This window comes from Agrobacterium pusense, from assembly GCF_900102105.1.
Classification (GTDB): domain Bacteria; phylum Pseudomonadota; class Alphaproteobacteria; order Rhizobiales; family Rhizobiaceae; genus Agrobacterium; species Agrobacterium pusense.
Genome location: NZ_FNBB01000001.1, coordinates 619,832 through 676,749, shown reverse-complemented (window position 1 = coordinate 676,749; position 56,918 = coordinate 619,832). Strand labels below are relative to the sequence as shown.

Here is a 56,918-nt window from a genome sequence, read left to right as displayed (position 1 = left end):
CTGAGCCTACGGAACTGACCGCGCGCGAAAAGGAAATCTGCCGCCGTATCGGCCCCGCCCTGCGCGAGCGTGGTTTCCTGTTCGTTGGAATTGATGTCATTGGCGATTACCTTACCGAAATCAACGTCACCTCGCCGACCGGCATTCGAGAGGTGCGGAAATTCGGCGGCGCCGATGTGGCGAGCCTGCTGTGGGACGCCATCGAGAAAAAGCGCGAAGCTCAGGATTTTTGACGAGACATAAATCGCTCTCGGTTTGTTCCGGCTATACAACTCGATACAACTAAAGTACAGCGGATGCGATAAATTGTTCGCTGGATGTTCTTGTTTTATTCTTTGAGCTGTGGCACGTTGCTTGGCAATGGTCGTGGATGGGGCATAAGGCTCTGAAAGCGCGACGGTTTGCGGGGGCAGGCCATGGTGGCACGGGTCAATACGGTGGCATTTCAGGGCATAGAGGGTGTGCCTGTCGAGGTTCAGGTCATGGTCGCACCGGGAAGGGTCGGCATCCAGATTGTCGGTCTGCCGGATAAAGCCGTCGCCGAAAGCCGGGAGCGCGTGCAGGCGGCATTACATGCCTCAGGCTTGGCGCTGCCGGCAAAGAAGGTCACGGTCAATCTTGCCCCTGCCGATCTGCCGAAGGAAGGATCGCATTTCGATCTTCCCATTGCCCTTAGCCTCATGGCTGCCCTGGGAGCCATACCGGCCGAAGCGCTGGGGCGTTACGTGGTCCTTGGCGAACTCAATCTCGATGGTACTATCGGCTTGGTTGCGGGCGCGCTTCCGGCAGCGATCGGGGCCAATGCGCTTGGCAAGGGACTGATTTGCCCGGCTGATAGCGGCCCGGAGGCGGCATGGGCCGGAGCCGGGATCGATATTCTCGCCCCGCGCAGCCTGATTGCGCTCGCTAATCACTTTCGTGGCACGCAGATCCTCTCGCGCCCGACGCCCGCCATTCGCGCCAATCCGGTCAATCTGCCTGATCTAGCTGACATAAAGGGGCAGGAGAGCGCCCGGCGGGCGCTGGAGGTGGCAGCCGCCGGCGGCCATAATCTGCTGATGGTCGGCCCGCCCGGCTCGGGAAAATCCATGCTCGCCGCCCGCTTGCCTTCGATCCTGCCGCCGCTGGAGGCGGCAGAACTGCTGGAAGTGTCCATGGTCCATTCCATTGCCGGCCAATTGTCGGGTGGCAAGCTTTCGGATCGCAGGCCTTTCCGCACGCCGCATCATTCCGCCACCATGGCGGCCCTGATCGGCGGCGGGCTGCGGGCCAAACCGGGTGAGGCTTCGCTTGCTCACCATGGCGTTCTTTTTCTGGATGAGTTCCCGGAATTTTCGCCGCAGGTGCTGGATGCCCTGCGTCAGCCGCTCGAAACCGGCGAATGCATTATCGCGCGTGCCAATCACCGTGTCAGCTATCCCGCGCAAATCCAGCTTGTCGCGGCAATGAATCCCTGCCGTTGCGGTATGGCGGGAGAGCCGGGTTTTACCTGTGCCAGAGGCCCACGTTGTGTGGCAGACTATCAGGCTCGCATTTCTGGCCCGCTGCTCGATCGCATCGACATCCGTATCGACGTTCCCGCCGTTTCCGCCGCCGATCTCATTCGGCCCGTGACGGCCGAACCGAGCGCCGTGGTCGCGGCGCGCGTCGCCGAAGCGCGCCTTGCCCAGCAGGAACGTTATGCGGCAGCGGGCTTCCCTGCCATCCGCACCAATGCCCGCTGCACGACAGCAATGATCGAAAAATACGCCGAACCGGACCAGTCCGGGCTGCAATTGCTGCGTGATGCGGCGGAGCGCATGAAGTTTTCCGCGCGCGGTTACCATCGCATTCTCAAGGTGGCCCGCACCCTGGCGGATCTGGATGGCAGGCAAACGGTTGGACGTATCCATATTGCCGAAGCAGTGTCCTATCGTATCGCCGGCGAAAGGCTAACCGCCGCGGCGTAAAACCAGCTAAGGGCACTTTGTCTGGGAAGGACGCTTATGCCTGCCGGTCAATCAGGCGGTTCCGGGAATGACGGGTAAAATGCTGTTTGGACAGCTCGGTAGCTGATGGGCCGAATGAGGGGGCCTTGAAACGGAAGTGCCGCCGGCAAACAGGCGGCACGTCAAATATTCGCTCTTCCGCAACCGGGTGCCGAGAAGGGGCTAGAGCCCAAGCCCTTCGAAAAGTGCTGTCGAAAGATAACGTTCCGCGAAGGAGGGAATGATGATGACAATGTTCTTGCCGGCATTTTCCTCACGCGCACCGACCTTGATTGCCGCCGCCAGCGCCGCACCCGAGGAGATGCCAACGGGCACGCCTTCCAGCCTCGCCGCCAGACGCGCGGTTTCGAAAGCCTCATCATTGGTGACGGTGACGATCTCGTCATAAATGCCGGTGTCGAGAATGGCGGGGGCAAAACCGGCGCCGATGCCCTGAATTTTGTGGGGGCCGGGGTTGCCACCGGAAAGAACAGGGCTGTCGGCGGGCTCCACCGCAATCACCTTCACCTCGGGCTTGCGGGATTTCAGAACCTGACCCGTGCCGGTGATCGTGCCGCCGGTGCCGATACCCGAGACCAAAATATCAACCGTGCCTTCGGTGTCGTTCCAGATTTCTTCAGCCGTCGTCTTGCGGTGGATCTCCGGATTGGCGGGGTTCTCAAACTGCTGCGGAATGATGGCGTCAGGCAGGGTTTCTGCCAGTTCCTGCGCCTTGGCGATGGCGCCCTTCATGCCCTTCGGGCCTTCGGTCAGCACCAGTTCCGCGCCCAGGAGAGCCAGCATTTTCCGACGCTCGACCGACATGGTTTCAGGCATGGTCAGGATCAGCTTGTAGCCTTTCGCGGCGGCAGCGAAGGCGAGCGCAATCCCCGTATTACCGGAGGTCGGTTCCACCAGCGTCGTCTTTCCGGGCGTAATCTTGCCCTGGGCTTCCAGAGCTTCAATCATGGCGACGCCGATGCGGTCCTTCACCGAAGCGATGGGATTGAAAAATTCGAGCTTGGCAAGAAGATTGGCCTTCACGCCTTTTTCCTTCGCCAGCTTGTCGAGCCGCACGATCGGTGTATCGCCGATTGTTTCCGTAATCGAGGAATAGACGCGTCCGCGTCCGGGCTTTCTGGCTTCCGGCATGATGCTCTCCTGTGTAAAGACCGCAAGATTTGAGCGGCAGAATAGGAGCAATAACCTCCGCAAGCTAGCGAACGTTCGTCCTAATATCCGTGAATTGCGGGAATAATTTCACGCCAGATCGCGGAAATGCACGAATTTGTTTTACGTGCTGCGGATGGCGATCATCGTTGCCGTTCCAGCCAGAATGCCCGCCGCGGTGCGGTTGAGAATTGTCAAGGCGCTCGGTCTTTTCAGGAGGTTGCGCGCTTTGGCCGCAAGCAGGATGTAAGGCAGGAGAACCGCCATCAGCACGACAAAGGTGATGGCAAGAAGCGTTGCATATTCCGAAGGGCCGATCATGCGGATGTCGATCAGCGTCGGCACCAGCGCCACATAAAAAAGCATGGTTTTTGGATTGCCGAGGGTAATCAGCAGGCCGGACAGGAAGGACATGGACATGCTGGTGCTCTTCTTCGCCTTCAGGTCCTGCGGCAAGAGACCGGCGGTCCAGAGCTTCCAGGCGATATAGAGAAGATAGGCCGCACCTGCAAATTTCAGGACCATGAAGGCCTCCTGAAAGGTCTGCGCGACGAAGGCCAGCCCCAGGATCACAGCGGTCAGATAGATCATGTCGCCAAGCACCAGCCCGAGACCCATAAAAAAGGTTTCCCGAAAGCCCGAACCCAGCGCCCGCGCCACGATTGCCGTCATGCCGGGGCCGGGAATGGCGGCAGCGATGAAGAGAGCGGTGGCATAAGCGAATAGGGTGGTCAGCGTCATGATCGTGTTTCCCTGAAAATCCGCCAGATCCATAGCGAAAATGCCGGGCAAAGACAATCAGTCCGCTCCTCTGCACCAGCGGTGTCGCTAAACGCCGGTAGAGCCGAAACCGCCGACGCCCCGTGCCGTCTGCGAGGTCTCCATCACTTCGACAACAGTCACCTGCGTCACGGGCGCGACGACCATCTGTGCAATACGCATGCCGCGCTCGACGACGAAATCGTCCTGACCGAGATTGGCGAGGATGACTTTCACCTCACCGCGATAATCGCTGTCCACCGTGCCCGGGGAATTGAGGCAGGTGATGCCGTTCTTGATGGCAAGGCCGGAGCGGGGGCGGATTTGCGCCTCATATCCGGCGGGAACTTCGAACACGAAGCCGGTCGGCACCAGCGCCCGTTCACCGGGTTTCAGGGTCAACGGCTCACCCACGGACACAGCTGCACGCAGGTCCATGCCGGCGGCGCCACCGGTCTCGTAAGAGGGGAGTTCAAGGCCCGCACCGTGGGCGAGGCGGGCGAGACGAAGAGGAGGCAGATTGTTGTTTTGAACGGTCATGCGGCATTAGTTTGCCGAGATCGCGGCAAGGTCAATTGCAAAACCGGGCCTGAAACGCTAGATACCCCGCAATTCCACAGGATTTGTCAGATGGCCGAAACACTTGCCGAGGCGGTCTCCCGCCGCCGCACCTTTGCTATTATCGCGCACCCGGACGCGGGTAAAACCACGCTCACCGAAAAGCTGCTGCTGTTCGGCGGAGCAATCCAGCTTGCCGGTGAGGTGAAGGCGAAAAAGGACCGCATCCAGACCCGTTCGGACTGGATGAAGATCGAGCGCGAGCGCGGCATTTCGGTCGTCACGTCGGTCATGACTTTCGAATATAACGACCGCGTCTTCAACATCCTCGATACGCCCGGCCACGAAGATTTCGCCGACGATACCTATCGTACGCTGACGGCCGTGGATGCGGCGATCATGGTCATCGACGCCGCCAAGGGTATCGAGCCGCGCACGCTGAAGCTGTTCGAAGTCTGCCGCATGCGCGATATTCCGATCATCACCTTCATCAACAAGATGGACCGCGAAAGCCGCGACCCCTTCGAGATACTGGACGAGGTGGAGGAGAAGCTGGCGCTCGATACGGCGCCGATCACCTGGCCGGTGGGCCGCGCCAAAACCTTCTGCGGCGCCTATCATCTTGCCGACAGCACGTTCCGTGGCGTCGACACGCAGGTGGAGGCCATGAAGGTTAACGGTCCGCAGGCGGTGGCGGATCGACTGCCGGAAAATGAGCGCGATGCTTTCATCGAAGAAACGGAACTGGCGATGGAAGCCTGCCGTCCCTTCGATCGGCAGGCTTTCCTCGAAGGTCATATGACGCCGGTCTTCTTCGGTTCGGCGCTGCGCAATTTCGGTGTGCGTGACCTTATCAATGCGCTCGGTGATTTCGCACCGCCGCCGCGCGATCAGGTGGCGGATACCCGCACCGTGCATGCGGCCGAAGACAAAATGACTGCCTTCGTCTTCAAGATTCAGGCCAATATGGACCCGAACCACCGCGACCGTATCGCCTTTGCCCGCATCTGCTCCGGCAGGCTGGAGCGCGGCATGAAGGCGCGCCTGTCACGCACCGGCAAGCAGATGGGGCTCACCGCGCCGCAATTCTTCTTCGCCTCGCAACGCCAGCTGGCTGACACAGCCTTTGCAGGTGATGTGGTCGGCATTCCGAACCACGGCACGCTCCGCATCGGCGATACGCTGACCGAGGGTGAAAACCTCGTGTTCCAGGGTGTGCCGAACTTCTCGCCGGAAATCCTGCGCCGTGTGCGTCTGGAAGATGCGATGAAGGCGAAGAAGCTGAAGGAAGCCCTTCAGCAAATGGCGGAAGAGGGCGTCGTGCAGCTCTTTTCGCCGGAAGACGGCTCGCCAGCCATCGTCGGCGTCGTCGGTGCGCTGCAGCTTGACGTGTTGAAGGAACGGCTGATGGGCGAATATGGCCTGCCGGTTTCCTTCGAAATGTCGCGCTTCTCGGTCTGCCGCTGGATTTCGTCCGATCAGCCGGCAGAAATGGACAAGTTCCTCAACGTCAAGCGTGGCGATATCGCCCGCGACCTGGATGGCGATCCGGTATTTCTGGCGCAGGATTCCTTTTCGCTGCGTTATGAATCCGAGCGTTTCCCCGCGATCAAGATGGTTGCGATCAAGGAATATCACGTCGCCAAGGCGGCGTGATATCGGCCGGGTTGCACTTTGTATGCCAAGGGCGGAGCATTTTCAGGAAAAATGCGCAAGCGGTTTTCCGTCCGGAAATGCGGAAAACAAAGAGCTAGAGCATTGAAGGTGATTACGTTTTCACCGAAAATGCTCTAGTTTCCCGCTGAAACGGGAAACTGGTCCGGCATCATGACGCTTTCAGACAAACATATTCTCCTCATCATATCAGGCGGCATCGCGGCCTATAAGAGCCTCGACCTCATCCGCCGTCTGAAAGAGCGCGGCGCAAAGGTTACGCCTGTCATGACGAAAGGCGCGCAGGAATTTATCACCCCGCTCGCCGTTGGTGCATTGTCTGCCACCCATGTTTTCACGGAGCTTTTTTCACGGCAGGACGAGCAGGATGTCGGTCATATCAGGCTGGCGCGCGATTGCGATCTCGTGCTGGTGGCGCCCGCCACCGCCGATCTCATGGCGAAGATGGCACATGGTTTGGCCGATGATCTAGCTTCGGCGGTCCTTCTTGCGACCGACCGCAAGGTGCTGGTTGCGCCGGCGATGAACCCAAAAATGTGGTCGGCAAAGCCAACAATGCGCAATGTCGATACGCTGAAGAAAGACGGTGTGTTTTTCGTCGGACCAATGGCCGGCGAGATGGCTGAGAAGGGGGAGGCTGGTCTCGGCCGAATGGCGGAGCCTTTACAGATCGTCCAAGCCGTTGAAGCGCTGCTGGATGGGGGGACGAAGCCCCTGAAGGGCAAGACGGCGATCGTGACCTCCGGCCCTACGCATGAGCCGATCGATCCCGTGCGCTACATCGCCAACCGTTCATCGGGCAAGCAGGGCCATGCGATTGCAGCGGCTCTCGCGGAACTCGGTGCAGACGTAACGCTGGTTTCCGGGCCGGTGACCATTGCTGATCCCGCCGGTGTGACGGTAATCCATATCGAGCGCGCCGAAGAAATGCGGGACGCGGTGATCTCAAGGCTGCCGGCGGATATCGCCGTCATGGTTGCCGCCGTCGCCGACTGGCGGGTGGCGGGTTCATCAGAACAAAAGATCAAGAAACAGCCAGGTGATGCGCCGCCGTCGCTCCAGCTGACGGAAAATCCCGATATTCTCAAAACCGTCGGCCACCATGAAAACCGTCCAAAGCTAGTGGTGGGCTTCGCTGCCGAAACGCAGGACGTGGAAAAAAACGGTCGCGCCAAACTGGAACGCAAGGGCGCGGACTACATCGTCGCCAATGACGTCTCGGCGCAAACCGGAATCATGGGTGGAGACCGCAACAGCGTGAAAATCATTTCGGCTGAGGGTGTTGAGGCATGGCCGGATCTCGATAAGGCCGAAGTGGCAAAACGTCTGGCAGCCTTTGTCGCGGAGAAACTCACATGACCATTTTTGATCGCAAGACATTCGACAGGATGCTTGGCGAATGGCCGGGCGTGCGTTTCGTCGATCAATGGGATTCGCATGTTGCCAAGGTGGGCGACAAGGTCTTTGCCGTGCTGGGCGAACGGGAAGACTGGCGGCTGGTGGTGAAATGCTCGGAGGAGAGCTTTGAAATCCTCACTGCGCTCGAAGGTATCGCCCAGGCGCCGTATTTTGCGAAACGCAAATGGATATCGATTGCCGATCATTCTCCGCTCGAACGGGAAGAAGTGGAGCACTATGTTCGCCGCTCCTATGAGCTTGTGGCAGCCGGCCTGACAAAAAAACTGCGAGGCGAGCTGGGCATCGTGATCGATCCCGCACCCGCCCTATAATTTCCGCTTCAATTGACCTTTTTGTCCTTGCCGATGATCTGGCGGACGCCTTCTTTGGTGAAGGGCTGCACGAGCTGTGGCAAAAACCCCTTGGCGATCTCACCCTTGATGCCGATATCAGTTGATGAGGGTCGGTCAGGGTTATGGTAGGAGCCAAAGAGAATATCGAAGATGACGAGGTTTTCGCCGTAATTGGTATTGCCTTCCGGAAGCTGTTTTGAATGGTGCCAACGATGTAGGCGCGGCGTGCTGAAGACATAGTCGAGCACACCCGTTTTCATGTCGACATTGCAATGGGTCAAGATACCGATGAATGCGGTCACAGCACCCAGCCACCAGAACACCTGCAGCGGCGCACCCATGAAATAAAGCGGAATCTGGCTGAGCGCGATCTTGAACAGGGAATCGGCCACATGGAACCGCCCGGTATTGACGACCCATAGCCGTACGACGCTGTGATGCAGGGCATGGAACCGCCAGAAAAAAACGGTTTCATGCGCGATGCGATGGGCCCAGTAGAGACCGAATTCGGCAATCGTTACCGCAAGCGAGACCTGCACCACCATTGGCAGATGCGATGGCCACAGGTCAAAGCGCATTGCCGCGAGCGGCTGGAGCACGTTCGCGGCCAGCATCGGGAAGATGGCCGATGCTGCGGCGGCAAGTTGCACCAGCCCCTTGGTCAAAAGCGTGTGGCCGATGCTCGTCATTGTCTCGCCATCCCCTTCGAGCCATTCGACTTCATAGGGAATATAGCGTTCGAGAAGAAAGAGAGTGATAACCGCGCAGGCATAAACACTGAGAAACGCCGCGATCGGATGGCTGCTCGTGAAGGCGAAATATGACCCCACGAGGCCGCCAACAAAGACGAGTGGCCAGGAAGAATAGGAGAGGGTCTGTTTCAGTATCTGCACTTTTGCCATCACAATCAAATCCCGTCCGGCATCATCCGTCTCTAGCACCCGCGCACTATCGCGGCTTCAAAGCAGCCCTTACCCGCACAACTGCCTGACCCGAGGAAAGGCCAGGTCTTTATTACCTCGAGACGTTACACAAACATGGCACGGAAACGTGCCGAGATGTTCAGCTTACCTTGATGGCAATAAAGACAAGCGTCAGCGCAATAACCCACAGCGCTATCCGCCCCCATCTGGTATGGCGCGCTTCTGCCCTGCCGATGGCTTCTGCGGTCTGCGCGTCGAAGCGCAAGCCATGCTCGCTCATATACATCAGTTCCGAATGCAGCTTCTCCGTCTTGGCGGCGATCTCTGGCGCTGCCTCGGCGAGCTTCAGGGCGGCCTTCACGCCGTCTTTCAGATCGGTCACGATACGTTTCGGGCCGAGATTGTCCCTTATCCAGCCACTGACAACAGGGTCAGCCGCCTTCCACATGTTGAAGCGCGGATTGAGCATACGCGACACGCCTTCCACCACCACCATGGTCTTTTGCAGCATCACGAGTTCCGGCCGGGTTTCCATGTCGAAAAGCTCGGTGACTTCAAAGAGAAGGGTCAGGAGCTTGCCCATGGAGATCGTCTCGGCCGGCTGGCCGTGAATTGGCTCGCCGATGGCGCGGATCGCCTGCGCGAAACTCGCTATGTCGTGATGGCCCGGCACGTAACCGGCCTCGAAATGTACTTCCGCCACCCGCATGTAATCGCGCGTGATGAAGCCGTAGAGGATTTCAGCGAGAAACCGCCGCTCCTTTTTCCCGAGCCGTCCGGCGATGCCCATATCGACCGCGACTATCATGCCCTGCGGATCGACGAAAAGATTGCCGGGATGCATGTCGGCATGGAAAAAACCGTCGCGCAGGGTGTGCCGCAGGAAGGACTGGATTAGCGTGTCGGCGAGCTTGTTCAGGTCGTGACCGGCGGCCTTCAGGCCTTCAATGTCCGACATCTTGACGCCGTCGATCCACTCCATGGTGACGACGTCACGACCGGTGCGTTCCCAGTCGACTTCGGGAACACGAAAACCGGGATCTTGCCTGGTGTTTTCCGCAAGCTCGGAAAGGGCGGCGGCCTCAAGCCGCAGATCCATCTCGATCTTGGTGGTCTGCTCCAGCGTGCGCGTCACTTCGACCGGGCGCAGACGACGGGCCGAGCGGACAAAGCGCTGTTGCAGGTCGGCGATCAGATACATCGCCTCGAGATCGTTCTGGAAGCGTTGTCGCACGCCGGGACGGATCACCTTCACGGCAACCTTGCGTGGCCCCTTTGGCGTATCCACAATCGCCGGATGGACCTGGGCGATGGAGGCGGCGGCGATCGGGTCGCCAAATTCCCTGTAGAGTTCCGAAACCGGCCGTCCGAGCGATCCCTCGATATTCGCTTTGGCGGCTGCGGCTGGGAAAAAGGCCATGCGGTCCTGAAGGCTTGCGAGATCGTCCGCGAACTCCGCGCCCACCACATCCGGACGGGTGGCCAGAAACTGACCCATCTTCACATAGGACGGTCCAAGCCGCTCGACGGCCACCGCCAGCCGATCGCTACGCTGCGCTCTTTTCGCCTTGCTACGGGCGAATGGCTTCAGCAGGGCTTTTAACACCTGCGCGGGAGCGGGCAGGTCATCGGACGGCAGGGCCAGGACGACGCCTTCGCGCACGAGAACCCAGCCAACCCTTGCGAGGCGGAAATATGCGCCCAAAGTGCTCATGCTTATGCTTGTCTCCTGCCTGTGCCGGCCATGGTCTTAGAGCTTCCAGCCGGAATGCAGGGCGGCGATGCCGCCGGTGTAATTGGTATAGGTCACGCGGGAGAAGCCGGCGGTGCGGATCATCGTCGCAAAATCCTCCTGATTGGGGAATTTACGGATGGATTCGACCAGATACTGATAGGGTTCAGCGTCGCCGGTGATCATCTTGCCGAATTGCGGAATGGCATTGAACGACCACGCGTCGTAGACGCGATCAAGCAGCGGCATCTCAACTTCGGAAAACTCCAGCACCAGAAGCCGCCCGCCGCGCTTCAGCACACGGTGCGCTTCCTTCAGCGCAACGTTGATGCGCGGAACATTGCGAATGCCAAAGGCGATCGTATAGGCGTCGAAGCTGTTCGCCTCAAAAGGTAGTTCCTCGGCATTGGCCTCCACGAAGGTCAAATTGTCCGAAAGCTTCTTTTTCGCCGCGCGCTCTTCGCCGACGGCAAGCATCGAGCCGTTGATATCGAGAACGGTGGCATGCGCCAGACGGTTGGAAGCTTCGATGATCCGGAAGGCAATATCCCCGGTACCACCAGCCACGTCCAGAACCTTGTAGGAGGGATCCTTGCGCGGCGAAAGCGAGGACACCATGGCGTCCTTCCACAGCCGGTGCAGGCCGGCCGACATCACGTCGTTCATGATATCGTAGCGCTTGGCCACCTTGTGGAAGACCTCGTTGACCATCCCCTGCTTCTGGCCTTCGTCCACCTTGTGGAAGCCATAGGACGTTTCCATGCCGCCTTGGGCGGTGGTACGGGCGTCGGTCATCGTCTGTCTCCATATTTATTGCGTGGCGGACCATAGCGGAAACGCCATGGCGACGCTATCTGTTGCCGCATCGCCTGGGCGCGACATTTCGCGTGCACTTTATAGACCACATGGTCCTAACGAAAAACTGCCGGATAAGCCAGATGCCAGAATTGCCAGAAGTCGAAACCGTCAGACGCGGCCTTGCTCCCGCCATGGAAGGGGCAAGGGTTCGCAAGCTCCATCTCGGCCGCCCCGACCTGCGGTTTCCGTTTCCAGAGGATTTCGCGGAGCTTATCGAGGGGAAGACAATCATCTCGCTCGGAAGGCGGGCAAAATATCTTCTGATCGAGCTGGAGGACGGGCTGACAATCGTGTCCCATCTCGGCATGTCCGGCTCTTTCCGCGTGGAAGCGGAAGCCGATGCAGAAGGCAGCATACCCGGCGTGTTCCACCATCCCCGCTCGAAGGACGGCAAGCACGACCACGTCGTCTTTTATCTGGATAAAGGCGAAGAGCGCATCTGCGTTATATATAATGATCCGCGTCGCTTCGGCTTCATGCATCTGGTGGAGCGCAGCAAGCTCGATCTTTATCCCGCCTTTGCGGAACTTGGCCCGGAGCCAACAGGCAATACGCTGAGCGCGGATTATCTCGCGAGCCGGTTCGACGGTAAAAGCCAACCGCTGAAAAGCACGCTGCTGGACCAGAAGGTTATTGCCGGCCTCGGCAATATCTATGTCTGCGAGGCGCTGTGGCGCGCCCATCTTTCCCCCCTGCGTGCCGCCGGAACGCTGGTAACGAAAGGTGGCAAGCCCACAGCGAAGCTTGTCGATCTCACGGAGAAAATCCGCGATGTCATCGCCGATGCCATCGCCGCCGGGGGCTCATCATTGCGCGACCACATACAGACGGATGGAACGCTTGGTTATTTCCAGCATTCCTTTTCGGTCTACGATCAGGAGGGGCAGCCTTGCCGTACCCCCGGCTGCAGGGGTACGGTTGACAGGGTGGTGCAGGCTGGCCGCTCCACCTTTTATTGCGCCGCCTGCCAGAAATGAACGAACGACGGAGAAGGGGAGACTGCCGTGGATTATGAAACGATATTGGTCGAAAAGCGCGACGAGGTAGGGGTCATCACGCTCAATCGTCCAAAGGCGCTAAACGCTCTCAATTCCGTGCTTCTGAAAGAGCTGCGACACATCCTGTCTTCATTTTCCGTGGACGATTCCATCGGTGCGGTCGTTATCACCGGCTCTGAGAAGGCATTTGCGGCTGGTGCCGATATCAAGGAAATGCAGGGGCTGGATTTCGTCGATGCCTATGTCGGCGATTTTCTTGGCGGCTGGGACGAGGTTGCGGCCACCCGCAAACCCGTCATCGCCGCCGTTTCCGGTTTTGCCCTCGGGGGCGGGTGCGAACTCGCCATGATGTGCGACTTCATCATAGCATCCGATACGGCAAAGTTCGGCCAGCCGGAGATCACGCTGGGTGTCATTCCAGGCATGGGCGGCTCCCAGCGGCTGACGCGTGCGGTGGGTAAGGCAAAGGCGATGGACCTCGTTCTGACTGGCCGCATGATGGATGCGGCGGAAGCCGAGCGCGCCGGTCTCGTATCGAGAATCGTACCGGCCGCGAACCTGATGGACGAGGCGGTGGAGGCCGCCACCCGCATCGCGTCGCTGTCGCGTGCCTCCGTGCTCATGGCCAAGGAAAGTGTCAATCGTTCCTTCGAAGTGCCGCTTTCGGAAGGTCTGAGATATGAAAGACGGTCCTTTCAGTCGCTTTTCGCCACGGCAGATCAGAAGGAGGGCATGGCGGCCTTCGTCGAAAAGCGCAAACCTGCTTTCCGGAATCGCTAAGGATTCGGAATATCGGCGCTTTTAAGCGTTTTGCGCGTTGACGGGCGTAAGCTTTAGCGGTATATGCCCGCCCACGGTTAAGGAAAGCCATCCGGCTTGTCCGAAATTACTCCCGCATTCTTGGGTTACGTGAGGTCTTCGAAAGACCCGATCCTCTGGTTGCGGAATTTGGTTTGAATTCGAAGAGAGGCATACATGGCCAATACAACTTCGGCGAAAAAGGCGACCCGCAAGATCGCTCGCCGTACCGCAGTCAACAAGGCTCGCCGTTCGCGCGTTCGCGGCTTCATCCGCAAGGTCGAGGAAGCAATCGCTACCGGTGATCTCGCTGTCGCTACCGAAGCTTTGAAGGCAGCTCAGCCCGAGATCCAGCGCGCCGCTACGAAGGGCGTTCTGCATGGCAACACGGCATCCCGTAAGGTGTCGCGTCTTGCACAGCGCGTGAAGGCTCTTTCCGCCTAATCCGGCTAATTACAAATAATTATTCAAAAAGCCTGGTCTTTGACCGGGCTTTTTCTGATTCTAACCGCCTGTTAATCATTCCTCCCGTAACGTGACAAATGCGTGTCAACTGAACGACAGGAAAAACTAAGCAAAAACAATTACTTGCTGGAGGTCTTCTCCAAAATGGGAAGCTTGCTCTACGGAAGTCGGGGCAAGTTTTGAGTCAAGAAGATTTTTATTTTTTTGCCAAAACAGGCTCTCAAAAAACGCCAAAATTGAATCTCATTGATTCATAAGCGATTCTGCTTTGAACCTTGACGGTGATGCAAAACGGCCTTTGCGAGTCAATGGCCGATCTACGTTTTTGCAGAAAAAACGCCATTGATCTCTCCCCACGATCCTGCCTAAATGCATTCCAACAAGGGGTGCGGATCTCAGTCCACAGATTATCTCGATGTTCGTATCGACGATATTCACCTTCTTGCTGACGGGTCTTTCGAGGTCCGTTTTTTCAGGTCATGGAGCTTTTTGTACCGTTTCGGTCTCGGAACGGGCGGGAGCTTTTTGTCCTCAAAAATGCGCCTTAAGGTTGTGGCGAAAGGAGCGTTTTGAGCGTGTCGCAGGCCTCTCCATGAGGGAGAGGGAAATGGGAAACCGGCTCGCAAACGAGAATAGTCTTTGACGTTCTTTCGAGGGGAACGCTGAGGGCGGGAATAAACGAGGGGGATCTCTGGCGATCTATTTTGGTCGTCAGGCTATGATTGGCAATTTGAAAGGCGGCAATATGCAATTGAATTTGGCGATGGGTGCGGTGGCTGATGGGGACCGCGCACCAAAGGCATGTGATGCAGCTTGCTCAGAGGCGGCAGGGGACAAATCGGCAATGAAGCATGATGCGCTGTTTGAACGTTTTAGCGCGCGGCTCAAGGCACAGGTTGGTCCGGAAGTCTATGCGAGCTGGTTTGCACGGCTGAAACTCCATTCCGTTTCGAAAAGCGTCGTTCGTTTTACCGTTCCGACGACCTTTCTGAAGTCCTGGATCAATAACCGTTATATGGACCTGATCACCAGCCTCGTGCAGAGCGAGGATCCGGATGTGCTGAAGGTGGAGATTCTGGTCCGCTCGGCCAGCCGCCCGGTGCGCCCGGCCCAGGCTGAGGAACGGACACAGCCCGCTCAGGAAATCGGGGCGGTTCAGCGCAACAAGCCTTTTGTCCCGCAGCAGCCCGCGGCGGCGCCTTCTGCGCAGCCCGTGGCCGCGCAGGCAACCCTGCGTCAGGGCGGCTCCGGTCCGCTGTTCGGGTCACCGCTAGATACCCGTTTCACCTTCGAGACGTTTGTAGAAGGTTCCTCCAACCGTGTTGCGCTTGCAGCCGCAAAGACGATCGCAGAAGCCGGCGCCGGCGCTGTGCGTTTTAATCCGCTGTTCATCCATGCGGGTGTGGGCCTCGGCAAGACACATCTTCTGCAGGCTATCGCGAATGCGGCCATCGACAGCCCGCGCAATCCGCGCGTGGTTTATCTGACGGCCGAATATTTCATGTGGCGTTTCGCAACCGCGATCCGTGACAATGACGCTCTGACGCTGAAGGATACGCTGCGCAATATCGATCTGCTCGTCATCGATGACATGCAGTTTCTGCAGGGCAAGATGATCCAGCACGAATTCTGCCACCTGCTGAACATGCTGCTCGACAGCGCCAAGCAGGTCGTGGTTGCGGCTGACCGCGCTCCATGGGAACTGGAATCGCTCGATCCGCGCGTGCGCTCCCGCCTTCAGGGCGGCATGGCCATCGAGATCGAAGGGCCCGATTACGACATGCGTTATGAAATGCTCAACCGCCGCCTCGGTTCGGCCCGTCAGGAAGATCCTTCCTTTGATATTTCGGACGAAATCCTGACCCATGTCGCCAAAAGCGTTACGGCGAGCGGTCGCGAACTTGAGGGTGCGTTCAACCAGCTGATGTTCCGGCGCTCTTTCGAACCGAATCTGTCGGTCGACCGGGTCGATGAACTACTGTCGCATCTCGTCGGCACGGGCGAGGCCAAGCGCGTGCGTATTGAGGATATTCAGCGGATCGTCGCCAAGCATTACAACGTGTCGCGGCAGGAACTGGTGTCCAACCGCCGCACCCGAGTCATCGTCAAGCCACGCCAGATCGCCATGTATCTGGCGAAGATGCTGACGCCGCGGTCTTTCCCGGAGATCGGCCGCCGTTTTGGCGGACGTGACCATACCACGGTTCTGCATGCGGTGCGCAAGATCGAGGAGCTGATCTCCGGCGATACCAAGCTCGGTCATGAGGTCGAACTGCTGAAGCGCCTGATCAACGAAAACAACGCATGAAAAAAGCGGCCTCCGGGCCGCTTTTTTATTCTCTTCTTGTTTGATGACTAAAGCCGATGCGCGGGTGTCAGCAGGCGAGGTCGGCGACGACGGCGTCCAGAATGAGCATGCCCGATGGGGTGCAGCGCAGCCGGGAGTTTCCGAGCCGCTCCACAAAGCCGTGCTGGAGAAGAAACTCTTCCTTTTCCGGGTCGAGGTCGCGTCCGGAAAGATCGCTCCAGCGGGCGAGATCGATGCCTTCCCGCAGGCGAAGGCCCATCAGCAGCAATTCGTCGGCCTGTTCATCGACGCCGAGGAGTTCCTGATCGATCATGCCGTGGCCTTCCCGCTCAACGGTTTCCAGCCAGGTCTCAGGGTGGCGTTCGGTCGCCGTTGCGAGCTTGGAGGAGCCGCGCGTCAGGCGCCCATGCGCGCCAGGACCGATGCCCGCGTAATCGCCATAACGCCAGTAGGTGAGGTTGTGGCGACTTTCAGCACCGGGCCGGGCATGGTTGGAAACCTCGTAGGCCGGCATGCCGTAACGCTCGGTGATTTCCTGAGTGGCTTCATAAAGCACGGCCGAATGCTCGCCATCTGGCACGATGAGTTTGCCGGCCTTGTGCAGGCCGTAGAAGGGCGTGCCTTCTTCTATCGTCAGCTGATAGAGCGACAGATGGTCAACGGCATAGGAGACTGCTTCCTTCAGCTCGGCGTCCCATTCGGCCACCGTCTGGTTCGGGCGGGCATAGATGAGGTCGAAGGACATACGCGGGAAAATCTCACGCGCCAGCCTGATGGCTTTCAGGGCGTCAGCGACATCATGCAGCCGTCCGAGGAATTTCAGGTCGCGGTCATTCAGCGCCTGCACACCGAGAGAGACGCGGTTGACGCCCGCCGCCCGGTAACCGCGAAACCGCTCTGCCTCGACGCTCGAAGGATTGGCTTCCATGGTGATCTCGATACCATCCGGCACATGCCAGAAGCGCGAGACGCCATCAAGAAGTGCTGCGACTGTCTGCGGGTCCATCAGCGATGGCGTGCCGCCGCCCATGAAGATGCTGGTGACGACGCGCGGGCCGCTCAGCGACCGCATATGTTCCATTTCACGCAGGAAGGCAGCCGTAAACCGCTCCTGATCTACCGGCCGGTGGCGGACATGGCTGTTGAAATCGCAATAGGGGCATTTGGCCGCGCAGAAGGGCCAATGCAGATAAATCCCGAAACCGGGATCGCCCGTATCCGGCAGAAGCGATGCGCCGGGGGCATAAAGTTGGTGCTCCCCGACCATCGGGTTCATGCCTCCAGGCAGGTTTCTACGAATTTTTTAAACGCACGGGCACGGTGCGATAGCGCAAAGCTGTCGCCATGTTTCCAGCCGTGTTTTTCGTCCGCGGTCATCTCACCGAATGTGGTGTCGTAACCCTCGGGTTTGAAGATCGGATCATAGCCAAATCCGCTCGTTCCGCGCGGTGGCCAGACGACAGTGCCTTCCACCTCGCCACGGAAATACTCGACATGACCGTCGGGCCAGGCCAGGCACAGCACGCTGACAAAGCGGGCCGTGCGATCTTCCGGTTTCGATGCGCCATGCTCGGCCAGTGCATCTTCAACTTTCCGCATCGCCATGGCGAAGTCGCGTGTGCCATCGGCCGTCTCCGCCCAATTGGCGGTGTAGACACCGGGCGCACCGTCAAGCGCGTCGATAACCAGACCGGAATCGTCGGACAAAGCCGGAAGACCGGATGCCTTAGCAGAGGCAAGCGCCTTGATGGCGGCATTTTCTTCGAAGGTCGTGCCTGTCTCGTCCGGCTCTTCGAAGTTGAGCTCAGCCGCCGACTTGGCGGAAAAGCCGAAAGGGCCGATCAGATCGGCAATTTCGGCAATCTTGCCTTTGTTGTGGCTGGCGACGACGATGGTTCTGGTATCGAGCTTGCGCATCACGCTTTCCTGTCGGCTCAGGCGATGGCCTGTTTCTGAAGGGCGACCAATTCGCTGCAGCCGGCTTTGGCCAGGCCGAGCAGCGTCAGGAATTCTTCTTCGGAAAAGGGCGCGCCTTCAGCAGTACCCTGAACCTCGACGATACCGCCCGAGCCGGTGATGACGAAATTCGCGTCGGTTTCGGCGGAGGAATCTTCGAGATAGTCGAGATCGATAACCGGCTGGTTGGCGAAGATACCGCAGGAGATCGCCGCGATATGATCCTTCAGGACTTTCTCGACCTTGATCATGTTGCGGGTTTCCATCCACTTCAGGCAATCGTGCAGCGCGATCCACGCGCCGGTAATGGAGGCGGTGCGGGTACCGCCATCGGCCTGGATGACGTCGCAATCGATGCTGATCTGGCGTTCGCCGAGCGCCTGCAGGTCAACGACGGCGCGCAGCGAGCGGCCGATGAGGCGCTGGATTTCCTGCGTACGGCCGCCCTGCTTGCCGGAAGCAGCTTCGCGCTTCATGCGTTCATGGGTGGAGCGCGGCAGCATGCCATATTCTGCGGTAACCCAGCCCTTGCCGCTGTTGCGCAGCCACGGCGGCGTCTTTTCTTCGAGGCTTGCGGTGACGAGCACATGCGTGTCGCCGAATTTCACGAGACAGGAGCCTTCGGCATGTTTCGAGAAATTGCGCTCGAAGGAAACCTTGCGCATCTGGTCGGTTTTTCTGCCTGAAGGCCGCATATGATCCACTCTCCATGTTGGTCCCTGCCTTCTAAGGCGAGGTCCTGGCTTTTGCAAAGCCAATTTCCATTTTGCCGCGGCCGCGCGACGCATTATATTGATGGCAGACAGGATATGGACGACAAAGAACGGACGAATGGGCTTTTCTGCACCGCTTTCAAAAGATCAGGCATCGCTTCTCGATGAACGGTCGCGGGAAATTTTCCGGCGCATCGTCGAAGGTTATCTCGATACCGGCGAACCGTTGGGCTCACGCAGCCTGTCGCGGCTGCTGCCGATGTCGCTTTCACCGGCCTCCGTCCGGAACGTCATGAGCGATCTGGAGGAACTGGGCCTCATCTATTCCCCTCACATCAGCGCGGGGCGCCTTCCTACCCAGACCGGGTTGCGCTTTTTCGTCGATGCCTTCATGCAGGTAGGCGATCTGCCGGCGGAGGAACGCGCAAGTATCGATCGCCAGATCGGGCCGGTCGCCGGTCACGAGCAATCGCTGGAAGGGCTGCTGACGGAAGCGAGCCGCATGTTGTCCGGGATGTCGCGGGGCGCAGGCCTGGTGCTGACGGCCAAGAACGATGTGGTGCTCAAGCATGTCGAATTCATCAGGCTCGAACCGACCAAGGCGCTCGCCGTGCTGGTGGGTGATCATAATCAGGTCGAAAATCGCATCATAGAGTTACCGACTGGCATTTCTTCGTCACAGTTGACCGAGGCTGCGAATTTCATCAATGCCCATCTGTCCGGCCAGACGCTGCAGGAATTGCGCGGCCAGTTCCAGAAGCAGCAGGCGGAGCTGCAATCCGAACTCGGCACGCTGGCACAGGATCTCATCGAACGCGGTCTGGCTGTCTGGGCGGGCGATAGCGAGGACGGCAAGCTTGGTCGTCTCATCGTTCGCGGGCGGTCCAACCTGCTGGAGGGACTGGCCGGCGAGGAAGACATCGATCGTGTTCGCCTGCTCTTTGACGATCTGGAGCGTAAGGAAAACCTCATTGAAATCCTCAACCTCGCGGAAAGTGGGTCGGGAGTGAGGATTTTTATCGGTTCGGAAAACAAGCTCTTTTCGCTGTCGGGTTCCTCGCTCATCGTCGCGCCGTATCGTGACGAGGACAATCGTGTCGTTGGTGCGGTCGGCGTCATCGGGCCCACCAGGCTGAATTATGCCCGTATCGTGCCCATGGTGGATTACACCGCGCAGATCATGGCCCGCCTTTCCCGCAAACAGAGATAGACAAGCCGGCAAGGAAGGAGAATGCGGCAAGCTTTTCGCCGCAAGCCTTGATTTTTGCCCGCCAAAGCTCGATATCGGGCGCAACCACTAACAGTCTAATCTGGAGAACGTCATGACCGACGATACAAAAAAGCCCGGACCTGACGCGGACGTCGCGGAAGAGTTTGTCGAACCTGTTCAGGCAGGCGAAGAACAGGCTGAAACGGCGGAGCCCGATCCGGTCGAAGCGCTCAAGGCGGAAAATGCCGACCTGCGCGACAAGTTCCTGCGCCTTGCCGCGGAAATGGACAATCTTCGTCGTCGCACGGAACGCGACGTAAAGGATGCCAAGACCTACTCCATGGCCGCTTTTGCCCGCGACATGCTGGCGGTTTCAGACAATCTTCGCCGCGCTCTCGAGGCCATTCCCGCTGAGCTCAAGACCAATGGCGAAGCCGGCCTGAATGGCTTGATTGAAGGTGTCGAAATGACCGAGCGCTCGATGCTGTCGACGCTGGAACGCCATGGCGTGAAGAAGATCGATGCCGAAGGCCAGAAGTTCGATCCGAATTTCCACCAGGCCATGTTTGAGATTCCCAACACGACGGTTCCCAACAATACCGTATTGCAGGTAATTCAGGCCGGTTTCACCATTGGCGACCGCGTTCTGCGCCCCGCCATGGTCGGTGTCTCCAAGGGCGGCCCGAAGGCGGAAACCGCTGCCTCGGCCGAACCGGGCACCGCGTCGGTCAATGAAAAAGACGCTTGAGGCCATCTGTGCCGACGTAACGAAAAACGCGCCTTCAGGGCGCGTTTTTTATTGCCATTAACTGGGAATAGAAGGCCTGCCGTCAGGCAGCCGTTGCCTGTTCCTGATTAAGGAAGGCGTAGATCGCCGTATCGGAATCTGTAGCACGCAGCTTGGCCACCAGTTCAGGGTCGCGCAGGGCACGCGCAATGCGTGAAAGTGCCTTCAGATGGTCGGCGCCGGCACCTTCTGGCGCCAGCAGCAGGAAAACCAGATCAACGGGCTGATCGTCCAGCGCTTCGAAATCGACCGGCGTTTCAAGACGTGCGAAAACACCGGTGATCTGCTGGATGCTGTTGAGCTTGCCATGGGGAATGGCAATGCCGTGGCCCACACCGGTAGAACCGAGCTTTTCACGCTGGAGGATGACGTCGAACACTTCCCGTTCCGAGACTCCGGTAATTCTGGCTGCCTTTGCGGCCAGCTCCTGAAGCAGCTGCTTTTTGGAATTCACCTTGAGGGCGGGAATAATCGCATCTTGTTGCAGCAAATCTGCCAACGCCATTCTCTTTTTCCTTCATGCCATCGAGACGAGGCGGAAGGCAGATGCACTTTCGCGTCCTGCCTTCCACGTCTTGTCAGACTGTTCAGCTCTTGATCGTTTCCGCGTCGATCCAGCCGATATTGCCGTCGTGACGCCGGTAGACGATGTTGAGATATTCCTTGCCCGGGCTGCGGAACAGCAGAACCGGTTCGTCGGTCATGTCGAGCGCCATTACGGCACTGGCAACAGACATGGTCTTAATCTGTTTCGAACTCTCGGCCACAATGGTGGGTGCGTAATCTTCGGGGACCTCGTGGTCCTCATCGGGAATAGCATCCATCACCGTATAGGCGATTTCCTGCGACACGCCGTTCGCACCATTGTGATGGTCCTTGAGCTTGCGCTTGTAGCGACGCAGGCGCTTTTCGATCCGCTCGGCGGCGGCATCGAAGCTCGCTTGCGGATCATTCGCCTGACCCGCCGCATGCAATACAACGCCCGTATCGAGATGCAGCTTGCAATCGGCCGCAAAACGCGATCCGGACTTCTCTACGGTCACTTGGCCTGAATACCCCCCATCGAAGTATTTGGTAACCGCCAGACCTATATTGTCCTCAATCCGCTGACGGAAAGATTCACCGATCTCCATATGTTTACCAGATACACGCACACTCATGGAAATTTTCCTTTTTGTAGTGATTTGCGAGTACCAGCTTACGTCAAGCCGCGCGCGCATCCAAGCGTTTCGAAGACCTTAAAAAGCCCTCATTCGAATTTTACGCCCATGGACGGTGGAGATGAATCCGTTACAAATGACCTTGCTTACGTGTGCGGCGGGCTTCTAGCCCTTGCCGCGACAAGAGTCAATGGTGCGGCAAAAAACCGCCATAAACGTGATCGGGTTCATCGCTCAGAAGGCGGACAACCTGGCAAGAGCCTTCTTTTCCCGGCGTCGCTGCACGGAGGAGGGGATGTTCATCGCCTCCCGATATTTGGCGACGGTGCGGCGGGCAAGATCGATACCGTTCTTCTTTAGATTGTCTACGATATCGTCGTCGGAAAGCACCGCATCAGCCGCTTCCTGCGCAATCATGGCCTTGATGCGGTGACGGACTGCTTCCGCTGAATGGCTGTCACCGCCTTCCACAGCGCTGATCGATACGCTGAAGAAATATTTGAGCTCGAACAGCCCCCGTGGCGTCAGCATGTATTTCTTTGATGTCACGCGGCTGACGGTGGATTCGTGCATCTTGATGGCGTCCGCAACCGTCTTCAGGTTCAGCGGCCGCAGGTGATCCACGCCATTGAGGAGAAAGGCATCCTGCTGACGCACGATCTCCGTCGCAACCTTCATGATCGTCCGGGTGCGCTGGTCGAGGCTGCGGGTCAGCCAATGGGCGGTCTGCATGCATTCAGCCAGAAAGTCCTGGTCCTCTCCTGCGCGAGCCTTGTGTTTCGAGACTTCGGCGAAATAGCTCTGGTTGATGAGCACGCGTGGCAGGGTCTCGGGATTGATTTCCACCAGCCAGCCGCCGGAAGAGGAGGGACGAACGATGATATCGGGAACGATGGTCTCCGAAACCGCTGAATCGTAGCCTGCACCGGGGCGTGGATTGAGCGTGCGGATTTCCGCCAGCATGTCGAGTAGATCTTCCTCATCGACCCCGCAGAGTTTCTTTAAGGAGGCGAAATCCCGTTTCGCCAGAAGCTCGAGATTGTCGATGAAAGCCCGCATGGCCGGGTCGAGCCGGTCCTTCTGCGCGAGCTGGATCGCCAGACACTCGCTCAGTGAACGTGAAAATACGCCGGGAGGATCGAAGCCTTGGAGTGTCTTCAGAACCCGCTCGACAGTCGAAGGAGCCGCTCCCAGCCGCTCGGCGACGTCGTCGACAGCGTCTGCGGCGATATAGCCGGTCTCATCGAGTTGGCCGATAAGCACATCGGCGATCATCCTGTCTTCGGGGGAAGAGATGGAGAGCGGCAATTGCTGACTGAGATGGTCGCCCAGGCTCTGTTTTGCAGCGACGAAATCATCGAGATCGTAACTTTCGCCGGATTCCTGGCCCGGCATCGATTTCCACTGGCTCGCCAGTTCGGGCGCATCGGCCTTTCTCGGCTCGCCATCGTCGGGAAAGACGTTTTCGAAGCTCGTGTCGAGTTGCTCGCCAAGATTGGCGGCGCGATCCCCGTACCAGTCGTCACTATCCGCGGTCACGCTGGGGGATTTTCCCGCGCCGTCACCATCGCTGTCGCCGAAATTGTCGGCTTCCGCCGGCATGTCATTGCTCAAATCGCCATCGTTTGCCGCAATTTCCAGCAGCGGATTACGTTCCACCTCCTGCGCGATAAACTGCGTCAACTCGAAATGCGTCATCTGAAGCAGCTGGATGGACTGCATCAGTTGCGGTGTCATCACGAGAGACTGGTTTTGACGCAGCAAAAGGCTGGCAGACAATGCCATGGCGAACGCGAAACTCCCTTTACAGCTTCTCCGTCGCCAGATTTTCCAGAAATTTTACCGAGACGACAGAACTTGGCCCAAAAATTGCTTTTTTATTTTGTTTGGTCAAGCGTCAGGGCAGGGCGCGACGAAGAATCTTTCGCGCCCTACAGCTTAAAGGCTGAAATTATTGCCGAGATAGAGGCGACGCACATCCGGATTGTTGACGATATCGTCGGGACGTCCATGCGTCAGCACCTCGCCTGCATGGATGATGTAAGCGCGGTCGATGAGGCCAAGCGTTTCTCGGACATTATGATCAGTGACGAGAACGCCGATGCCGCGCGCTGTCAGATGCCTTACCAGATTCTGGATGTCGCTGACCGAAATCGGATCGACGCCCGCGAAAGGCTCGTCGAGCAGCATGAAGGTCGGATCTGTCGCAAGCGCGCGTGCGATTTCCAGACGGCGGCGCTCGCCACCCGAAAGCGCCACGGCGGGCGACTTGCGCAGCTGCGCGATATGGAATTCTTCCAGCAGCTCATCGAGCTTGCGGTTGCGCTTGGCTGCGTCCGGCTCGTGCACTTCCAGCACGGCGCGGATGTTCTCCTCCACGGTCAACCCGCGGAAGATCGAGGCTTCCTGCGGCAGGTAACCGACGCCGAGACGGGCGCGCCGATACATCGGCATGGTGGTCACATCATTGCCGTTGATGGCGATCTTGCCGGTATCGACCGGAACCAGGCCCGTTATCATATAAAAACAGGTGGTTTTGCCGGCGCCGTTCGGCCCGAGCAGGCCCACAGCCTCGCCGCGACGAACGACCAGCGAAACACCGTTGACCACGCGACGCGTATTATAGGTCTTGGTCAAACCATGCGCGATCAGCGTGCCCTGATAGGGGGTCTTGTCCGCCGGTGAGGCGGAGTCCGCGGATCGGTGGCGCCCGCCGCCGAATATTTTTGAGATCGAGGGTATCTTCACGAGGAAAGACTACTGTTTCTTCTGCGATTTCGGATCGAGCATGATCCGGACAGGACCGCCGCAGCTTTCGAGCTTGGCCTGTCCCGTATTCATCAGAACAGTGAGCTTGCAGCCGGTGAAGACATTGGTGCCTTCGGACAGCACGACCTGCTTGCCCGTCAGAATGAAGGTCTGCGCCGCCATGTCGAATTCGCCGTGATCGGCCGTCGCCTTCTGGGTTTCGGACGTCAGATAGACATTATTGTCCACGAAGATTTTTTCGATGTTGGCGTCGCCACTGGTGAGAGAGGAACCCTCGCCCTTGTAATTCACCGTCATCTTGCCGGCCTGCAGGGTGGTCGTTCCCTGCACAACCTTCACGTTGCCGGTAAAATATGCCTTGCGCTCCTGATCGCGAATCTCGAGCTGGTCACTTTCAATCGCAATCGGCTGATCGCCGGAAAGCTTGACACCCTGCATGTTGCTGGTGGTGTTCTGGGCGAAAGCCACAGTTGCAAGACATGAAAAAACAAGACCTGCGGCTGTTAAGCCTGCGGATTTGCCAAGGAAAACGGGACGGGAAATTTGCATCATCTGGACCGGGCTCTCACTTGCCTTCATTTTTGATATTGGATGCAGCGATACGTGCCCGTACCTGCCCCGAAAATGTAATTGTCTTGCCATTATCGGCGATGTCAATCGATTGCGCAACAATCGAGCCGTCGTTTGTTTTGATTGAAACCGGCTGCTGGCTGCTCATTTTCCCGGCCTTCAGATCGACTTCCGCAGACTGGAATTTCGCTTGTATGCCATTGCTGAGATTGATGTCAAAAGGGGCGGTCATCTTTAGTTTGTTCGTGGCGCGGTCGAAAATGCCTTCCTGGGCGATCACCTGCGCGACACTGTCGTTTACCGGAACCGCCGCCAGAACCTTTTCGAGCGTCATCAGATTGGGGTTGGCAATGTCCTGCAAGGCGCGGTCGGCGTTCATGGAGTAATCGATTCCCTTCTCGTTGCGGCCCGCAACGGCAGGTTTTTCCATCACGATCTTGCCGTCTTCTATCCTCGCGCTTTCGAGGGAGACTTCTTCAGGCGCCCAGGTTCGGATAACCGAGACAGCGATGAAGGCAAGCGAAACGATTGCCGCCGCGAGCGGCAGAATGATTTTCAGCCGTTTCACACGCGCTGAATGCCGGAGCGCACGCCCGTAAGCGCCGTTCTGGTCATTGGGCAGCGGAAATGCTGGCGCGGGTTCGCGGAGTCTTTCGAGCATAAGAGCGGGTCCGGAATGCTTCTCGGCGCCTTTCAGGCGCACAATTGAAGCTTGTGTCTCTATCTAAATGTCTTTGGCACGAGTGCTTTGTCCTGCCAATATGGTTTTTGTCTGGAAAGGTGCAAGGGAAATGCGAATTTTATCGTAATTCTGGTTTCCTTATTGTTTCCTTGCGGCTTCGCGTTAGAAGAACCATATGGCCTGAAGCGCAAGAGCGGATGACAGAGGTTTTTATGGACAATATGGCGATAGCGGATCGCAGGCGGTTGCGCCGCAAGCTGACTTTCTGGCGGATTGCCGCCGTTCTTCTGCTCGTTGCCGGTTTCTTCGGCCTCTACCGTTTTTTCTGGGATGGACCGCAGCAGAGTGCGAAGCCCCATATTGCCCGCGTCGAGGTCTCTGGCCTGATCACCGACAATACCGAACTTCTCGAGCGGCTCGACAGGATCGCCAAGAGCGACAATGTCAAAGGGCTGATCGTGTCGATTTCTTCGCCAGGCGGCACCACCTATGGCGGTGAGCGCATCTTTAAGGCCATTCGAGGGGTCGCAGAAAAGAAGCCGGTCGTTTCGGATGTGCGCACGCTCGCTGCCTCCGCAGGTTACATGATCGCATCGGCGGGCGATGTCATCGTTGCCGGCGAAACCTCGATCACCGGTTCGATCGGCGTGATCTTCCAATATCCCCAACTTGGCCAGTTGATGGACAAGCTCGGCGTCTCGTTGCAGGAAATCAAGTCGTCGCCGATGAAGGCGGAGCCTTCACCGTTCCACGAGGCGCCGGAAGAAGCAAAGACGATGATCCGCGCCATGGTGATGGACAGCTATGGCTGGTTTGTGGACCTTGTGGCAGATCGCCGCAAACTGCCACGCGAGGATGTGCTGAAACTGGCTGATGGATCGATCTATACCGGCCGTCAGGCTCTTGCCAACAGGCTGGTTGACACGCTCGGCGGCGAAAAGGAAATTCGCACCTATTTCGAAACCCGCGGTGTGGCAAAGGATTTGCCGATTGTCGAATGGCGTGCGCCATCCTCCAATTCGCCTTTCGCGCTTTTCAGTGTTGCGCAAATAGCGAAGTTTCTGGGATATGACGATTTAATTCCCTTCGCAGGGCCTGGCCAGCTCGGTACGGACAAGTTGTTTCTTGACGGTCTTGTTTCCGTTTGGCAGGTTGAGCCGCGTTAAAAATCCAATTCTTTCAGGGGGCAACCGTGATCAAATCTGAACTGGTGCAGATCGTTGCTGCGCGTAACCCGCACCTTTATCACCGTGACGTGGAAAACATCGTCAATGCGGTGCTGGATGAAATCACCGACGCTCTGGCGGCAGGCAATCGTGTTGAGCTCCGCGGTTTTGGCGCGTTTTCGGTGAAAAACCGTCCGTCGCGCTCGGGCCGGAACCCGCGCACGGGTGAATCGGTTTTCGTCGAGGAAAAATGGGTGCCCTTCTTCAAGACGGGTAAGGAACTGCGTGAACGCCTGAACCCCGGAATGGGTGACGAAGAGGACGATTGATCGTTCTTGACGCCGGCGACTGAAACGGAGCCGGCCTTCCTCGCGGCGATGGAGTATTTTCGGATGTCAAAAAAAATCATCAACCTCATCATCCTGCTTCCGCTGGCGATCATCCTCGTCATCCTGTGTGTTGCCAATCGTCAGTCCGTGACGTTGGCGCTCAACCCTTTCCGACCGGAAGACGGCGTTCTGTCCTTCACCGCGCCATTTTTCGTTTTCCTGTTTCTGGCGGTCATTTTTGGTGTACTGCTGGGGTCTGCGGCCACCTGGTTCGCTCAGGGCAAACATCGCAAACGCGCCCGTATCGAGGCGAAGGAAGCCGTTCGCTGGCACGACGAGGCCAACCGTCAAAAGGCTGCCGCGGCCGGCCAGCTTCCACAGGCGGGACAACTCCCGGCAAAGTGATGGCGCCAGCATTGGTCCCGGCTCTAGTCGAGCGGCCTACGGAATGTTATTTGCTGGCGCGATAAGACGCGGGCAAAAGCGGAAAGATTTCCATTGAAGAAAAAAGACAGCCGGCCGGGCAATCGCGCGCGAGCCGGAAACGAGAAAAAACAGGTTCATGCCGCAAAGCCGGCGCGCCGCGCGGATGCCGCGCCGAAAAAGCGCGAGCCGGATGCGGTGCGCAGCGTGCAGAAGGCCGCACCGAAGGAAAAAACCGTTGTAGCCGCCGCCATCGAACAGGTTCCTGCGCGCGCACTGATGCAGCGCACCGGCGCACTGCCTGCGGAACAGGTTCCCGTCATTCTGGAATCGAGCGGCGCCGGTGATTTTCACCTCATCGATAGCGGCAACGGCCTGAAGCTCGAGCAATATGGCGACTATCGCATCGTCCGTCCCGAGGCGCAGGCGCTCTGGAGACCTTCGATCCCCGACCGCGTATGGCAGAATGCCGATGCCGTCTTTACCGGCGATACGGACGAGGACGGCATGGGCCGCTGGCGGTTTCCCAAGGAAGCGCTCGGAGAAACCTGGCCCCTGTCGCTCTTGGGCGTCGATTTTCTCGGCCGCTTCACGGCTTTCCGGCATGTTGGCGTCTTTCCCGAGCAGATCGTTCATTGGGAGTGGCTGAAACATTCCATCGAGACGGCTGACCGGCCGCTGAAGGTGCTCAATCTGTTCGGTTATACAGGCGTCGCCTCGCTGGTTGCGGCGGCTGCGGGCGCTGAAGTCACCCACGTCGATGCCTCCAAAAAGGCGATCGGCTGGGCCAAGGAAAATCAGGCCCTTGCCCGGCTCGAGCACGCGCCGATCCGCTGGATCTGCGAAGACGCCATGAAGTTCATCCAGCGTGAGGAACGCCGCGGCAACAGCTACGATATCATCCTCACCGACCCGCCGAAGTTCGGCCGCGGGACCCACGGCGAGGTCTGGCAATTGTTCGACCATCTGCCTCTGATGCTGGACATCTGCCGGGAAATCCTGTCGCCCAAGGCGCTCGGCCTGGTGCTGACAGCCTATTCGATCAGGGCGAGCTTCTATTCAATGCATGAGCTGATGCGTGAAACCATGCGCGGCGCCGGTGGCGTCGTCACGTCCGGCGAACTTGTCATCCGTGAAGCCGGGCTGGACGGCAAGACGCCGGGCCGCGTGCTTTCCACATCGCTGTTCAGCCGCTGGGAGCCGAAATGAAGGATATGCGCGAAAATACAACGCGCCGGGTTGGTCAGGTCAAGGAAGTGACCAGCCTCGCCAATCCCATCATCAAGGACATTAAGGCGCTCACCCAGAAAAAGGGCAGGGAGGAGACCGGCACTTTCATGGCGGAAGGCCTGAAGCTGGTCATCGATGCCCTCGAACTCGGCTGGACGATAAAGACGCTGGTTTACGCCAAGGCCGCCAAGGGCAAGCCGCTGGTGGAGCAGGCGGCGGTGAAGACGGTCGCATCCGGCGGGCTGGTGCTCGAAGTCAGCGAAAAGGTCATCGCCTCGATCACCCGCCGCGACAATCCGCAAATGGTCGTCGGCATTTTCGAGCAGAAATGGAAGCCGCTGAAGGATATCCGGCCGGAAAAGGGCGAGACCTATATCGCACTCGACCGGGTTCGTGATCCCGGCAATCTCGGCACCATCATCCGCACAGCGGACGCGGCTGGTGCCTCGGGGGTCATTCTGGTCGGGGACTGCACGGACCCATTTTCGCTGGAAACGGTACGCGCCACCATGGGTTCGGTCTTCGCCACGCCCGTTGCGCGCGCCTCGGTCGAGGAATTCCTGTCCTGGAAAAAATCGGCACATGTCAGCGTCGTCGCCACCCATCTTGCCGGTTCTGTGGATTATCGAAAGATCGATTATGCCGGCAAGCCGGTCGTGATCCTGATGGGCAATGAACAATCCGGCCTTCCGCCGGAGCTTGCCGGCAAGGCCGACCAGCTGGCGCGCATTCCCCAGCAGGGTCGCGCAGACAGCCTTAATCTCGCCATCGCAACCGCCGTCATGCTGTTCGAAGCACGGCGACATCTCCTCGAACTCGCACCGGTGACGTAATGGCCAAGGCGGCATTGTTCTCGAAATTCGGCCCGGCCTTTGCCCTGATCGTCGCCGCGCTGGTGCTGGATCAAATCGTCAAGCAGCTGGTCGAAGCCTATCTGCCGCTGCAGGAGATGGTGCCTGTCGCGCCGTTTCTGGCGCTTTACCGCACCTACAATCTTGGTGTCGCCTTTTCCATGCTCGAAGACATGCACGGGTGGTTCATCGTCAGCATGCGGCTCGTCATCGTTGTCTTCGTTCTTTGGCTATGGCGCAAGACGGCTGCCGATCGCACCTTCGCCCATCTCGGTTTTGCCTTCATCATCGCCGGAGCAGCGGGTAATCTTCTCGACCGCTTCTTTTACGGGCACGTCATCGACTATATCCTATTCCACACCCAGACATGGTCCTTCGCTGTTTTCAACCTTGCTGACAGTTTCATAACCATCGGTGCAGGCTGCGTCATTCTCGACGAGTTTTTGCACGCCCGGGCGGCTAAAAAGTAAAATTTTACCGTTTCGGCCAAACATATCAAAACCGCTGCCGTGGTAGCGGTTGCCTATGAGCGAACTGGCAAAACTTCGGCAAAAAGTCTCGGATGGCCTTGGCCTGGCTGCCACGGCGGTGCAGCCTGCGGATCGTCTCGATACGACGGCACGCCCTGCAGATGAAGGACATGCGACCGGTACCGGGTCGATTGCGCTCTATGTCGCCGTGTCGTTATCGGTGGGGGCTTTTTCCGCTGCCCTTATCGCGCTTGCAGTGCCTTATGCTGTCACTGTTGCGATGGCGATCTTTTTCGGCGCAGTGCTCGTCGGTGTCCTTTTCCATGCGCTCTTTGATGAGTCTTTGCATCGGCCCGATGCCCTGGTTGCAGAAGCAGATCTCCGGCTGCGCCAGACGCAAAACCGGTCTCTGATTGCCGAAATGCAGGAGTTCATGGGCGATATAGTCGTGATCCGCGACATGAACCGGCGTATTGTCGAGGCGAATAGAGTGTTTCGCGAAATGACCGGCTGCACGGCCCCGGAAGGGTTGAGCTGCGAGGAAATCGGCATCGCTTTCCGCCCGGGCGAAAAGGTCCACGCTTATGATGTGGAGATCGCGACCCCGTTCGGCCAGCGCATCTTCTCCTGGCATGATGTCGTGACCCGCGATCTGGCAAGCAGCCGTCTTCACATCAGCAGCATCGCCCGAGATGTGACTGAGGAGCGGCTTGCACTTGCCGAAAGGGAAGATGCCCGCCTGCGCGCCGAAAAGGCCGAGGCGGAAAAGGCGAGGCTGCTTGCCACAGTAAGTCATGAAATCCGCCTGCCGCTTTCCGGCATGCTCGGCATGAACCATCTTCTGTCGCAGACGAAACTCAGCGACGAGCAGCGCAACTATCTCGATGGCATGCGGCAATCCGGCCAGTCGCTGGTGCAGCTGGTCGAGGATCTGCTGGATTATTCGACCATGGAGGCTGGCCGCTTCAGGCTCAATCCGCGCGCGGAGAACCTGCGGCGGCTGATTGAGAGCATCGTTGAGATGCTCGCCCATCGCGCCCATGAAAAAGGTATAGAGATTACATCCTTCGTTGCGCCTGAAGTACCCGATCATCTCGATTTCGATCCGGCGAGGCTGCGTCAGGTCCTCTTCAATCTCCTCGGCAATGCCGTCAAATTCACGCGGGAAGGCGGCGTCGTCATCCGGGCGCGCATGATCGGTGACGAATTGCACATCGCCGTCGAAGACACCGGCCCGGGCATGAGCCGGGCGGAACAGGCCCGTATTTTTGGGGAATTCGAACAGGCTGGCCCGTTGTCGCAGCGAAGCGCAGGCACGGGCCTTGGACTTGCGATCTCCGCCCGTATCGTGCGGGAATTCGGCGGCCGTCTCACGGTTTCCAGCCGCAAGGGCAAGGGTAGCACTTTCAAGCTGGCGTTTCGCCCGGGAGGCGCGCCTGCCGAAATGGCGGATCCGGCGCGGCGCCATTGCCTGCGACATACAAATGTCCTGCTCGTCGCACCAAGGGGCGTGGCGGCAGCGGTCACGATGGAGGCGATCGAGGCCTTCGGCGGGCAATGCACACTTATCCATCAGCCTGAAGATCTGGAAAAGCTGAGGAAGAGTTCCGCCATCGGGACCGCCCCCCTTACCGATGTCATCGTCGACCGGCGCATTTCGCCGTTGTTCAAAGATGCACTGAAGGATTGGCCGGACGGCAATGTCCGCCGCACGCTGCTCGTCAGCCCCGAAGAGCGGCCGTCGACAATGCATGTGGCCTTCGACGCGTGGTTGATCCGGCCGCTGCGGGAAAAATCCCTGATCGACGTATTGTGCGGTCGTCTGCGCGGCATAGAGCGACGGGACGCCATCAACGACAACCACCCGGATGTGGGATTTTCCTCGCGGGTGGTGGAGGGAGCGAGCGGTATCGAGATACTCGTGGCGGAAGACGATGCTGTTAATCAGCGCATCATCCGCGCCGTTCTGGAAAAAAGCGGCTATATCGTCCGCGCCGTCGGGGATTTTGTGGCGTTGCGGCAATCTCTGGAGCAGGGCGTATCCCGTTTGCCTGATCTCATAGTCTCCGACCTCAACATGCCGGGCGGCGACGGGCTCCAAGCGCTCCCTGACCTCCTCCATATGCTGCAGGGCGAAAGAAATATTCCTGTCATCGTGCTCAGCGGCGATACCAGTGACTCGACCGCCGAAGTCCTGCTGAAGGCTGGTGTTGGCGCGATTTTGACGAAACCTGCCGACCCGCGACGGCTGGTTGAGGAAATCCGTCGTCTGCTGGAGGCGAAACGCCTGTCGCTATCGTAAATTGGCAGACTCGCTCTGGCTGCATTTTGTCACTATTCTGTCGTTAAATAGTGATTTATGACAGGAAAATTCTTTGGTGGCGGAGCGATTCCCCATGGTTGCCGAAATCCTCAATCACGACATTTGTGAAAACAATGTTGTCATTACTCCTCGTCCGGAGACAGCTCAGGACAATGAGGGCCTTTTCGGTCGCATCGGCACGCTGGAAACCCGGCTTGCCAGAAATGAACGCGAGATTGATGCTGCGCAGTCCGTACGGTACCGGGTGTTCGTCGAGGAGATGAAGGCAAGGCTTCCGGTAGAAGCGATGCGGCGCCAGCGCGACTTCGACGCCTGGGACAGTGTGTGTGACCATCTGCTCGTGCTCGACAAGTCGATCGAGGGCGACAGCGAAGATCAGATCGTCGGCACCTATCGCCTGCTGCGTCAGGAAGTCGCGCTCACCAATAATGGCTTTTATTCCGCCAGCGAATTCGACATCGCCGGTCTCGTTGCGCGCCACCCGGGCAAGCGCTTCATGGAGCTTGGCCGCTCCTGCGTGCTGCCGGAATATCGTACCAAGCGCACCGTCGAGCTTCTGTGGCAGGGCAACTGGTCCTACGCCGTCAAACACCGGATGGACGCCATGATCGGCTGCGCCTCCTTCCCGGGTGTGCAGCCGGAAGCACATGCGCTCGCCTTGTCTTTCCTGCACCATAACTGCCTTGCGAAGGGGGAGTGGGAGGCGGTTGCTCTTCCTGAGCTCTACCATGAAATGGACCTCGTTCCGGCAGAAGCCCTGAACGCCCGCAAGGCGCTGAACGCCATGCCGCCTCTGATCAAGGGTTATATGCGCCTCGGCGCCATGTTCGGCTCCGGCGCAGTGGTAGACCACGCCTTCAACACGACCGACGTGCTGGTGGTGCTGCCGGTTTCGTCGATCGCCGGCCGATACATCAGCTATTATGGCGGCGAGACCGAACGTATCAACGGCTGAGCGGGTTCTGCGTAGCCGGAGGGGATGTTCCTGTGGGCAGCGGTACCGTGCGTGTTGTCTTGAGGTAGCCATTCCCGTTAGTGTCAGCGCTCCTTTTCCGCAACACGATATGACATCGGCAGGCCATTGACGGACGTTCTGACAACCGCTTCCCTGATCTCGGAAGAGAGCCGTGCGACGGCCACTCCGATGATGGAGCAATATATCGAAATCAAGGCGAACAATCCCGGTTCGCTGCTGTTCTACCGCATGGGCGATTTTTACGAATTGTTCTTTGACGATGCGGTGGAAGCTTCCCGCGCTCTCGGTATCACGCTGACGAAACGTGGCCAGCATATGGGTCACGATATTCCCATGTGCGGCGTTCCCGTCCATGCTGCGGATGATTATCTCCAGAAGCTCATCATGCGCGGCTATCGCGTTGCCGTCTGCGAGCAGGTCGAAGACCCGGCCGAGGCGAAGAAGCGCGGATCGAAATCCGTGGTAAAACGCGATGTGGTGCGGCTTGTCACGCCTGGCACGCTCACCGAAGAAAAGCTGCTTTCGCCAACGGAATCCAACTATCTGATGGCGCTTGCTCGTATTCGCGGCAGTGCGGAGGCACAGTTCGCGCTTGCCTGGATTGATATTTCCACCGGCGTCTTCCGTCTGGCGGAAACGACGCTGACGCGGCTTCTTGCCGATATCTGGCGTATCGACCCGCGCGAGCTGATCGTTGCCGACAGCCTGTTCCACGACGAGGAATTGCGGCCGGTGTTCGATATGCTGGGCCGCGTGGCGGTGCCGCAGCCGGCCATTCTGTTCGACAGCGCTACGGCTGAAGGGCGGATCGCGCGTTACTTCAACGTCTCGACGCTCGATGGTTTCGGCACGTTTTCGCGCGTGGAAATGGCCGCGGCCGCTGCCGCCGTTGCCTATGTCGAAAAAACGCAGATTGCCGAGCGCCCGCCGCTCGGCGCGCCGGAACGCGAAAGCGCTGCCTCCACGTTGTTCATCGATCCCGCCACCCGAGCCAATCTGGAACTGGTGAAGACGCTCTCGGGTGAGAGGGATGGCTCGTTGCTGCATGCGCTGAACCGAACGGTCACCGGCGGCGGTGCGCGGCTTCTCGCCGAGCGGCTGATGTCACCCTTGACCGATCCGGAGAGGATCAATGCCCGTCTCGACGCGGTTGCTTATCTGATTGACGATGTCTCCCTCTGCGACGGTCTGCGCGATGCGCTGAAGCAGGTGGCCGATATGCCGCGCGCGCTTTCCCGCCTTGCGCTGGAGCGCGGCGGCCCGCGCGATCTCGGCGCGATCCGGCAGGGCTTGGCGTCGGCCGAGAGAATTGCCGCCATTCTCGATCAGGGGCTGTTGCCGGAGGAGCTTGCCTCAGCCCTTGCGGATCTGAAAGCCTTGCCGAGCGGGCTGGAAGCGATGCTCGGCTCGATGCTGGCCGACGATCTGCCGCTTCTGAAGCGCGATGGCGGCTTCCTGCGTGAGGGCGCCAATCCCGAACTCGATGAGGTGCGGGCGCTGCGCGATCAGTCGCGTCGGGTGATCGCCGGCCTGCAGCTGCAATATGCCGAGGAGACCGGCATCAAGTCGCTCAAGATCAAGCATAACAACGTGCTGGGCTATTTCATCGAGGTGACGGCGGGCAATGCCGATGTGATGACGGCGACCGACGAGGCGAAGGCCCGCTTCATCCACCGCCAGACGATGGCCGGTGCCATGCGTTTCACCACCACCGAGCTTGCCGATCTCGAAAGCCGCATCGCCAATGCTGCTGCCGAAGCCCTCACCATGGAGCTGGAAGCCTTCGAACGGATGGTCAAGGCGGTGGTGCAGCAGGCCGACGCGATCAAGGCCGGCGCGCTGGCGCTTGCGGTCATCGATGTCGCCTCGAGCCTCGCCTATCTCGCAACCGAACAGGCCTATTGTCGGCCGATCGTCGACGCCTCCATGACCTTTTCGATCAAGGGTGGGCGACACCCGGTTGTAGAACAGGCGCTCAGGCGGCAGTCAGCTGGGCCCTTCATCGCCAACAATTGCGACCTATCGGCGGTCAATGGCGGCAAGAACGGCGCGATCTGGCTGCTCACCGGTCCCAACATGGGCGGTAAATCGACCTTCCTGCGCCAGAATGCGCTGATCGCCATCCTTGCGCAGATCGGTTCCTTCGTGCCGGCGGAAGCTGCCCATATCGGCGTTGTGGACCGGTTGTTTTCGCGTGTCGGCGCGTCTGACGATCTGGCGCGTGGCCGCTCGACCTTCATGGTGGAGATGGTGGAAACTGCCGCCATCCTCAATCAGGCGACGGACCGCTCGCTGGTCATTCTGGACGAGATCGGCCGGGGCACGGCGACCTTCGACGGACTTTCCATCGCCTGGGCGTCGGTGGAGCACCTGCATGAGGTCAATCGCTGCCGTGGCCTTTTTGCCACCCACTTCCATGAGTTGACGGTGCTCTCGGAAAAACTCGGCCGCCTTTCCAATGCCACGATGCGGGTGAAGGAGTGGGAAGGTGACGTCATCTTCCTGCACGAAGTCGGACCGGGCGCTGCGGATCGTTCCTACGGCATTCAGGTCGCACGGCTTGCGGGCTTGCCGGCTTCGGTGGTGGAACGCGCCCGCGAGGTGCTGACGAAGCTCGAAGATGCCGACCGCAAGAACCCGGCAAGCCAGCTGATTGATGATCTGCCGCTGTTCCAGATCGCGGTTCGCCGCGAGGAAACGCGCAAGGCAGGACCATCAAAGGTGGAGGAAGCCCTGAAAAGCTTCAATCCGGACGAAATGACACCGCGTGAGGCATTGGACGCGCTCTATGCGTTGAAGAAAGAACTTGGCAAGGCTTGAAGGCATAGAGTGCCTGTCCATAGCCTCTGAAACTCTTTATAGGACACTCCCATCGCAAGCGGTGGGGTTCCCACAGGACATGGATAACGGCATAGATGGCCATCAAGGACCTGGATTTTTCCGACATTCTCGATGTATCGGCGCTGAAGCGAGACTGCGACGTCATCTTCAAGGAAGACGGCAGACGCATAGCCGATATCAAGTCCGATTTACTGCCGATCTTCCGCAAGGCCAGTACGGAAGGCCGGGAAAAGGCCAGGGAACTGCTCAAAGCCGATGGCAGCGGTATTGATTGCGCCCGTCGCATCTCCTGGCTGCAGGATCGGCTGATCGAAACGCTCTATGATCTCTCCTGCCAATACGTCTATCCGAAAGATGCGCCACAGATCGCTGTCGCCGCGGTTGGCGGTTATGGACGCGGCACGCTGGCGCCGGGATCGGATATCGACCTCCTGTTCCTGCTTCCCACCAAGAACACGCCTGACATGCACAAGGCCGTGGAGTTCGTGCTCTATCTCCTCTGGGATCTCGGCTTCAAGGTCGGCCACGCCACCCGCACCGTGGATGAATGCATTCGGCTTTCCAAATCCGACATGACGATCCGCACCGCCATTCTGGAGGTGCGGGCGATCTGCGGCAAGAAGTCCCTGACCGACGATCTCGAAAAACGCTTCGAGTCAGAAGTCGTCACCGGAACTGGCCCGGAATTCATTGCCGCCAAGCTCGCCGAGCGTGACCAGCGCCACCGCAAGGCCGGCGATACGCGTTATCTGGTGGAGCCGAACGTCAAGGAAGGCAAGGGCGGCTTGCGTGACCTGCACACGCTGTTCTGGATTGCCAAATATTATTATCACGTTCGCGACACGGCCGATCTGGTGAAGCTCGGTGTCCTGTCGAGATCCGAACTGAAGCTGTTCGAAAAGGCCGATGATTTTCTCTGGGCCGTCCGTTGCCAGATGCATTTCATCACCGGCAAGGCGGAAGAACGCCTTTCCTTCGATATTCAGCGCGAAATTGCCGATGCGCTGAACTATCAGCCGCGCCCCGGCCTTTCCGCCGTCGAGCGCTTCATGAAGCACTATTTCCTCGTGGCGAAGGATGTCGGCGATCTGACCCGCATCGTCTGCGCCGGGCTGGAAGACAGGCAGGCGAAGGACGTGCCGGGCCTTTCCGGCGTGCTCAGCCGCTTCGCCCACCGCGTTCGCAAGATTCCGGGTTCCGTGGAATTCGTCGAGGACCGGGGGCGCATCGCGCTCGCGAAACCCGACGTCTTCAAGAACGACCCGGTCAATCTCATCCGGCTCTTCCATATCGCCGATATCAACAATCTCGAACTGCACCCCGATGCCTTGCGCGTGGTCACCCGTTCGCTTTCGCTCATCAATGACGAGCTGCGGGAAAACGAGGAAGCAAACCGGCTTTTCCTGTCGATCCTCACCTCGCGGCGCGATCCGGCGCTGACATTACGGCGCATGAACGAGGCCGGCGTGCTCGGCAAATTCATCCCCGAATTCGGCAAGATCGTCGCGATGATGCAGTTCAACATGTACCATCATTACACTGTCGATGAGCATCTCATTCGTTCTGTCGGCGTGCTGTCGGAAGTGGATAAGGGAACGGCTGTCGATGCCCATCCGCTCGCCAATCAGTTGATGCCCGGCGTCGAGGAACGCGAGGCGCTTTATGTGGCGGTACTGCTGCACGATGTCGCCAAGGGCCGGCAGGAAGATCATTCGATCGCCGGTGCCCGCGTCGCCCGCAAGCTCTGCCAGCGCTTCCGTCTCACCGGCAAGCAGACCGAAACCGTCGTTTGGCTTATCGAGCAGCATCTTCTGATGTCCATGGTTGCCCAGACGCGTGACCTGCACGACCGCAAGACCATCACCGATTTCGCCGACAAGGTGCAATCCATGGAGCGGCTGAAGATGCTGCTCATCCTGACCGTCTGCGATATCAGGGCTGTCGGTCCGGGTGTGTGGAACGGCTGGAAGGGACAGCTGCTGCGCTCGCTCTATTATGAGACGGAACTGCTTCTGTCCGGCGGTTTCTCGGAAGTTTCGCGCAAGGAGCGCGCGCAGATTGCCCGGCAGGCGCTCTACGACGCCCTTGATGACTGGGGCCAGAAGGCGCGGCGCAAATACACCAAGCTGCATTACGAGCCTTATCTCCTGACGGTGGCGCTGGAAGATCAGGTGCGACACACCCGCTTCATCCGCGAGGCGGACAAGCAGGAAAAGGCGCTCTCGACCATGGTGCGCACCCATTCCTTCCATGCCATTACGGAAATCACGGTGCTGGCGCCCGACCATCCGCGCCTGTTGTCGATCATAACGGGCGCATGCGCTGCAGCTGGCGCAAACATTGCCGACGCCCAAATCTTCACCACCTCCGACGGGCGAGCTCTGGATACGATCCTGATCAACCGAGAATTTCCGATCGATGAAGACGAGATGCGGCGCGGCAACAATGTTGGCAAGCTCATTGAGGAGGTACTTTCCGGCAAGCAGCGCCTTCCGGAAATGATCGCCACGCGCACCAAGAGCCGAAAGAAAAAGAGCGCCTTCACCATTCCGCCTTCGGTTACCATCTCGAATGGTCTGTCAAACAAATTCACCGTCATTGAAGTCGAATGCCTCGACCGGCCGGGCCTTCTGGCTGACATGACGGCTGTCATCGCCGACCTGTCACTCGACATTCACTCCGCCCGCATCACGACATTTGGTGAAAAAGTCATCGATACCTTCTACGTCACTGATCTCTTCGGTCAGAAGGTGACGAATGACAACCGGCAGGCCAGCATCGCGCAACGTTTGAAGGCGGTCATGAGCGAGCAGGAAGACGAATTGCGCGACCGCATGCCAAACGGCATCATCGCCCATCCAGACGTGGCGGCGCTGCCGGCCGCGCGCACGGCAAAGGCTTGAAAGTCCCATGAGTCTCATCGGCAAGTTCGCCACAGTCGGCACAGCCACGCTCGGCAGCCGCATCTTCGGCTTCCTGCGTGAAACGCTGATGGCAGCCGCCGTCGGCACCGGGCCGGTGGCGGATGCTTTCAACGCCGCTTTCCGCTTTCCCAATACCTTCCGGCGGCTTTTCGCCGAGGGTGCATTCAACTCTGCCTTCGTGCCGCTTTTCGCCAAGGAGATCGAGGCGAACGGCATGGAAGGCGCACGGCGTTTCTCGGAAGAGGTCTTCGGCGTCCTGTTCACGGTGCTGCTGGCCTTGACGATCCTGATGGAACTGTCGATGCCTTTCATCGTGCGCACGGTGATTGCTCCCGGCTTCGTCGATGACCCGGTGAAGTTCGAAAACACCATCCACCTTGCCACCATCATGTTCCCCTATCTCGCCTGCATGTCGCTGGCGGCGATGATGGGCGGCATGCTGAACTCTCTGCACCGTTATTTTGCGGCTGCTATTGCTCCCGTTTTCCTCAACATCATTCTCATCGGTGTGCTCGCGCTGGCATGGTGGAAAAATTACGATCCGCTTCAGGTCGGTTACGCGCTCTCGTGGGGCGTGATGGTGGCAGGTCTTGTGCAGCTCGCCATCGTCTGGATTGCGGTGCGCAATGCCGGCATGCGCATTGGTTTCCGCAGACCACGGCTGACCAAGAACGTGCAGCGGCTTCTGGTCCTTGCCCTGCCGGCAGCCATCACCGGCGGCATTACCCAGATCAATCTGCTCATCAACACCAACATCGCTTCCGGCGGCGAAGGCGTCATATCCTCGCTTGCCTATGCGGACCGAATCTATCAACTGCCGCTCGGCGTCGTTGGCATTGCCGTTGCCACGGTGCTCCTGCCGGAACTGGCGCGGGCGCTGCGCGGCGGCCATATGGTGGAGGCCGGAAGCCTGCAGAACCGCTCGGTCGAGTTCGTGCTGTTCCTGACCCTGCCCGCCGCGGCCGCTCTTCTCGTCATGGCCGAACCCATCGTTCGTTTCCTGTACGAGCGCGGCAATTTCTCGCCCTCGGCCACCTTCACCGTTGCGCAAATTCTTGGCATCTACGGTCTGGGCCTGCCGGCTTTCGTGCTCATCAAGGCCTTTATTCCGGGCTTCTTCGCGCGCGAGGATACTCGTACGCCAATGATTTTCGCGGCGATTTCGGTTGTCGTGAACGTCTCGCTGGCACTGACGCTTTTCCCGCGTCTTGGCGGCCCGGGCATTGCCATTGCCGAAATCACCGCCGGCTGGGTGAATGCCGCCCTGCTGTTCGGCATGCTTTTGTGGCGCGGTCACTGGCACCTGGATATTCCGCTACTCACCCGTATCCCGCGCCTGCTCCTGGCCGCGGCACTGATGGCCGTATTTGTGCATTATGCGCTGACGTGGCTTACCTTCGAGCTGTCTTCCGCCTCGTCCATTTTCGTGCGGGCCGGCACGATCATGGGCCTCGTCTTTGCCGCCATGCTGGTTTATTTCGTCCTGGCTTTCGTGTCTGGAGGTGCCGACATCGGCATGGTGAGGCGGGCCGTCCGCAAGCGCGTAAAAAAGAACGTCGAGACGGAGGCTGGCTGATGTCCTTTGCTGAAAACCGCCGCATCGCCCTCGTTACCCTCGTGGTTGATGAATACGATCGGGCGAAGACGTTTTATTGCGATGTTCTCGGCTTCGAGTGCCTCTCCGATCAGCCACTGGACGACGGCAAGAGGTGGCTGGTGGTCAAGCCGCGGGGCGCTGACGGTGGCGCCCTTCTGCTCGCCGAGGCCGATGGTGAAGAGCAGCGCCTTGCCATCGGCAACCAGACCGGCGGCCGTGTCGGATTTTTCCTGCATACCGACAATTTCCAACGCGATTATGAGACGATGCTTGCCCGCGGCGTGCGCTTTCTGGAACAGCCTCGCCATGAGGTTTACGGTTCCGTTGCGGTCTTTGTCGATCCCTATGGAAATCGTTGGGATCTTCTGGAGCCGCGCGGCTGACAGGCCCTGAAAGCGCTTGATTGCGAGGGGCTGCGGGTGCATAAGCGCGCGTGCAATTCCAATCACGGGGCGGGGCCCTCCACAAGCCTTTTCGAGGACGACAATGAACGCATTCAAGCCGCTGGTTTTCTCGGGCGTCCAGCCGACCGGCAATCTGCATCTCGGCAATTATCTCGGCGCGATCCGCAAATTCGTGGCGCTGCAGGAAGATAATGATTGCATCTATTGCGTCGTCGACATGCACGCCATCACCGCCCAGCTCGTTCACTCGGACCTGAAGGCGCAGACCCGCTCTATCGCGGCCGCCTTCATCGCTTCGGGCATTGATCCGGTGAAGCATATCGTCTTCAACCAGTCGGCCGTGCCGCAGCACGCGGAACTGGCCTGGGTGTTCAACTGCGTGGCGCGCATCGGCTGGATGGAGCGCATGACGCAGTTCAAGGACAAGTCCGGCAAGAATGCCGAACAGGTGTCGCTCGGCCTCCTTGCGTATCCGAGCCTAATGGCTGCCGACATTCTCGTTTATCGTGCCACCCATGTTCCTGTTGGTGACGATCAGAAACAGCATCTGGAACTCGCCCGCGACATCGCCCAGAAATTCAACATCGATTTCAGCGACCATATCCGCAAGGCGGGCCTCGGGCTCGATATAACGGTCGGCGATGAGCCGGTACACGCCTATTTCCCGATGGTGGAGCCGTTGATCGGCGGTCCGGCCCCGCGCGTGATGTCGTTGAAGGACGGCACCAAGAAGATGTCGAAGTCCGACCCGTCCGATCTGTCGCGCATCAACCTGATGGATGATGTCGATGCCATCTCGAAGAAGATCAAGAAGGCAAAGACCGATCCTGATGCGCTGCCGAGCGAAGTGGAAGGCCTCAAAGGTCGCCCCGAGGCCGACAACCTCGTTGGCATCTATGCCGCGCTTTCCGACAAGACGAAGGCCGACGTTCTTTCCGAATTTGGCGGACAACAGTTCTCGGCTTTCAAGCCGGCCCTGGTCGAGCTCGCGGTGAATGTGCTGGCCCCCGTCAACAATGAGATGCGTCGCCTTCTCGATGACCCGACCCACATCGACGCAATCCTCAAGCAGGGCGGCGAACGGGCGGGCGCCATTGCCGAAAAGACCATGAACGAGGTGCGCGACATCATTGGCTTCCTGCGCTGACAGGTCGCCGCTGCTCGAATGCGTCGGGTGGTTTGCGCCTGTCGTGATTTGATATAATCTCCGCCCGAACCGTCGGGCGGTTTACGGATCACGGCGGACCTAGGGAGTGCAGAATGGTTTCAAAACGGCTGTCGCGTCTGGAAGGGCATCGGCGCAAGTTTCTTGCAGTTATCGATGACACGCCGGAATGCGAGAGGGCCGTGCACTATGCCGGTCGTCGCGCCAAAAACTCCAATGGCGGACTGGTGCTGCTTTACATGATCCCGGAAGGCGATTTCCAGCAATGGCTTGGCGTCGAGCAGATCATGCGGGCCGAGGCGCGCGAGGAGGCGGAAGCCACGCTTGCCAAGATCGCCCAGAAGGTGCGCGAGACGATCGGCATCGAGCCGGAAGCGGTGATCCGCGAAGGCAGCGCCACCGAGCAGATCCATGGGCTGATCGAGGAAGACCGCGATATCGCCATTCTCGTTCTGGCGGCGGGATCGACGAAGGAAGGTCCGGGACCGCTCGTTTCCTCCATCGCCGGGCGAGGGGCAGCCTTCCCGATCCCCGTCACCGTGTTGCCGGATACTTTGTCCGATGAGGAAATCGACGCTCTCTGCTGATCCGGTTTCGGGCGAGATTCAGGGCCTTACGATTTCTTGAATGTAATTATCATGTCAGGGCTTGAAGTGTAGCTTCGCCGGGCGTATTTTTTGGAAGAATTCTAAATTGCGGGGCGTGAACGGCGACCTCGAAGGAGACAGACGATGTTCATTCAGACGGAAGCCACGCCGAACCCGACAACGCTGAAGTTCTTGCCGGGCAAGGTCGTGCTCGAAAGCGGAACGGTGGAGTTCCTCAACCCGTCGCAGGCCCAGGCTTCGCCGCTGGCAGAGCGCCTCTTCATGATACCGGGTGTGACCGGCGTTTATTTCGGTTTCGATTTCATCACCGTCACCAAGGACGGCGCGGAATGGCAGCACCTGAAGCCCGCCATTCTGGGCGCGATCATGGAACACTTCATGTCCGGCCGCCCGATCATGGGCACTGCCATTGCGGCCGAAGTATCGGATGAGGAAGGCGAGTTCTTCGAAGAGGGTGATGAAACCATCGTCGCCACCATCAAGGAACTGCTGGAAACCCGCGTCCGTCCCGCCGTGGCGCAGGACGGCGGCGACATCACCTTCCGCGGCTTCCGCGACGGCACGGTGTTCCTGAACATGAAGGGCGCGTGCTCGGGCTGCCCATCCTCCACCGCCACGCTGAAGCATGGTGTTCAGAATCTGCTTCGCCATTTCGTGCCGGAAGTGCGCGAAGTCGAAGCGGTATAATGCTGTAAAGCCAGATCATGATTGTTCTCGCACTCGACACCGCAGGTGTGGATTGTTCCGCCTGTATCTATGACAGCACCTCGGACAGGGTGCTTGGAGAAGTCTGCGAAACAATTGGAAAGGGCCATGCCGAAAGGCTTATGGCCGTGATCGATGGAGCCTTGGAGCAGGCGCAACTGTCGCTGCGGAATGTCGGGCGTATTGCCGTGACCATCGGCCCCGGGTCCTTCACGGGCATCCGGGTCGGTGTTGCCGCGGCGCGCGGTTTTGCCCTGTCGCTCGGCGTCGAGGCCGTCGGCGTCACCACGCTAGAAACGCTTGCCCTGCATCATCTGCTGCAAAACCCCGACCGGCCAGTGGCGGTCGGTCTGGATGCCAAGCGTGGCGAAACCTATCTCCAGACATTCGGCATGGACGGATTACCATTCAACGAGGCGGCGCTTCTGTCTCTGGATGACGCCAAGAGTGTTCTTTCCGGTTTTAATGGTTCCGTCATCGGCTCCGCCGCGCCGCTGTTTGCAGGAGAGGAAAGCGGGTCCGGGCCGGACCACTTTCCGATTGCCTCCGTTGCCCGTGCTGGCGCGCGCAAGCCGGAAGGGCAGGCGAAACCGGCACCGCTTTATCTGCGTGGGCCGGATGCCCGGCCACAAACCGGTTTTGCGCTGGCACGTCAGGACGTTGCCTGATACGGCATGCATGAGTGCATGTTTCTGATTCCCGATTCCTGTTATGTTTGACGAATATCTAAGCTGGAAGCCCTATTTCGAGATCGTGCCGATGCAGCATGAGGATTGCGCCGCGGTTGCGGAACTGCATTCACTGCGCTTTCCGCGCCCGTGGAACGACGGGGAGTTTTCGGGACTGCTGACGCAGGGATCGGTTTTCGGTGCCGTTGCCCGGCAGACAAACGCCTTTTTCAGCAAGCCGCTCGGTGGATTCGTGCTGGCGAGGGAAGTGGCGGGCGAAGCTGAAATCCTGACCGTGGCCGTTGCCGACAAGTTCGCACGTGCGGGTCTCGGCTGGCGTTTGATGCAGTCGGCCATCCGCGAGGCGATGATGCGCGGCGCAGAAACCATGTTCCTTGAAGTTGATAATAACAACGCGTCCGCTCTGGATCTTTACAGGAAGCTCGGGTTCAAAACCGTCGCGGAACGCAAAGCCTATTACACGGCCAAGGATGGAACGAAGTCGACGGCGCTTGTCATGCGCCGCGATCTTCGCTAGTTCCCTGCGACAGGCATTTTTTCGGCGAAAGCCGCAAACCGGAATTCTCAAAAGGCCATAAGACGTGACAGACCTTTCGAAAACGCTGGAGGAGCTTTGTGCCGAACGCGGTATGCGGATGACCGACCAACGCCGTGTCATCGCCCGCGTCCTTCAGGAATCGGCCGACCATCCAGATGTCGAGGAGCTTTACCGCCGTTCCTCCGCCGTGGACCCGCGCATCTCGATTTCCACCGTCTATAGAACGGTGAAGCTGTTCGAGGATGCCGGCATCATCGAGCGTCACGATTTTCGCGACGGCCGTTCACGCTACGAGACCGTGCCTGAAGAGCATCACGATCACCTGATCGACCTGAAGAATGGCGTCGTCATTGAATTTCACTCGGCCGAGATCGAAGCTCTGCAGGAGAAGATCGCCCGCGAACACGGCTTCAGGCTCGTGGATCACCGGCTGGAACTTTACGGCGTGCCATTGAAGCCTGGCGAGCACTGAGACGCCGGTGAACAAGCGGGCGTTCCCATCATGATGTGGCTGCGGACAGCCTATATTGCGGTCGTACTCCTGATCGTCACGCTTGTTTTGCTGCCGCTTCAACTGCTGGGCCTTACCTTCGACTGGCGGCTCCGCCGCCGCATTCCCCGCGTCTGGCATCGTATCGCCTGCCATGTTCTCGGCATACGCGTGCATGTCCACGGGGAAGTGGAGCGGGCAAAGCCCTTAATGCTCGCGGTCAATCACGCCTCATGGAAAGACATCCTCGTTTTGGGCAGCATTGCCGACGTGGTGTTCATCGCCAAGACCGAGGTGCGCGACTGGCCGGTTTTCGGCTGGCTCGCGCGGCTGCAGAAAAGCATCTTCGTTCAACGCGAGCAGAAACGCAGCACCGGCATGCAGGTGAGCGAGATCGCCAGCCGCATGGCCGATGGCGAGATCGTTGTCCTCTTTCCCGAAGGAACCACCTCGGACGGAAACCGCATGCTGGCCGTCAAATCCTCCCTCTTCGGTGCGGCGTCCACCGCCGCAGAACAGGTACAGGGCAAGCTTGTTTATGTCCAGCCGGTCGCCATCGCCTATACGCGGCTGCATGGCATGGCGATGGGGCGCTACCATCGCGTCATCGCCGCCTGGCCGGGCAGCATCACGCTCGTGCCGCATCTGCTCGGCATCATCAAAGCGGGCGCCATCGATGTCGACGTGACATTTGGGGACAGCGTCCCGTTCCACAGCACCGACAACCGCAAGCGACTGGCGACCGATATCGCCGCCTCCATCCGCTCAATGCTGGCCTTCAGCCTGCGCGGCGGCTGGCGGAATTCGTGAGATCGTAGCTTTTCCGGCATTTTTCTGTTTAATCTGGCCGTGAAAAACACTAGATAGCCGCCATGACCCAGGAAACGCTTGGCCTTGACGCCCCACCCATGATCGCCCGCGAGGGTTCGAACAGCCAGCCCGCATCCATCGCGCGCGATGGGGCAAACAGCAGAAAGGTCTTCATCAAGACTTATGGCTGTCAGATGAACGTCTACGATTCCGTCCGCATGAGCGATGCGCTGGCGAAGGACGGTTATGTTCAGACGGAGGATATGGGCGAGGCGGACCTGGTTCTGCTGAATACCTGTCACATTCGCGAAAAGGCGGCGGAAAAGGTCTACTCCGCGCTTGGCCGCCTGCGGGACATGAAAAAGTCGCGCGAAGAGCAGGGTCGGGAATTCATGATCGGCGTTGCCGGCTGCGTGGCGCAGGCGGAAGGCGAGGAAATCCTTCGCCGGGCGCCCGCCGTGGATGTCGTTATCGGCCCGCAGACCTATCACCGCCTGCCGGAAGCACTGAAACGGGTACGTGGAGGCGAGCGCGTCATCGAGACCGAATACGCGGTGGAGGACAAGTTCGAACACCTGCCGGTTGCCGAGAAATCCACGCTGCGAACGCGCGGTGTTACGGCTTTTTTGACCGTGCAGGAAGGTTGCGACAAGTTCTGTACCTTCTGTGTCGTGCCCTATACGCGCGGTTCGGAGGTTTCCCGTCCCGTGCGCCAGATTGTTGATGAGGCGATGAAGCTTGTCGATGCCGGCGTGCGTGAGATCACGCTGCTCGGCCAGAACGTCAACGCCTGGCAGGGCGAAGGCCCGAAGGGCGAAAAATGGGGCCTTGCCGAACTGCTTTACCGGCTGGCGGAAATTCCGGGCCTTGCGAGGCTTCGCTACACCACCAGCCATCCGCGCGACATGGACGATCGCCTGATCGGCGCCCATCGCGACCTGCGCATCCTGATGCCCTATCTGCATCTGCCGGTTCAGTCCGGTTCGGACCGAATTCTGAAAGCGATGAACCGTCGCCATACGGGCGAGGAATATATCCAGCTTATTGAAAAAATCCGCGCCGCCCGCCCTGATATTGCCATGTCTGGAGACTTTATTGTCGGTTTCCCCGGCGAGACGGATCGCGATTTCGAAGATACGATGGCGATGGTCGAAACGGTGAAGTACGCGCAGGCCTTCTCGTTCAAATACTCCACCCGTCCCGGCACGCCGGGGGCCGACCTCACGGACCAGGTTGCGGAAGACGTGAAGGCCGAGCGGCTGGAAAGATTGCAGGCTCTCTTGCTGCGGCAACAGAAGGAATTTGCCGAGTCGCTGGTCGGAAAGACCATGGATGTGCTGCTGGAAAAGCCCGGCCGCATGACTGAGCAGTTGATAGGTCGTTCTCCGTGGCTGCAATCCGTGAATCTTGATGCAAAGACTTTGAAAATCGGTGACATTGTTAATGTACGAATCACCGCAACGGGTCCAAACAGCTTGTTTGCCGAGGTGGCAGAGAGTTAGAGTGGGGAGCCGACACTGATTGGGACAGGAGCCTGACCGCTTGAACGCACACGAATTGGTATCAAATTCATCGCGCCAGCCACGCCAAGCCGCGACCGACGCCAATCACTTCGTCCTCACGTTCGAGAATAACAGGATAGCAGGAGAGCTATTCGGTCAGTTCGATCAGAACCTGAAGCTTCTGGAGCAGCGCCTCAATATCGACGCTCGTCCCCGTGGAAATTCAGTCGCCATCACCGGCGATGTGGTCTCCACCAATCAGGCCCGCCGCGCGCTTGATTTCCTTTACGAGCGTTTGCTGAAGGGTGGCGCCGTCGAGCTTTCTGACGTCGAGGGGGCGATCCGCATGGCCGTTGCAGCGGACGACCAGCTGACGCTGCCGACCATGGAGCGCAAGGCGAAGATTTCCATGGCGCAGATTTCAACGCGCAAGAAAACCATTTCGGCGCGGACGCCCACGCAGGACGTCTATATGCGCGCCTTGGAACAATCCGAACTCGTATTCGGTGTTGGCCCTGCCGGCACGGGCAAGACCTATCTGGCCGTTGCGCATGCCGCGCAGCTTCTGGAGCGTGGCGCGGTCGATCGCATCATCCTTTCGCGTCCCGCCGTTGAAGCGGGTGAGCGTCTGGGCTTCCTGCCCGGAGACATGAAGGAAAAGGTCGATCCGTATCTCCGCCCGCTTTATGACGCGCTGTATGACATGATGCCCGGTGACAAGGTGGAGCGCGCCATTCAGGCGGGCGTCATAGAAATTGCACCTCTGGCTTTCATGCGCGGCCGCACGCTTGCCAATGCCGCCGTCATTCTGGACGAAGCCCAGAACACGACGACGATGCAGATGAAAATGTTCCTGACGCGCCTTGGCGAAAACGGTCGCATGATTGTGACCGGCGACCCAAGCCAGGTGGACTTGCCGCGCGGCGTGAAGTCTGGCCTCGTGGAAGCCCTGCAGATCCTCACGGATGTGGAAGGCGTGTCCGTTGTGCGGTTCAAGGATGTGGACGTTGTCCGTCACCCGATGGTGGCGCGCATTGTCCGGGCCTATGAATCCCATACGGCTGTGCCGGATGAGAGCCTGCTGAAGGGCGACTGACGAAAAGACAATGACAGCTCTGGATATTCAAATCAGCATCGAGGCCGAAGGTTGGTCCTCGGAAGAGGACCTGTCTGCCTTTGCGTCAAAGGCGCTGGATGCGGCGGTCGATTTTCTGAAGCGGGAAGAGGATCAACCCTTCCCGAAAATGCCGGTCGAGCTCTCGCTGGTCTTCACCGACGATGAAAATATCCGGGAAATCAATGCCGAGTGGCGTGACAAGGACAAGGCGACCAACGTCTTGTCTTTCCCTGCTTTTCCGCTGGAGCCGGGCGGAATGCCCGGCCCTATGCTGGGCGATATCGTCGTGGCGAGAGAAACGGTAGAGCGAGAGGCCCTTGAACTTGAGAAGAGTTTCGAGGATCATCTGACCCATCTTCTCGTTCATGGGTTCCTGCATTTGTTTGGTTATGACCACATGGACGAGGAAGAAGCGGAAGAAATGGAGTCGCTTGAGACTCGCATTTTGGCGGTGCTTGGCCTATCTGATCCCTATGCGGGTCAAGAACCGCTTTAAATATTGTCTGGAGCCATGAACGAACATTCTGCACGACCTGCCAATGAGGGCAGAGAAAACGGCGAGCAGTCCTCTTCGGAGGAGGGCAGTAGTCACTTACGTCAGGACTACAATGCCAAACCGAGATCGACCATCTGGTCGCGCATCGCGCGGTTGCTGAAACCGTCTCAGGGTGAGCGCCTGCGCGAGGATCTGACCGATGCGCTGATGGACGACACTGAAATAGGCGCCGCTTTTACGCCCGAAGAACGGGCGATGCTACACAACATCCTCCGTTTCCGTGAGATCAGGGTCGAAGATATCATGATCCCGCGGGTGGATATTGACGGTCTCGATCAGAATATGACGATCGGTGACGCGCTGATCCTGTTTGAGGAAACCGGACGTTCCCGCATGCCGGTTTATGAAGAGACGCTGGACGACCCCAAGGGGATGATCCATATCCGCGATCTGCTTGCCTATGTTGCCAAACAGGCTCGCAACAAGCGCCGGGTGGGATCGCGTGGCGTCGCTTACGGTGAAGTGAAGGCGCCGCGGTCGCCGCGGCCGAATTTCGATCTGGCGCGGGTCGATCTGGAAAAGACGGTTGCCGACGCCGGGCTGGTGCGCAAGATTCTTTTCGCGCCGCCGTCCATGTTGGCCTCCGATCTTCTGAAGACCATGCAGGCCCAGAGAACCCAGCTCGCCGTGGTGATCGATGAATATGGCGGTACCGACGGTCTTGTCAGCCATGAAGACATCGTCGAGATGGTGGTTGGGGACATCGACGACGAGCACGACAAGGACGAGGCGATGTTCTCGCGTCTTTCTGCCGATGTGCTCGTGGCGGATGCCCGCGCGGAACTCACCGAACTTGCCGAGGCTATCGGTCCGGAATTCGACGTGCGCGAACATCTGGAAGAAATCGATACGCTCGGTGGACTCATCTTCTTCGCGCTGGGCCGTATTCCCGCCAAGGGCGAGGTCGTTCGCGCCGTGCCCGGTTTCGAGTTTCAGATCCTCGATGCGGATACGAGGCGTATCAAGGGTGTCCGTATCGTACGCGATCACGGCTCCGAAGGGGAAGACGACCGCGCCCCCGGCGATGCCGGTGAGGTGATTGCATTGCCACCGCCGGAGACGCGGTTGATCGCCCATCAGCAGAACGTGGACTGAAAGGATAGACGGGTAGCCCCCGTCGATCCCGCCGTTTGATCTTCCGGATTCTGCGGGTTCGACTACCCGGGCATGAGATCCCGCTCCATCTGCCCTGCCTGATGTGGACGGCGAATCTTTTTTCCTTTACGTCGAAACAAAGGGAAATTTCGCGGAATGGCTTGCCTGGAGCGGGTTTCCGGATGCGCATGATACGGAGATGGCATGGAGCGTCTTGCAGGCAGGGTGATGCTGGCCGGCGGCATGAGCCGCGCAGTGATGGCGATTGCTGCAGGCGCGGTCGGAGCGCTCGCCCTGCCTCCATTCGGTTTCTTTGCAGCGCTTTTCCTGTCTTTTACCCTGTTGGTCTGGCTGGTGGATGGCTGCACCGGCAAGCCGGGCGGCGGCCTCTTCAGCCGCATCCTTCCCGCTTTTGGTATAGGCTGGTGTTTCGGTCTCGGTTATTTCGTGGCTGGCCTGTGGTGGCTGGGCAACGCGCTTCTGCTTGAAGCGGATGAATTTGCCTGGGCGCTGCCGCTTGCCATCCTTGGGCTTCCGGCCTTTCTGGCGCTGTTTTACGGTTTCGCGGTTGCTGCGGCCAATCTTGTGTGGTCAAACGGTCTAGGTCGGATCGCCGCCCTTGCCGCCGCATTCGGATTTGCGGAATGGCTGCGCAGTTTCCTGGCGACGGGCTTTCCGTGGAACGCCATAGGTTACGGCATCATGCCGATCCCCGTCATGATGCAGTCGGCGCATCTGATCGGTCTTTTCGGTGTGACCACGCTTGCCGTTTTCATCTTCGCGTCCCCCGCGCTCATCGCCACGAGAAAAGGCATGTGGCCCGGCCTTTCCCTGGCGGCGCTGCTGCTGGCCAGCCATGTGGGTTATGGCTTCTACCGCCTCCAGACACCCGCGGAGACACCGGCAGATGCGGTGACAGTCAGAATCGTCCAACCGTCCATCGATCAGTCTCGCAAGATGCTGAATGATGACCGCGCCGAGATTTTCGGCGAGCATCTGCGGTTGACAGCCCTGCCTCCGGGCGAAGGCAAAAAGCGCCCCGACATCATTGTCTGGCCCGAAACCTCGGTGCCGTTCATCCTGACGCAAAATCCTGACGCGCTGGCCGAGATCGCAAAGACGCTGCAAGACGGGCAGGTGCTCTTCACCGGAGCCGTCAGGATGGAAGATGCGGGTGCTGGCAGGCCGCCGCGTTATTATAACTCGGTCTACGCCATCGACAGTCAGGGAGAAATCATCGGCGCGACGGACAAGGTCCATCTGACCCCCTTTGGAGAATATGTTCCCTTCGAGGGTATCCTGCGGGAGTTTGGCATTGATAATGTCATCGCCCTGCCCGGGGGCTTTTCAGCAGCCTCTTCGCGCACGCCCCTGACGCTTCCATCCGGAAAGACCTTTTATCCGCTGATCTGTTACGAGATCATTTTTCCCGGTGAGATGACTCCGGCTCTCGCTGGCTCGGCGGCGATCCTCAACGTGACGAATGACGGCTGGTTTGGTGATACGCCTGGGCCGTATCAGCACTTTCTTCAGGCCAGGGTGCGGGCGGTTGAGACGGGTGTGCCGGTGATTCGCGGTGCCAATACGGGTATCTCGGCGGTTATAGACCCTTATGGCCGCATTATTGCCGGATTGGATTACGGTCGGGTGGGCATTGTTGACGCCACTTTGAGTGGTGGGTCAAACGACGCATTTACTTACGACACACATCGGACGTATTTCTGGTTGATTTTTTCCGTGATGATGATCGCTGCGGTATTTCCTGCCTGGAGTTTTGCCCGGCGCCAGAATTGACCGGGAACTCCTGCAATTGCATAGTGAATACGTCAGTCGTAAAACAAGTTTAGCTGCTGTCGAAATACCGGCTCATTTCTTCGAATAGTAATGAAGCGATATATCAACCCATCCGAGTGTCAGGACCGCATGATGACCGAAAATAAGAAAAAGCCTAACCCCATCGACATTCATGTCGGAAGCCGAATTCGTCTTCGCAGAACCATGCTCGGCATGAGCCAGGAAAAACTGGGTGAAAGTCTCGGAATTACCTTTCAGCAAATTCAGAAGTACGAAAAGGGCACGAACCGTGTTGGCGCCAGCCGCCTGCAGAATATCTCGGCGATCCTCAATGTACCGGTTTCCTTTTTTTTCGAAGATGCACCCGGCGATCAGGCTGGCGGCACATCCGGCATGGCGGAAGCCTCAAGCTCCAATTACGTCGTCGACTTCCTGTCTTCGGCTGAAGGTTTGCAGTTGAACCGCGCCTTCGTGAAGATCGCCGACCCGAAAGTCCGTCGCCGTCTGGTCGACCTCGTCAAGGCGCTCGCCGCCGAGGGCGATGCCGAGTAGGGCCTGGCCCCTGCAGCGCAGAAAATTTCCGGCACGGGATGCCGGGCACTCAACGGTCCGCAGGGACCGTTTTTTTGTGCCAGATTAGAAAGGAATTCTCACATAAAGATATATTTATGTGGTTGTGTCCTTGTTTTTCGCGGCCGAAATGACTAACAAACTCGAAGACCGTTCTTTGAGGGGAATCCCGCATGCGTGCCAATTATCTGTTCACCAGCGAGTCCGTGGCCGAGGGTCATCCGGACAAGGTTTGTGATCGTATTTCCGATGAAATCGTGGATCTCATTTACCGTGAAGCGGCCAAGACGGGCGTGGACCCGTGGACCGTGCGCATCGCCTGCGAAACGCTTGCAACGACCAACCGCGTCGTGATTGCGGGCGAGGTTCGGGTTCCCGATACGCTGCTGAAGAAGGACAAGGACGGCAAGGTCCTCAAGGACGCAGCCGGCCATCCGGTTATCAATCCCTCGAAGTTCAAATCCGCCGCCCGCAAGGCGATCCGCGATATCGGCTACGAGCAGGATGGTTTCCACTGGAAGACCGCCAAGATCGACGTTCTCCTGCATCCGCAGTCGGCTGATATCGCGCAGGGTGTGGACAACGCTTCCGACAAGCAGGGCGACGAGGGTGCTGGCGACCAGGGCATCATGTTCGGTTACGCCTGCAAGGAAACGCCTGACCTCATGCCGGCGCCGATCTATTACTCCCACCGTATCCTGCAGCTGCTGGCCACCGCCCGTAAAAGCGGCGAAGGCGAGGCGGCCAAGCTCGGCCCCGACGCCAAGAGCCAGGTGACGGTCCGTTACGTCGACGGCAAGGCTTCCGAAGCCGTCTCCATCGTGCTGTCCACGCAGCATCTCGATGCAAGCTGGGATTCGAAGAAGGTTCGCGCCGTTGTCGAACCCTATATCCGCGAAGCGCTTGGCGACCTGAAGATCGCCGACGATTGCCAGTGGTATATCAACCCGACCGGCAAGTTCGTCATCGGCGGTCCCGATGGTGATGCCGGCCTGACCGGCCGCAAGATCATCGTTGACACCTATGGCGGTGCTGCCCCGCACGGTGGTGGCGCATTCTCGGGCAAGGACACGACCAAGGTCGACCGTTCCGCCGCCTATGCCGCCCGCTACCTCGCCAAGAACGTCGTGGCTGCCGGCCTCGCCGAGCGCTGCACCATTCAGATTTCCTATGCAATCGGCATTGCCCAGCCGCTGTCGATCTATGTCGATCTGCATGGCACCGGCAAGGTCAGCGAAGATCAGGTCGAGGCCGCGATCCGCAAAGTCATGGACCTTTCGCCATCGGGCATTCGCCGTCATCTCGATCTCAACAAGCCGATCTACGCCAAGACGTCTTCCTACGGCCACTTCGGCCGCAAGGCTGGCCGTGACGGCTCCTTCTCCTGGGAGAAGCTCGATCTGGTGAAGCCGCTCAAGGAAGCTTTGAGCGCTTAAGCATTTCCAGTAAAGTGCGTAGCGGTTTTACGTCCGGAAAATGCGTCAACTGGATATCGCGCTTGTTATTTGGCGGCGATTGAGAGATACCGTCACCGAGTTTTGTAACCCGCACAGTGCCTCACGGGGTGCTGTGCGGGTTAAGTCTATTTGGTCTTGAGAGTATGAGATGACGGAAGAACGGCGTTCGCGCGCGACGGAAGCGTTTTTTGGCAGGCGCAAGGGCAAGCCCCTGCGCAATCAGCAGGTCGATACGATCGAAAATCTGCTGCCTTTGCTGAAAATCGATCTGGAAAGCGCGCCCCCGCAAAATCTCGCCGCGCTCTTTCCGGCAGATGTGCGATCGATCCGTCTGGAGATCGGTTTCGGCGGTGGCGAACATCTCGCCCACCGCGCGGTCGAAAATCCCGAGACGGGTTTCATCGGTGTCGAACCCTTCGTCAATTCCATGGCCAAACTGCTTGCCACGGTTCGCGAACGTGAACTGATGAATATCCGCCTTTACGACGATGATGCGACGCAGTTACTCGACTGGCTGCCTGAAGGATCGATCGATCACATCGATCTGCTTTATCCCGATCCCTGGCCGAAGAAGAAGCACTGGAAGCGGCGTTTCGTGTCAGACGTCAATCTCGCCCGTTTCCATCGTGTGTTGAAACCCGGCGGCAGGTTCTGCTTTGCGTCTGACATCGACACTTATGTCAACTGGACGCTGCAGCATTGCGCCCGGCACGGCGGCTTTGACTGGACGGCGACAAGCGCTGATGACTGGCGCACGCCCTATGCCAACTGGCCGGGCACGCGTTACGAGAACAAGGCAAAAAGAGAAGGCCGCAGCTCGGCCTATCTCACCTTTATCCGTCGCTAAAGCATTTCAAGTAAAAGTGTGCAGCGGTTTTACGTCCGGAAAATGCGCTAACGGCAAGACCCCTTAAAGGGCCGCGTCAACTTCCGCTGCCTGCGGAATGGAAGGCTGCGCGCCGGCACGCGTGCAGGCGAGCGAGCCTGCGACTGCGGCCCGCTTCAGAGCCCTTTCGAAATCCATTCCCTGATCGAGGCTCGCGGCGAGATATCCGCAGAAGGTATCGCCCGCACCAACCGTATCGACCGGCTCGATCTTCAGGCCGGAAGCCCTGTAGAGCTTGCCATTACGAATGGCGATCACGCCATCCGCACCAAGCGTGACGATCAAAGTCTGGCCGGTCCTCTCGTGAAGGGCCTTGAGTTCGTTTTCCCGCTCGTCGCTGGAGAGGCCATTCTTGCCGATCAGCAGCTCGAACTCGGTTTCATTGGCGATGACGATATCGGCAAGGCCGGCGAGACGCGGTCCGTCCGCGGTCAGCGGTGCTGTGTTGATGACGGTGGTGACGCGTTTCGCCTTTGCGGCCGTCAGTGCAGCTTCGATGGCGGGTGCCGGTATCTCGAACTGCAGCATGAGAATATCGCTTGCAGCCATTTCGGATATGGTCTTTGCCGCGTCGGATGCCGAGACCTCACCATTCGCAGCGGGAATGACCGAGATCATGTTCTCTCCGCCTTCACCGATCAGGATAACCGCCGTTCCAGTCGGGCCGGGCGCGGTTTTGACCAATGACAGATCGGTTCCCGCGTCGCGCAGCAAGGTTAGTGCTGGAGCGGCAAAGGTGTCATCACCCGCAGCGCCCGCCATCTTGACCGTGGCGCCCGCACGCCGTGCGGCCAGCGCCTGATTGGCTCCCTTGCCGCCGGCGGCCGTGGAGAATGTCTCTCCCGTTACGGTTTCACCGGGCTTGGGCAGACGTTTGGCGGTCGCGACGAGGTCCATGTTGATGGAGCCGAAAACAGTAATCATGGGGCGCTGGGTCCGTATGAAATTTAAGCAAGGCGGCGACTTTGCCCGAGACGATCACTCGTCGTCAACCACCCGCAACTTGGCCGCACCGGCTCGGTTTTCGGCAAAGCGACGCGCCTGTTCGATTTCACCATGAGCAGCGTCTTTTTCCGTCGGTGAGAAATCGAGGCCCTCGATTTTCTGTCCGCGCGCCAGTACCTTGTCAGAGGAGATAAGCATCATGTCGACGTCCTTCTGCGCCAGCCCGAAATGGGCCTGCAGCTTCCGCGTCCGATCGTCCAGCCGCCGCACATCGTCCATGAGCAGCGCCACTTCACCCTGAATGAGATGCGCCTGCTCGCGCATGCGCTGGTCTTTGAGCACGGACTGGATGACCTGTACCGAGAGCATCAGCAGCGATGGCGAAACGATGACCACCCGGGCGCGATGGGCGCGCTGCACCAGATATTCGAAATGCTGGTGGATATCGGCGAAAATCGATTCCGACGGCACGAAGATGAAGGCTGTATCCTGTGTCTCGCCACGAATGAGGTATTTCTCGGCGACATCGCGAATATGCACCTCCATATCGCGGCGGAACTGCTGCACGGCGGCGCGTTTGGTTTCCGGCGTCTCGTCCGCCTTGATGGCGTTCCAGGCTTCCAGCGGAAACTTGGCATCGATGACGAGC

At 58.9% G+C, this 56,918-nt stretch carries 55 protein-coding genes (2 of these 55 running past the window's edge); 38 read left to right on the top strand and 17 right to left on the bottom strand.

Annotation, left to right across the window (positions count from 1 at the left end):
- Both gshB and BLU28_RS03375 read left to right on the top strand, forming a co-directional pair.
- On the top strand, positions 1–233 hold the end of the coding sequence (gene gshB / locus BLU28_RS03380) for a glutathione synthase (RefSeq protein WP_022555488.1). The gene continues 727 nt to the left of window position 1, outside the view; only the last 233 of its 960 coding nucleotides appear in the window; the start codon falls outside the window, past its left edge; it ends in the stop codon at positions 231–233.
- A 183-nt stretch (positions 234–416) separates the two neighbouring features.
- Entirely contained in the window at positions 417–1,949 is a 1,533-nt protein-coding gene (locus BLU28_RS03375) for a YifB family Mg chelatase-like AAA ATPase (protein WP_035206677.1), read from the top strand.
- A 201-nt stretch (positions 1,950–2,150) separates the two neighbouring features.
- Here BLU28_RS03375 and cysK read toward each other — a convergent pair whose 3' ends face one another.
- The 3 genes from cysK to dut all read right to left on the bottom strand — a co-directional run bounded on the left by cysK (position 2,151) and on the right by dut (position 4,436).
- Positions 2,151–3,119, bottom strand: coding sequence for a cysteine synthase A (cysK, locus tag BLU28_RS03370; protein ID WP_006699690.1), 969 nt, complete (start codon positions 3,117–3,119; stop codon positions 2,151–2,153).
- 141 nt (positions 3,120–3,260) lie between these two features.
- On the bottom strand, positions 3,261–3,878 hold the full coding sequence (locus BLU28_RS03365) for a LysE family translocator (protein ID WP_006699689.1): 618 nt from the start codon (positions 3,876–3,878) through the stop codon (positions 3,261–3,263).
- 87 nt (positions 3,879–3,965) lie between these two features.
- The gene (gene dut, locus BLU28_RS03360) at positions 3,966–4,436 is read right to left on the bottom strand and encodes a dUTP diphosphatase (RefSeq protein WP_022555491.1); all 471 of its coding nucleotides are present in this window, start codon (positions 4,434–4,436) and stop codon (positions 3,966–3,968) included.
- Positions 4,437–4,526: 90 nt separating this feature from the next.
- Between dut and BLU28_RS03355 the strand changes: the two genes are divergently transcribed.
- The 3 genes from BLU28_RS03355 (at position 4,527) to BLU28_RS03345 (ending at position 7,858) form a co-directional block, all read left to right on the top strand.
- The gene (locus BLU28_RS03355; protein ID WP_077986578.1) at positions 4,527–6,110 is read left to right on the top strand and encodes a peptide chain release factor 3; all 1,584 of its coding nucleotides are present in this window, start codon (positions 4,527–4,529) and stop codon (positions 6,108–6,110) included.
- Between the two features lie 171 nt (positions 6,111–6,281).
- Positions 6,282–7,487, top strand: a complete 1,206-nt coding sequence (gene coaBC / locus BLU28_RS03350; RefSeq protein ID WP_077986579.1) for a bifunctional phosphopantothenoylcysteine decarboxylase/phosphopantothenate--cysteine ligase CoaBC — start codon at positions 6,282–6,284, stop codon at positions 7,485–7,487.
- The gene (locus BLU28_RS03345) at positions 7,484–7,858 is read left to right on the top strand and encodes an MmcQ/YjbR family DNA-binding protein (RefSeq protein ID WP_004439515.1); all 375 of its coding nucleotides are present in this window, start codon (positions 7,484–7,486) and stop codon (positions 7,856–7,858) included. Before coaBC ends, BLU28_RS03345 begins: the two co-directional genes overlap by 4 nt.
- Positions 7,859–7,866: 8 nt before the next feature.
- On the opposite strand, the gene olsE is transcribed toward BLU28_RS03345, so the two are convergent.
- The 3 genes from olsE to ubiE all read right to left on the bottom strand — a co-directional run bounded on the left by olsE (position 7,867) and on the right by ubiE (position 11,329).
- Complete coding sequence (gene olsE / locus BLU28_RS03340) at positions 7,867–8,781, bottom strand: ornithine lipid hydroxylase OlsE (RefSeq protein ID WP_077986580.1); 915 nt, start codon at positions 8,779–8,781, stop codon at positions 7,867–7,869.
- A gap of 160 nt (positions 8,782–8,941) precedes the next feature.
- Positions 8,942–10,516, bottom strand: a complete 1,575-nt coding sequence (ubiB, locus tag BLU28_RS03335; RefSeq protein ID WP_004439518.1) for a 2-polyprenylphenol 6-hydroxylase — start codon at positions 10,514–10,516, stop codon at positions 8,942–8,944.
- Positions 10,517–10,552: 36 nt separating this feature from the next.
- Positions 10,553–11,329, bottom strand: a complete 777-nt coding sequence (gene ubiE / locus BLU28_RS03330) for a bifunctional demethylmenaquinone methyltransferase/2-methoxy-6-polyprenyl-1,4-benzoquinol methylase UbiE (RefSeq protein WP_077986581.1) — start codon at positions 11,327–11,329, stop codon at positions 10,553–10,555.
- A 143-nt stretch (positions 11,330–11,472) separates the two neighbouring features.
- Between ubiE and mutM the strand changes: the two genes are divergently transcribed.
- The 4 genes from mutM (at position 11,473) to dnaA (ending at position 15,961) form a co-directional block, all read left to right on the top strand.
- Complete coding sequence (gene mutM, locus BLU28_RS03325) at positions 11,473–12,369, top strand: bifunctional DNA-formamidopyrimidine glycosylase/DNA-(apurinic or apyrimidinic site) lyase (RefSeq protein WP_077986582.1); 897 nt, start codon at positions 11,473–11,475, stop codon at positions 12,367–12,369.
- 27 nt (positions 12,370–12,396) lie between these two features.
- The gene (locus BLU28_RS03320; protein WP_004439522.1) at positions 12,397–13,170 is read left to right on the top strand and encodes an enoyl-CoA hydratase; all 774 of its coding nucleotides are present in this window, start codon (positions 12,397–12,399) and stop codon (positions 13,168–13,170) included.
- A 195-nt stretch (positions 13,171–13,365) separates the two neighbouring features.
- Positions 13,366–13,632, top strand: coding sequence for a 30S ribosomal protein S20 (rpsT, locus tag BLU28_RS03315; protein ID WP_004439523.1), 267 nt, complete (start codon positions 13,366–13,368; stop codon positions 13,630–13,632).
- Between the two features lie 865 nt (positions 13,633–14,497).
- A complete protein-coding gene (dnaA, locus tag BLU28_RS03310) occupies positions 14,498–15,961 on the top strand; it encodes a chromosomal replication initiator protein DnaA (protein WP_006699682.1) in 1,464 nt (487 codons plus the stop codon).
- A 67-nt stretch (positions 15,962–16,028) separates the two neighbouring features.
- On the opposite strand, the gene hemW is transcribed toward dnaA, so the two are convergent.
- From hemW to rph, 3 genes are read right to left on the bottom strand one after another with little or no spacing between them, the layout of a single operon-like run.
- Complete coding sequence (gene hemW / locus BLU28_RS03305; protein ID WP_077986818.1) at positions 16,029–17,228, bottom strand: radical SAM family heme chaperone HemW; 1,200 nt, start codon at positions 17,226–17,228, stop codon at positions 16,029–16,031.
- 5 nt (positions 17,229–17,233) lie between these two features.
- Positions 17,234–17,878 carry an RdgB/HAM1 family non-canonical purine NTP pyrophosphatase gene (gene rdgB, locus BLU28_RS03300; RefSeq protein WP_004439530.1) on the bottom strand — a complete coding sequence of 215 codons (645 nt, stop codon included), beginning with the start codon at positions 17,876–17,878 and terminating at the stop codon, positions 17,234–17,236.
- Positions 17,879–17,895: 17 nt separating this feature from the next.
- Positions 17,896–18,612 (bottom strand): ribonuclease PH, encoded by a 717-nt coding sequence (gene rph, locus BLU28_RS03295; RefSeq protein ID WP_003503798.1) that lies wholly within the window; start codon positions 18,610–18,612, stop codon positions 17,896–17,898.
- A 136-nt stretch (positions 18,613–18,748) separates the two neighbouring features.
- On the opposite strand from rph, the gene hrcA reads away from it, so the two are divergent.
- The gene (gene hrcA, locus BLU28_RS03290; protein ID WP_022555500.1) at positions 18,749–19,840 is read left to right on the top strand and encodes a heat-inducible transcriptional repressor HrcA; all 1,092 of its coding nucleotides are present in this window, start codon (positions 18,749–18,751) and stop codon (positions 19,838–19,840) included.
- 112 nt (positions 19,841–19,952) lie between these two features.
- On the top strand, positions 19,953–20,588 hold the full coding sequence (gene grpE, locus BLU28_RS03285) for a nucleotide exchange factor GrpE (RefSeq protein ID WP_022555501.1): 636 nt from the start codon (positions 19,953–19,955) through the stop codon (positions 20,586–20,588).
- 82 nt (positions 20,589–20,670) lie between these two features.
- Here grpE and ptsN read toward each other — a convergent pair whose 3' ends face one another.
- The 6 genes from ptsN to lptC form a co-directional block, all read right to left on the bottom strand.
- Positions 20,671–21,132: a PTS IIA-like nitrogen regulatory protein PtsN gene (ptsN, locus tag BLU28_RS03280; RefSeq protein ID WP_004439537.1), complete on the bottom strand. Its 462-nt coding sequence runs from the start codon at positions 21,130–21,132 to the stop codon at positions 20,671–20,673.
- An 82-nt stretch (positions 21,133–21,214) separates the two neighbouring features.
- On the bottom strand, positions 21,215–21,787 hold the full coding sequence (gene hpf / locus BLU28_RS03275; protein ID WP_003520085.1) for a ribosome hibernation-promoting factor, HPF/YfiA family: 573 nt from the start codon (positions 21,785–21,787) through the stop codon (positions 21,215–21,217).
- A gap of 234 nt (positions 21,788–22,021) precedes the next feature.
- Positions 22,022–23,572, bottom strand: a complete 1,551-nt coding sequence (rpoN, locus tag BLU28_RS03270) for an RNA polymerase factor sigma-54 (RefSeq protein WP_035206686.1) — start codon at positions 23,570–23,572, stop codon at positions 22,022–22,024.
- Between the two features lie 153 nt (positions 23,573–23,725).
- Complete coding sequence (gene lptB / locus BLU28_RS03265; RefSeq protein WP_006698893.1) at positions 23,726–24,535, bottom strand: LPS export ABC transporter ATP-binding protein; 810 nt, start codon at positions 24,533–24,535, stop codon at positions 23,726–23,728.
- Between the two features lie 9 nt (positions 24,536–24,544).
- A complete protein-coding gene (locus BLU28_RS03260; protein ID WP_004439544.1) occupies positions 24,545–25,108 on the bottom strand; it encodes an LptA/OstA family protein in 564 nt (187 codons plus the stop codon).
- Between the two features lie 13 nt (positions 25,109–25,121).
- On the bottom strand, positions 25,122–25,787 hold the full coding sequence (lptC, locus tag BLU28_RS03255; RefSeq protein WP_035206688.1) for an LPS export ABC transporter periplasmic protein LptC: 666 nt from the start codon (positions 25,785–25,787) through the stop codon (positions 25,122–25,124).
- Between the two features lie 233 nt (positions 25,788–26,020).
- Between lptC and sppA the strand changes: the two genes are divergently transcribed.
- The 27 genes from sppA to trmB all read left to right on the top strand — a co-directional run bounded on the left by sppA (position 26,021) and on the right by trmB (position 55,285).
- Positions 26,021–26,974 (top strand): signal peptide peptidase SppA, encoded by a 954-nt coding sequence (gene sppA / locus BLU28_RS03250; RefSeq protein WP_044459981.1) that lies wholly within the window; start codon positions 26,021–26,023, stop codon positions 26,972–26,974.
- Positions 26,975–26,976: 2 nt separating this feature from the next.
- Positions 26,977–27,303, top strand: a complete 327-nt coding sequence (locus tag BLU28_RS03245) for an integration host factor subunit beta (protein ID WP_219256707.1) — start codon at positions 26,977–26,979, stop codon at positions 27,301–27,303.
- Between the two features lie 63 nt (positions 27,304–27,366).
- Positions 27,367–27,708 (top strand): LapA family protein, encoded by a 342-nt coding sequence (locus BLU28_RS03240; protein WP_004439562.1) that lies wholly within the window; start codon positions 27,367–27,369, stop codon positions 27,706–27,708.
- 93 nt (positions 27,709–27,801) lie between these two features.
- Positions 27,802–28,935, top strand: coding sequence for an RsmD family RNA methyltransferase (locus BLU28_RS03235; protein WP_092651155.1), 1,134 nt, complete (start codon positions 27,802–27,804; stop codon positions 28,933–28,935).
- On the top strand, positions 28,932–29,789 hold the full coding sequence (locus BLU28_RS03230) for a TrmH family RNA methyltransferase (RefSeq protein ID WP_004439569.1): 858 nt from the start codon (positions 28,932–28,934) through the stop codon (positions 29,787–29,789). Before BLU28_RS03235 ends, BLU28_RS03230 begins: the two co-directional genes overlap by 4 nt.
- Entirely contained in the window at positions 29,789–30,277 is a 489-nt protein-coding gene (lspA, locus tag BLU28_RS03225; protein ID WP_004439571.1) for a signal peptidase II, read from the top strand. Before BLU28_RS03230 ends, lspA begins: the two co-directional genes overlap by 1 nt.
- 55 nt (positions 30,278–30,332) lie before the next feature.
- The gene (locus tag BLU28_RS03220) at positions 30,333–32,579 is read left to right on the top strand and encodes a hybrid sensor histidine kinase/response regulator (protein WP_077986584.1); all 2,247 of its coding nucleotides are present in this window, start codon (positions 30,333–30,335) and stop codon (positions 32,577–32,579) included.
- Positions 32,580–32,673: 94 nt separating this feature from the next.
- Positions 32,674–33,555, top strand: coding sequence for a l-ornithine N(alpha)-acyltransferase (gene olsB, locus BLU28_RS03215; protein ID WP_077986585.1), 882 nt, complete (start codon positions 32,674–32,676; stop codon positions 33,553–33,555).
- A gap of 189 nt (positions 33,556–33,744) precedes the next feature.
- Positions 33,745–36,396 carry a DNA mismatch repair protein MutS gene (gene mutS / locus BLU28_RS03210; protein ID WP_077986586.1) on the top strand — a complete coding sequence of 884 codons (2,652 nt, stop codon included), beginning with the start codon at positions 33,745–33,747 and terminating at the stop codon, positions 36,394–36,396.
- A 95-nt stretch (positions 36,397–36,491) separates the two neighbouring features.
- Positions 36,492–39,320 carry a [protein-PII] uridylyltransferase gene (locus tag BLU28_RS03205; RefSeq protein WP_077986587.1) on the top strand — a complete coding sequence of 943 codons (2,829 nt, stop codon included), beginning with the start codon at positions 36,492–36,494 and terminating at the stop codon, positions 39,318–39,320.
- A 7-nt stretch (positions 39,321–39,327) separates the two neighbouring features.
- Positions 39,328–40,917, top strand: a complete 1,590-nt coding sequence (gene murJ, locus BLU28_RS03200) for a murein biosynthesis integral membrane protein MurJ (protein WP_077986588.1) — start codon at positions 39,328–39,330, stop codon at positions 40,915–40,917.
- Positions 40,917–41,321 carry a VOC family protein gene (locus tag BLU28_RS03195; protein ID WP_077986589.1) on the top strand — a complete coding sequence of 135 codons (405 nt, stop codon included), beginning with the start codon at positions 40,917–40,919 and terminating at the stop codon, positions 41,319–41,321. Before murJ ends, BLU28_RS03195 begins: the two co-directional genes overlap by 1 nt.
- A 103-nt stretch (positions 41,322–41,424) precedes the next feature.
- A complete protein-coding gene (gene trpS, locus BLU28_RS03190; RefSeq protein ID WP_004439588.1) occupies positions 41,425–42,489 on the top strand; it encodes a tryptophan--tRNA ligase in 1,065 nt (354 codons plus the stop codon).
- Between the two features lie 113 nt (positions 42,490–42,602).
- The gene (locus BLU28_RS03185) at positions 42,603–43,094 is read left to right on the top strand and encodes a universal stress protein (protein WP_003503758.1); all 492 of its coding nucleotides are present in this window, start codon (positions 42,603–42,605) and stop codon (positions 43,092–43,094) included.
- Between the two features lie 144 nt (positions 43,095–43,238).
- The gene (locus BLU28_RS03180) at positions 43,239–43,802 is read left to right on the top strand and encodes a NifU family protein (protein ID WP_006698903.1); all 564 of its coding nucleotides are present in this window, start codon (positions 43,239–43,241) and stop codon (positions 43,800–43,802) included.
- 17 nt (positions 43,803–43,819) lie between these two features.
- Positions 43,820–44,488 carry a tRNA (adenosine(37)-N6)-threonylcarbamoyltransferase complex dimerization subunit type 1 TsaB gene (tsaB, locus tag BLU28_RS03175; protein ID WP_077986590.1) on the top strand — a complete coding sequence of 223 codons (669 nt, stop codon included), beginning with the start codon at positions 43,820–43,822 and terminating at the stop codon, positions 44,486–44,488.
- 43 nt (positions 44,489–44,531) lie between these two features.
- Positions 44,532–45,026 carry a GNAT family N-acetyltransferase gene (locus BLU28_RS03170; RefSeq protein ID WP_077986591.1) on the top strand — a complete coding sequence of 165 codons (495 nt, stop codon included), beginning with the start codon at positions 44,532–44,534 and terminating at the stop codon, positions 45,024–45,026.
- Positions 45,027–45,090: 64 nt separating this feature from the next.
- Positions 45,091–45,519 carry a Fur family transcriptional regulator gene (locus BLU28_RS03165; protein ID WP_004439602.1) on the top strand — a complete coding sequence of 143 codons (429 nt, stop codon included), beginning with the start codon at positions 45,091–45,093 and terminating at the stop codon, positions 45,517–45,519.
- 30 nt (positions 45,520–45,549) lie between these two features.
- Positions 45,550–46,347, top strand: a complete 798-nt coding sequence (gene olsA, locus BLU28_RS03160; protein WP_077986592.1) for a lyso-ornithine lipid O-acyltransferase — start codon at positions 45,550–45,552, stop codon at positions 46,345–46,347.
- Positions 46,348–46,409: 62 nt separating this feature from the next.
- Positions 46,410–47,849, top strand: a complete 1,440-nt coding sequence (miaB, locus tag BLU28_RS03155) for a tRNA (N6-isopentenyl adenosine(37)-C2)-methylthiotransferase MiaB (protein ID WP_022555517.1) — start codon at positions 46,410–46,412, stop codon at positions 47,847–47,849.
- Positions 47,850–47,889: 40 nt separating this feature from the next.
- Positions 47,890–48,945 carry a PhoH family protein gene (locus BLU28_RS03150; protein WP_004439610.1) on the top strand — a complete coding sequence of 352 codons (1,056 nt, stop codon included), beginning with the start codon at positions 47,890–47,892 and terminating at the stop codon, positions 48,943–48,945.
- Between the two features lie 10 nt (positions 48,946–48,955).
- Positions 48,956–49,462 (top strand): rRNA maturation RNase YbeY, encoded by a 507-nt coding sequence (gene ybeY, locus BLU28_RS03145; RefSeq protein ID WP_077986593.1) that lies wholly within the window; start codon positions 48,956–48,958, stop codon positions 49,460–49,462.
- A gap of 15 nt (positions 49,463–49,477) precedes the next feature.
- Entirely contained in the window at positions 49,478–50,617 is a 1,140-nt protein-coding gene (locus BLU28_RS03140; RefSeq protein ID WP_004439615.1) for a hemolysin family protein, read from the top strand.
- A 204-nt stretch (positions 50,618–50,821) separates the two neighbouring features.
- Positions 50,822–52,411, top strand: a complete 1,590-nt coding sequence (gene lnt / locus BLU28_RS03135) for an apolipoprotein N-acyltransferase (RefSeq protein ID WP_077986594.1) — start codon at positions 50,822–50,824, stop codon at positions 52,409–52,411.
- 132 nt (positions 52,412–52,543) lie between these two features.
- The gene (locus BLU28_RS03130) at positions 52,544–52,963 is read left to right on the top strand and encodes a helix-turn-helix domain-containing protein (RefSeq protein WP_004439621.1); all 420 of its coding nucleotides are present in this window, start codon (positions 52,544–52,546) and stop codon (positions 52,961–52,963) included.
- A gap of 191 nt (positions 52,964–53,154) precedes the next feature.
- Positions 53,155–54,417, top strand: coding sequence for a methionine adenosyltransferase (metK, locus tag BLU28_RS03125; RefSeq protein WP_004439623.1), 1,263 nt, complete (start codon positions 53,155–53,157; stop codon positions 54,415–54,417).
- 169 nt (positions 54,418–54,586) lie between these two features.
- The gene (gene trmB / locus BLU28_RS03120) at positions 54,587–55,285 is read left to right on the top strand and encodes a tRNA (guanosine(46)-N7)-methyltransferase TrmB (RefSeq protein WP_035206698.1); all 699 of its coding nucleotides are present in this window, start codon (positions 54,587–54,589) and stop codon (positions 55,283–55,285) included.
- Between the two features lie 63 nt (positions 55,286–55,348).
- Here trmB and BLU28_RS03115 read toward each other — a convergent pair whose 3' ends face one another.
- Both BLU28_RS03115 and BLU28_RS03110 read right to left on the bottom strand, forming a co-directional pair.
- Entirely contained in the window at positions 55,349–56,248 is a 900-nt protein-coding gene (locus BLU28_RS03115; protein ID WP_035206699.1) for a ribokinase, read from the bottom strand.
- Between the two features lie 54 nt (positions 56,249–56,302).
- Positions 56,303–56,918: the 3' portion of a DNA recombination protein RmuC gene (locus tag BLU28_RS03110; RefSeq protein WP_035206700.1), read on the bottom strand. The gene runs 578 nt beyond the window's last position; only the last 616 of its 1,194 coding nucleotides appear in the window; the start codon falls outside the window, past its right edge; its stop codon occupies positions 56,303–56,305.

Excerpts from the sequence above, each read along its gene's own strand:
- BLU28_RS03375 (WP_035206677.1), top strand. The coding sequence starts at position 417 with ATGGTGGCACGGGTCAATACGGTGGCATTTCAGGGCATAGAGGGTGTG.
- cysK (WP_006699690.1), bottom strand. The coding sequence starts at position 3,119 with ATGCCGGAAGCCAGAAAGCCCGGACGCGGACGCGTCTATTCCTCGATT.
- BLU28_RS03365 (WP_006699689.1), bottom strand. The coding sequence starts at position 3,878 with ATGACGCTGACCACCCTATTCGCTTATGCCACCGCTCTCTTCATCGCT.
- dut (WP_022555491.1), bottom strand. The coding sequence starts at position 4,436 with ATGACCGTTCAAAACAACAATCTGCCTCCTCTTCGTCTCGCCCGCCTC.
- BLU28_RS03355 (WP_077986578.1), top strand. The coding sequence starts at position 4,527 with ATGGCCGAAACACTTGCCGAGGCGGTCTCCCGCCGCCGCACCTTTGCT.
- coaBC (WP_077986579.1), top strand. The coding sequence starts at position 6,282 with ATGACGCTTTCAGACAAACATATTCTCCTCATCATATCAGGCGGCATC.
- BLU28_RS03345 (WP_004439515.1), top strand. The coding sequence starts at position 7,484 with ATGACCATTTTTGATCGCAAGACATTCGACAGGATGCTTGGCGAATGG.
- olsE (WP_077986580.1), bottom strand. The coding sequence starts at position 8,781 with ATGGCAAAAGTGCAGATACTGAAACAGACCCTCTCCTATTCTTCCTGG.
- ubiB (WP_004439518.1), bottom strand. The coding sequence starts at position 10,516 with ATGAGCACTTTGGGCGCATATTTCCGCCTCGCAAGGGTTGGCTGGGTT.
- ubiE (WP_077986581.1), bottom strand. The coding sequence starts at position 11,329 with ATGACCGACGCCCGTACCACCGCCCAAGGCGGCATGGAAACGTCCTAT.
- mutM (WP_077986582.1), top strand. The coding sequence starts at position 11,473 with ATGCCAGAATTGCCAGAAGTCGAAACCGTCAGACGCGGCCTTGCTCCC.
- rpsT (WP_004439523.1), top strand. The coding sequence starts at position 13,366 with ATGGCCAATACAACTTCGGCGAAAAAGGCGACCCGCAAGATCGCTCGC.
- dnaA (WP_006699682.1), top strand. The coding sequence starts at position 14,498 with ATGAAGCATGATGCGCTGTTTGAACGTTTTAGCGCGCGGCTCAAGGCA.
- hemW (WP_077986818.1), bottom strand. The coding sequence starts at position 17,228 with ATGGTCGGGGAGCACCAACTTTATGCCCCCGGCGCATCGCTTCTGCCG.
- rdgB (WP_004439530.1), bottom strand. The coding sequence starts at position 17,878 with ATGCGCAAGCTCGATACCAGAACCATCGTCGTCGCCAGCCACAACAAA.
- rph (WP_003503798.1), bottom strand. The coding sequence starts at position 18,612 with ATGCGGCCTTCAGGCAGAAAAACCGACCAGATGCGCAAGGTTTCCTTC.
- hrcA (WP_022555500.1), top strand. The coding sequence starts at position 18,749 with ATGGGCTTTTCTGCACCGCTTTCAAAAGATCAGGCATCGCTTCTCGAT.
- grpE (WP_022555501.1), top strand. The coding sequence starts at position 19,953 with ATGACCGACGATACAAAAAAGCCCGGACCTGACGCGGACGTCGCGGAA.
- ptsN (WP_004439537.1), bottom strand. The coding sequence starts at position 21,132 with ATGGCGTTGGCAGATTTGCTGCAACAAGATGCGATTATTCCCGCCCTC.
- hpf (WP_003520085.1), bottom strand. The coding sequence starts at position 21,787 with ATGAGTGTGCGTGTATCTGGTAAACATATGGAGATCGGTGAATCTTTC.
- rpoN (WP_035206686.1), bottom strand. The coding sequence starts at position 23,572 with ATGGCATTGTCTGCCAGCCTTTTGCTGCGTCAAAACCAGTCTCTCGTG.
- BLU28_RS03260 (WP_004439544.1), bottom strand. The coding sequence starts at position 25,108 with ATGATGCAAATTTCCCGTCCCGTTTTCCTTGGCAAATCCGCAGGCTTA.
- lptC (WP_035206688.1), bottom strand. The coding sequence starts at position 25,787 with ATGCTCGAAAGACTCCGCGAACCCGCGCCAGCATTTCCGCTGCCCAAT.
- sppA (WP_044459981.1), top strand. The coding sequence starts at position 26,021 with ATGGACAATATGGCGATAGCGGATCGCAGGCGGTTGCGCCGCAAGCTG.
- BLU28_RS03240 (WP_004439562.1), top strand. The coding sequence starts at position 27,367 with ATGTCAAAAAAAATCATCAACCTCATCATCCTGCTTCCGCTGGCGATC.
- BLU28_RS03230 (WP_004439569.1), top strand. The coding sequence starts at position 28,932 with ATGAAGGATATGCGCGAAAATACAACGCGCCGGGTTGGTCAGGTCAAG.
- lspA (WP_004439571.1), top strand. The coding sequence starts at position 29,789 with ATGGCCAAGGCGGCATTGTTCTCGAAATTCGGCCCGGCCTTTGCCCTG.
- BLU28_RS03220 (WP_077986584.1), top strand. The coding sequence starts at position 30,333 with ATGAGCGAACTGGCAAAACTTCGGCAAAAAGTCTCGGATGGCCTTGGC.
- olsB (WP_077986585.1), top strand. The coding sequence starts at position 32,674 with ATGGTTGCCGAAATCCTCAATCACGACATTTGTGAAAACAATGTTGTC.
- mutS (WP_077986586.1), top strand. The coding sequence starts at position 33,745 with ATGATGGAGCAATATATCGAAATCAAGGCGAACAATCCCGGTTCGCTG.
- BLU28_RS03205 (WP_077986587.1), top strand. The coding sequence starts at position 36,492 with ATGGCCATCAAGGACCTGGATTTTTCCGACATTCTCGATGTATCGGCG.
- murJ (WP_077986588.1), top strand. The coding sequence starts at position 39,328 with ATGAGTCTCATCGGCAAGTTCGCCACAGTCGGCACAGCCACGCTCGGC.
- BLU28_RS03195 (WP_077986589.1), top strand. The coding sequence starts at position 40,917 with ATGTCCTTTGCTGAAAACCGCCGCATCGCCCTCGTTACCCTCGTGGTT.
- trpS (WP_004439588.1), top strand. The coding sequence starts at position 41,425 with ATGAACGCATTCAAGCCGCTGGTTTTCTCGGGCGTCCAGCCGACCGGC.
- BLU28_RS03185 (WP_003503758.1), top strand. The coding sequence starts at position 42,603 with ATGGTTTCAAAACGGCTGTCGCGTCTGGAAGGGCATCGGCGCAAGTTT.
- BLU28_RS03180 (WP_006698903.1), top strand. The coding sequence starts at position 43,239 with ATGTTCATTCAGACGGAAGCCACGCCGAACCCGACAACGCTGAAGTTC.
- tsaB (WP_077986590.1), top strand. The coding sequence starts at position 43,820 with ATGATTGTTCTCGCACTCGACACCGCAGGTGTGGATTGTTCCGCCTGT.
- BLU28_RS03170 (WP_077986591.1), top strand. The coding sequence starts at position 44,532 with ATGTTTGACGAATATCTAAGCTGGAAGCCCTATTTCGAGATCGTGCCG.
- olsA (WP_077986592.1), top strand. The coding sequence starts at position 45,550 with ATGATGTGGCTGCGGACAGCCTATATTGCGGTCGTACTCCTGATCGTC.
- miaB (WP_022555517.1), top strand. The coding sequence starts at position 46,410 with ATGACCCAGGAAACGCTTGGCCTTGACGCCCCACCCATGATCGCCCGC.
- ybeY (WP_077986593.1), top strand. The coding sequence starts at position 48,956 with ATGACAGCTCTGGATATTCAAATCAGCATCGAGGCCGAAGGTTGGTCC.
- BLU28_RS03140 (WP_004439615.1), top strand. The coding sequence starts at position 49,478 with ATGAACGAACATTCTGCACGACCTGCCAATGAGGGCAGAGAAAACGGC.
- lnt (WP_077986594.1), top strand. The coding sequence starts at position 50,822 with ATGGAGCGTCTTGCAGGCAGGGTGATGCTGGCCGGCGGCATGAGCCGC.
- BLU28_RS03130 (WP_004439621.1), top strand. The coding sequence starts at position 52,544 with ATGACCGAAAATAAGAAAAAGCCTAACCCCATCGACATTCATGTCGGA.
- metK (WP_004439623.1), top strand. The coding sequence starts at position 53,155 with ATGCGTGCCAATTATCTGTTCACCAGCGAGTCCGTGGCCGAGGGTCAT.
- trmB (WP_035206698.1), top strand. The coding sequence starts at position 54,587 with ATGACGGAAGAACGGCGTTCGCGCGCGACGGAAGCGTTTTTTGGCAGG.
- BLU28_RS03115 (WP_035206699.1), bottom strand. The coding sequence starts at position 56,248 with ATGATTACTGTTTTCGGCTCCATCAACATGGACCTCGTCGCGACCGCC.